We start from the raw sequence: 56,598 nt of genomic DNA, 5'->3' as shown, positions 1-56,598 counted from the left end.
TCCATGCTCGGCGGGCCGTGTGGTCGCCGTCCAATACCGGATCACTCCGCTGTGATACTCACCGGGTATCAGCAGGTAGCCTGCCCAAGTGGACGATCTCGAGACCCGCGAGATGCGGTACTTCGTCGCCGTCGCCGAGGAACTGCACTTCGGACGCGCCGCCGAGCGGCTCGGGATCGCCCAGCCGCCGCTCTCGCGTGCCATCCGCCGGCTGGAGCAGCGGCTCGGCGTCCAGCTGCTCGAGCGGAACCGTCGCGGCGTCGCGCTCACCGATGCGGGCCGCGTGTTCCTCCGGGAGGCCAGGACGGCCCTCGACGCGGTGGCGGCGGCCGCGCGCCGGACGCGGCGGGCCGGGGATCCGGCACGGCCGCTGGTGCTCGCGACGAAAGCCGGGGCGTCCCACGAACTGCTGCGGCAGCTCCTGGACACCCATGCGAGCGAGCCCGGTGCGGCACCGGTCGAGGTCCTCCTGTGCGAGGTCGGCGAGCAGGCCGGGCTGCTCCGCAACGGGCGCGCCGACGTGGCGCTCATGCATCGCCCCTTCGACGACCTCGCCGGGTTCGACACCGAGGACCTCTGCGTCGAGGGCCAGGTCGCGATCCTTCCCGCGCAGCATCCGCTCGCGTCCCGCGACCAGCTCACGCTGGCGGAGGTCCGCGACGTGCCGGGCCTCCCGATGGCGCGCTGGCCCCGGCTCGACGGTTCCTACCCGGACGGGCCGGGACCGGAGGTGCGCACGCAGTCGCAGCTCGCCCAGCTCGTGGCGCTCGGCAGGACGCTGCTCGTCATCCCCGCGTCCAGCCGTGCCTGGCAGTGGCCCGAACACGTCGCGGTGCCCGTGGTCGACGCGCCGGAGGTCACCACGGTGATCGCCTGGCCGCCGAACAGCCGCTCCCTGGCTGTTGCCTCGCTCGTCCGCTCGGCGGCCGGGCTCCGCGACGCGGCCGTGCTCTCGCCGCAGGCCGGGTAGTTCCGTTGGAACCCGGGGGCGGGCTACTTCAGCTCGGCCGAGGTCTTCCCCAACAACCGACGGGCGACGATCAGCTGCTGGATCTGTTGCGTGCCCTCGAAGATGTCGAGGATCTTCGCGTCGCGGCTCCACTTCTCCAGCAGCAGTTCCTCGGTGTAGCCGAGGGTGCCCGCCAGTTCGACGCAGCGGAGGGTGATGTCCACGACCGAGCGGCCCGCCTTGGCCTTCGCCATCGACGCCTGCAGCGAGTTCGGCTTGCGGTTGTCGGCCATCCACGCCGATTCGAGGGTCAGCAGGTACGCCGCCTCGTAGTCGGCCTCCAGCTCCAGGTACGCGGCGGCCGCCGCGTGCTGCGTGTTGGCGGGCTTGTCGTAGTCGACGGTCACCCCGGCCTCGGCGAGCAGCCGCGCCGTCTCCTCCAGGGCCGCCCGCGCGACGCCGATGGCCATCGCGGCCACCAGCGGGCGGGTGTTGTCGAAGGTCTGCATGACCCCCGCGAAGCCCTTCTGGGTGTCGATCTCCGGGCTGCCGAGCAGGTTCTCGGCGGGCACGCGGCAGTTCTCGAAACGCAGCACGGCCGTGTCCGAGGCGCGGATGCCGAGCTTGTGCTCCAGCCGCACCACCTCGAAGCCCGGTGTGCCCTTCTCCACCACGAACGACTTGATCGCCGCGCGGCCCTTGGACTTGTCCAGCGTCGCCCACACCACCACGGCGTCGGCGCGCTGCCCGGCCGTCACGAAGATCTTCTCGCCGTTGAGGATGTACTCGTCGCCGTCGCGCACGGCGGTGGCCGTGATGGCGGCCGAGTCGGAGCCGCAGCCCGGCTCGGTGATGGCCATGGCCGCCCAGAGACCCGCGAACTTCTTCAGCTGCTCGTCGTTGGCGACCGAGGCGATCGCCGCGTTGCCGAGCCCCTGACGCGGCATCGAGAGCAGCAGCGCCACGTCGCCCCAGCACATCTCGATCGTGCCGAGCACGGTGCTCAGGTTGCCGCCGTTGCGGTTTCCTTCGCTCTTCTCGTCGTCCTTGCGCCGCACGCCCGCCGCGCCCGCGCCGCCCTCGCCGGAGGAGTTCAGGCCGTCCAGCAGGGCCGCGAGCATGTCCAGCTCGGTGGGGTAGCTGTGCTCGGAGCGGTCGTACTTGCGCGAGATGGGCCGGAAGACCTCGGCCGCCGCCTGGCGTGCCTGGTTGATCAGTGTCCGGGACTTCTTCGGAACCTCGAGGTTGATCATGGCTGGCCTTTCCGCGCCGGTTACAGAAGAACGATGCCGTCGAGCACGCCGATGGCGCGCAGGTCCCGGTACCACCGCTCGACCGGATGCTCCTTGACGAAGCCGTGCCCGCCGAGCAGCTGCACGCCCGCGCTGCCGATCTGCATGCCCTTGTCCGTGGCGAGCTTGCGGGCCAGCGCGACCTCCCGCGCGTAAGGCTTGCCCTGCTCCGCGCGCGCCGCCGCGCGCAGCGTCACCAGGCGCATGCCCTCCAGCTCGATGGCGATGTCGGAGACCTGGAACGCCACCCCCTGCCGGTGGCTGATCGGCTCGCCGAACGCCTGCCGCTCGTTGACGTACGGGATCACGTAGTCGAGCACGGCCTTGGCCGTGCCGCAGGCGAGCGCGGCCCAGCCGAGCCGCGACAGCCGCACCACGTCGGTGAACACGTCGGCCCTGCCGCCGCCGAGCAGGGCGTTCGCGGGCAGGTTGACCCGGTCCAGCAGCACCCTCGACGTCGCGGCGCCGCGCAGGCCCATCGCGGGTTCGGGCTCCACGCTCAGCCCGGCGCTGGACGACTCGACGAGGAACAGCGCGGGGCCGCGCCCCTCCAGGTCGGCGGAGACGACGAACAGCTCGGCCTGGGCCGCGCGCGGCACGAGCGACTTCACGCCGTCGAGCCGGTAACCGTGGGCGGTCCGCTTGGCCCGCACCGAGGGGTGGAACGGGTCGTACAGTGCCTTCGGCTCCTGCAGAGCCAGCGCCGCGGCGGGCACGTTCTCGCCGACGAACGCGGGCAGGTAGGTGGCCTGCTGCTCCTCGTCGCCCCACTGCACGAGCGCCGTGCTCACGGCCGACGGCGCGAGCACCGCCACCGCGAGGCCCAGGTCGCCGTGCGCGAGCGCCTCGGCCACGAGCGCGTTGGTGACCACCGAGCGCTCGGTGCCGACGCCGCCCAGCTCCTCCGGGATGCCGACCAGCGTCACACCCAGCTCGGCGGCCCTGCTCAGCAGGCCGTCCGGCGGGGCGAGCTTGGTGTCGGCCTCGGCGGCCGCGGGCCGTAGCTGCTCGGCGGCGAACTCGGTGACCGTCTCGACGATCATCTGCTGCTCGTCGCTGGGCGTGAGGTCGAACAGGCCGGTGTCCGGTGCGGGCGCGAGCCGCGCGGGCTCGCTGCGCCGGGTCGTCGCCTTGAACGCGCGATTGGCCGCACCCGCGGCGCGGAAGCCGTTTCGGGTGGCCGTGGCTACCAGGTTCTGCACCGGTTTGCGCAGGCCGGTGCGCTCCAGCGTGCGGCTGCCGGCCAGCCGGGTGAGCGCGGCGAGGCCGAAGCCCATCGCGTCGCGCGTCTTCTGCGGTGTTTGTCGGGACACGGCTCTCCCCTTCGTCAACCTACTCGCGAGTAGGTTAACGCCTGTCCGGGGACGTCCGCCAGTAGGCCCGCTCAATCGGGGCTGACCGCCCGGCCGGGATCGAGGTCGAGCACGGCCGTCATGAGCGTGACCAGCTCCGCGGCGAGGTTCGGCCGCCCGCTGACCCGCCGGGTGCGCGCCAGGTCGTTGGCCACCGTCAGCGCCGCGTGCACGGTGATCCTCGCCTCCTTCGTGGTCAGCCCGGGGTGCACCGCCTCCAGCAGCCGCACCCACTGGGCCACGTAGTCGCGCTGGATACGCAGCAGGTCGGCGCGGTCGCGCTCCTCGATGTGCACGCGGTCCACCGAGAACGAGACCAGCAGGTCGGGAGGCCCGGTGAGCGTGCGCACGTACGACGCGGCGAGCCTGCGCAGCGCCTCCCGCTCGTCCGGCGGCGCGCTCGTGCGCAGGGCGTACTCGGCGGCCAGTGCGAGCCGGTCGGCCGCGCGGCGCGCGATGGCCCCGAGCAGGGCGGCCTTGCCGGGAAAGTGCCGGTAGACGCTGGGGCCCGCGATGCCGGCCGCGTTGCCGATGTCCTCCATGCTCACCGCGGAGAACCCGCGGGCGCGGAACAGCTCCGCGGCCGCCGTGAGCAGCTGCTCCCTGCGGGACGGGCTGCCGAGCGCCAGAGCCGGCGTCTCCGGCTCCGGCTCGTCCGCCTGCTCGGGGAGCTCCGCGTGCACCACGCGCAGGGCGATGTCGACGAGCAGCAGCCCGAATCGCTTCTTCGCCACGCTGGTGTGGTGCACCGACACGCTGCCGAACACCGACAGCCCCGCCCAGCACAGCAGCTCCGCGTCGTCGGCGCCCAGCTCGGGCCGCAGCCGCATCAGGGTCTTGGCCCAGGTCGTGAGCAGGGCCGTCGAGCGTTGCCTGATCGCTCGCTGCGCGTCCGGCCCGAGGTGCCTGCCCTCCCACCGCCACAGGGCCGCGACCTCACGCCGCTCCACGGAGCGGGTGGCCAGGCTGGTCAGCAGCGCGCGGATCCGTTCGGGGGTCGGGGCCTCGGCGACGGCCAGTGCCGCCTCGGTGGCCTGTTCCATCTCCTCGATGCCCGCGAGCAGCACGTGGCCCAGGATGGCCTGCTTGTCGGCGAAGTGCCGGTAGAGCGCCGGGCCGGTGATGCCCGCGGCGGCCGCGATGTCGTTGATGCCGACGCCGTGGTAGCCGCGGGCGCGGAACAGCTCCGCGGCGACGGCGGCCAGCTGGCTCTTGCGGTCGCGCGGCCGCTTGGTTCTCGCGGGCCGAGGGGTGAAGGGTGCCATACGTGAGCACACTTTAGCGCCTGTCTGTTCGCTGACAACCCGTTGACAGCCTGGGTGTACGCGGGATTATGTTAGTGGCGATTAGCACCGCGTAGGCTCGTGGACATACCCGAAGGCCAAGGAAGGACCGTTGGTGTGAGTACAGAGGCGTTCATCTACGAGGCGATCCGCACGCCTCGTGGCAGGAACAAGGGCGGATCCCTGCACGGGACCAAGCCGATCGACCTGGTGGTCGGCCTGATCGACGAACTCAGGGCGCGGCACGCCAACCTGGACCCCGCGCTCATCGAGGACATCATTCTCGGCGTCGTGACCCCGATCGGCGACCAGGGCGCCGACATCGCGCGCGCCGCCGCCATGGCCTCGGGCCTGCCCGACACCGTGGCCGGCGTGCAGCTCAACCGGTTCTGCGCCTCCGGTCTCGAGGCCGTCAACCAGGCGGCGCAGAAGGTTCGCGCGGGCTGGGACGAGCTGATCCTCGGCGGTGGCGTCGAGTCGATGTCGCGGGTGCCGATGGGCTCCGACGGTGGCGCGATGTTCACCGACCCCGCGACCAACTACGACACCTACTTCGTGCCGCAGGGCATCGGCGCGGACCTGATCGCCACCATCGAGGGCTTCTCCCGGGAGGACGTCGACGCCTTCGCGGTGCGCTCGCAGGAGAAGGCGGAGGCCGCATGGTCCGGCGGCTACTTCTCCAAGTCCGTCGTGCCGGTCAAGGACGTCAACGGCGTCACGATCCTCGACCACGACGAGCACCGCCGCCCCGGCACCACGGTGGAGGCGCTGTCGAAGCTCAAGCCGTCGTTCGAGGGCATCGGCGAGATGGGCGGCTTCGACGCCGTGGCGCTGCAGAAGTACCACTCCGTGGAGCGCATCGACCACGTCCACACCGGCGGCAACTCCTCGGGCATCGTCGACGGCGCCGCGCTCGTGCTGGTGGGCAACGAGCAGATCGGCAGGACCATCGGCATGACGCCGCGGGCGCGCATCGTGGCCACCGCGGTCACCGGCTCCGACCCGACGATCATGCTCACGGGCCCGACGCCCGCCACGCAGAAGGTGCTCCGCAAGGCGGGCCTGACCATCGACGACATCGACCTGTTCGAGCTCAACGAGGCCTTCGCGTCCGTGGTGCTCAAGTGGATGAAGGACCTCAAGATCCCCGAGGAGAAGGTCAACGTCAACGGCGGCGCCATCGCGATGGGCCACCCGCTCGGCGCGACCGGCGCGATGATCCTCGGCACGATGGTCGACGAGCTGGAGCGCCGTCAGGCCCGCAGGGCACTCGTGACGTTGTGCATCGGCGGCGGCATGGGCCTCGCCACGATCATCGAGAGGGTCTGAGCATGACTGAGGCGAAAACCATCCGCTGGGAGCAGGACTCCGACGGCATCGTCACGCTGACGATGGACGACCCGAAGCAGTCGGCGAACACGATGAACGCCGACTACCGCGAGTCGATGGGCGTCATCGTCGACCGGCTGGAGGCGGAGCGGGACTCGATCACCGGCGTGGTGCTCACCTCGGCGAAGAAGACGTTCTTCGCGGGTGGCGACCTCAACGACCTGATCCAGGCCACGCCGGAGCACGCCGAGGAGATCACCCGCAGCAGCAACGAGCTCAAGGCACAGCTGCGCAGGCTGGAGACGTTCGGCAAGCCGGTGGTCGCCGCCATCAACGGCGCGGCGCTCGGCGGCGGCCTTGAGATCGCACTGGCCTGCCACCACCGCATCGCCGCCGACGTCAAGGGCAGCCAGATCGGCCTGCCCGAGGTGACGCTCGGCCTGCTGCCCGGCGGCGGCGGTGTCGTGCGCACCGTGCGGCTGCTCGGCATCCAGAGCGCGATCCTGAACGTGCTGGTGCAGGGCCAGCGGCACAAGCCGGCCAAGGCGCTGGAGCTGGGCCTGGTGCACGAGCTGGTCGGCTCGGTCGACGAGCTGCTGCCGAAGGCCAAGGAGTGGATCAAGGCCAACCCGGACGGCGGCGTGCAGCCGTGGGACGCCAAGGGCTACAAGATCCCCGGCGGAAGCCCGTCGAACCCGAGCTTCGCGGCCAACCTGCCCGCGTTCCCCGCGAACCTGCGCAAGCAGCTCAAGGGAGCGCCGATGCCCGCGCCGCGCGCGATCCTCGCCGCGGCCGTCGAGGGTGCGCAGGTGGACTTCGAGACCGCCACCCGGATCGAGACCCGCTACTTCGTCAGCCTGGTGACCGGCCAGGTCGCCAAGAACATGACGAAGGCGTTCTTCTTCGACCTGCAGCACATCAACTCGGGCGGCTCGCGGCCGGACGGCTACGAGCAGTACCAGGCGAAGAAGGTCGGCGTGCTGGGCGCCGGGATGATGGGCGCCGCCATCGCGTACGTGAGCGCGAAGGCCGGGATCGACGTCGTGCTCAAGGACGTCTCCCAGGAGAACGCCGAGAAGGGCAAGGGCTACGCCGTCAAGCTGGAGGAGAAGGCGCTCAAGCGCGGCAAGACCACGCAGGAGAAGTCCGACGCGCTGCTGGCCCGCATCCATCCCACGGCGGACCCGGCCGACTTCAAGGGCGTCGACTTCGTCATCGAGGCCGTGTTCGAGAGCACGGAACTCAAGCACAAGGTCTTCTCCGAGATCGAGGGCATCGTCAACCCGGACGCCGTGCTGGGTTCGAACACCTCGACGCTGCCGATCACCAGCCTGGCCGAGGGCGTGCAGCGGCAGGAGGACTTCATCGGCATCCACTTCTTCTCGCCGGTGGACAAGATGCCGCTCGTGGAGATCATCCGCGGGGAGAAGACGTCGGACGCGACGCTGGCCAAGGTGTTCGACTACACGCAGCAGATCCGCAAGACCCCGATCGTCGTCAACGACAGCCGCGGGTTCTTCACCAGCCGCGTGATCGGCACGTTCCTCAACGAGGCCATCGCCGCCGTCGGCGAGGGTGTCGAGCCGGCCAGCATCGAGCAGGCGGGCTCGCAGGCCGGGTACCCGGCACCGCCGCTGCAGCTGATGGACGAGCTCACCCTCACGCTGCCGCGCAAGATCCGGCAGGAGACCCGCGCCGCGGTCGAGGCCGCGGGCGGCACGTGGAACGAGCACCCCTCCGAGGCCGTCATCGACCGGATGATCGACGAGTTCGATCGCAAGGGCCGCTCGTCGGGCGCCGGGTTCTACGACTACGACGACGAGGGCAAGCGCACCCGGATCTGGCCCGGTCTGCGGGAGGCGTTCAACTCGGGCAGCGCGACGGTGCCGTTCGAGGACCTCAAGGAGCGGATGCTCTTCGCCGAGGCGCTCGAGACGGTGAAGTGCTTCGACGAGGGCGTGCTCAAGTCGGTGCAGGACGCCAACATCGGCTCGATCTTCGGGATCGGCTTCCCGGCGTGGACCGGTGGTGTCATCCAGTACATCAACCAGTACGAGGGCGGCCTGAAGGGCTTCGTGGCCCGAGCCCGCGAGCTGGCCGAGCGCTACGGCGACCACTTCACGCCGCCGCAGTCGCTCGTGGAGAAGGCCGAGAAGGGCGAGATCTACGAGTAGGCCCGTGATCCTGGCTCAGGCCAGGACGCGATCGACGACCACGGCCGTGGCGTTGTCGCCGCTGCCCCGTTCGCGGGCGGCGGCGACCAGCGCCGCGGCCGTGTCACCCGCGGGCACCCCGTCCGCCAGCAGGGTCCTGATCGCGGGCAGGCCCAGGCTCTTGTGCACGCCGTCGCTGGCCAGCACGAGCCTGCCGGCGCCCGCGCTGATGCGGGCGCGGCCCACGTCGCCGGGCTTGGCCGTGCGCACCGAGTCGGTGACCATGTGCTCCATCCTCGGTGACGGCGTCATGCCGTGGGCGCGCCAGAACTCGGCCATCGTGTGGTCGACGGTGACCTGGTGCAGCACCCGGCCGTTCCACCGGTAGGCACGGCAGTCGCCGACCCACGCGATGTCGCCCGTCTCCTCCTCACCACCCGGCGCAGGCAGCACGGCCACGACCAGCACGGCATCGGCCTGCGGCTGGTCGAACTGGGCCAGCAGTTCCCGCTGTGCCGCCAGCAGGCCCTCCGCCGCACCGTGGTGCACCGCCTGTTCGGCCGCCACGCTCGCGGCCAGCCGCGCGGCACGGGCCGCGAGCAGGTGGTCGCCGACGCCGTCGGCCACGACGAACGCCATCCGCCCGGTGTCCGGGTCGGTGTGGGTGGCCACGGCGTCGGCGTTGATCGCGCGCGGGCCACGGTCGCTCGCGGCGTCCGAGCGCGTGTGCACGGTCAACGGCAGGTGCGGAGTGGTCAGCATGCCGGTTCTCCTCGCGTGCGGGCCGGTCCCCCGACGACCGGCCTTTGCCACCTCAACGTCGGCAGGGCCGTCCACACTCCAAGAATCTCCTGTGAATTTCTTCCGCCGTGCGCCCCGGTTGTCGATTCGGCGGCCCCTCGTTCGACGGATCAGCAGAGACTCCGAGAACGAAGGACACGACCATGACGCACACCCTGACCGACGAGCAGGCGGCTCCGGCCCGCGCCACCCGGCGCGAGTGGCTGGGCCTGGCGGTGCTCGCCCTGCCCACGCTGCTGCTGTCGCTCGACGTCAGCGTGCTGTACCTGGCGTTGCCGCACCTGGGCGCCGACCTCGGCGCCGACGGCACCCAGCAGTTGTGGATCCTCGACATCTACTCGTTCATGATCGCCGGGTTCCTGGTGACCATGGGCACGCTGGGCGACCGGATCGGCCGGCGGAAGCTGCTGCTGACGGGCGCGGCGGCGTTCGGTGCCGTCTCGGTGGTCGCGGCCTACTCCACCAGCCCGGAGATGCTCATCGTGGCGCGGGCGCTGCTCGGCGTCGCGGGCGCCACGCTGATGCCCTCGACGATGGCCCTGATCCGCAACATGTTCGCCGACCCGAGGCAGATGGCCACGGCCATCGGCGTGTGGTTCGCCTGCTTCATGGGCGGCATGACGCTCGGCCCCCTGGTCGGAGGCGTGCTGCTCGAGAACTTCTGGTGGGGCTCGGCCTTCCTGCTCGGTGTTCCGTGCATGGTGCTGCTGCTCGTCGTCGGGCCGAAGGTGCTGCCCGAGTACCGCGACACCGAGGGCGGCAGGCTCGACCTGGCGAGCGTCGCGCTGTCGCTCGCGGCGATCCTGCCGGTGATCTACGGGCTGAAGGAGATGGCCCGGCACGGTGTGCGGCCGCTGCCCGCGCTGGTGCTGCTGGCGGGGATCGCGTTCGGTGTGGTGTTCGTGCGCCGCCAGTGGGGCCTGCGCAACCCGCTGCTCGACCTGCGGCTCTTCGCCAACCGGACGTTCGGCGCCGCGGTGGCCGTCATGCTGCTCGGCGGCGTCGTGATGGCGGGCATCTCGCTGATGTGCACGATGTACCTGCAGCTGGTCCTGGGCCTTTCCCCGCTGGAGGCGGGGCTGTGGCTGATCCCGCAGAACGTCGCGATGATCGCCGGTTCGCTGCTCGCGCCGAGGATCGCGAACAAGGTGCGCGCCGTGTACGTCGTGGGGGCGGGGATGGTGGTGTGCGCCGCGGGGCTGCTCGTGCACACCCAGGCCGACGGCGACGCGCTCGGCGTGATCGTCGCCGGGCTGGTGCTGGCCTCGTTCGGGATCGCGCTGCCGATGACGCAGACCATGGGACTGATCCTCGGTTCCGCGCCGCCGGAGAAGGCGGGCTCGGCGGCGTCGATCCAGGAGACCGGGGGCGAGTTCGGGGTCGCGCTGGGTGTGGCGACGCTGGGCAGCCTCGGCACGGTCGTCTACCGCGGTGGGCTGGCCGGTGGGCTGCCCGCCGACGTGCCCGCCGAGGCGGCCGACACGGCCCGGCAGGGCCTCACCGCCGCCGTCGAGGTGGCGGGCAGGCTGCCCGGCGCGCTCGGCGCCGAGCTGATGGAGGCCGCGCGCACGGCGTTCACCTCCGGGCTGACCACGGTGGCCGGCGTCGGCGCCGCGATCTTCGCCGGGCTGGCGGTCCTCGCGGTGGTGCTGCTGCGCGGTGAGGGCCGCGCCCAGACCGAGCCGGGCAGCTGACGACGGCGGCAGCACCGGCGCGGCGAACGAGCCGAAGGGCACCTTGGGCACGCATCGTGTACCGAAGGTGCCCTTCGGCTCGCCGGCGTCGGCGGCGGCAGCGCTAGAGGATCGGGGGAACCACCGCGTCGATGAGGTGCGGGCCCGGTTCGGCGAGGGCGCGGGAGAACTGCTCGGCCAGCTCCTCCGCCGACCTCGCCCGCGTCGCGGGAACCCCGAGCCCCTCGGCGATCCGCACGAAATCCATGTCCGGAGTGGACAGATCGAGCAGGCTGTTGGCCTTGGGGCCGGAGCCCTCGGCCCCGACCCGCTGCAGCTCCATCCGCAGGATCGCGTAGGCGCGGTTGTTGAGGATCACCGTGGTGACGTCGAGGTTCTCCCGCGCCTGTGTCCACAGTGCCGAGATCGTGTACAGGGCGCTGCCGTCGGACTCCAGGTTGATCACCGGGCGGTCGGGCGCGGCGATCGCGGCGCCGGTGGCCGCCGGGATGCCCTGCCCGATCGCCCCGCCGGTGAGGGTGAGCACGTCGTGCCGGGGTGCACCGGCCGTCGCGCCGGGCAGCAGCAGGCCGGAGGTCACCGCCTCGTCGGAGATGATGGCGCCCTCGGGCAGCAGCGCGCCGATCACCTCGACCCAGTTCTGCGGGGTCAGCTCGCCGCTGGGCAGCTCCGGCCGGTGGGCCTGCGCCAGCACGGGCTCGGTGGACGGCGCGACGAGGTCGGCCAGGTGCTCCAGCGCGGCCACGACGTCGTCGGCGACGTCGGCCAGCGTGTGCACCTGCGCGCCCTCGGGCACGAGGTCGCTGGCCTTGCCGGGGTAGGCGAAGAACGACACCGGCGGCTTGGTGCCCGCCACGACGAGGTGCCGGGTGCCGTCCAGCTGGTAGGCCACCTGCTCGGCGAGGTAGCCGAGACGGTCGATGGCGGGCAGCCCGGCACCGCGCTCCAGCCGGGCGGGGAACGTCTCGACGAACGGCTTGGCCCCGGTGGCCGCGGCGATCCGGCTCGCCGCACGGAGCCCGGCCTCCTGGCAGGCGGCGCCGCCGAGCAGCAGCGCGACGGGCTCGCCGGTGCGCAGCACCTCGGCGACCTGCTTGACGCCTGCGTCGGCGACGGTCCTCGGCGCGCGGGACGGCACCGGCGCGCAGGCCCTGCCGCCGTCACTCCAGGACACGTCGGCGGGCAGGATCAGTGTCGCGATCCGCCCCGGCGCGTCCTGGGCCGCGGCCACGGCGGCGGCCGCGTCGGCGCCGACGTCGGCGGAGCTGTCGGACCGGCGCAGCCAGCCGCCCAGCGAGCCCGCCACGGCCTCGATGTCCGACTCCAGCGGCGCGTCGTAGCGCTTGTGGTAGGTCGCGTGGTCCCCGACGACGTTGACGATCGGCGTGTGCGCGCGGCGCGCGTTGTGCAGGTTCGCGAGTCCGTTGCCCAGACCCGGCCCGAGGTGCAGCAGCGTCGCCGCGGGCTTGCCCGCGATACGCGCGTAGCCGTCGGCGGCGCCGGTGACGACGCCCTCGGCGAGCCCGAGCACGCCGCGCATCTCGGGAACCGTGTCCAGCGCGGCCACGAAGTGCATCTCGGACGTGCCCGGGTTGCCGAAGCAGACGTCGACGCCGGAGTCGACGAGCGTGCGGATGAGGGACTGCGCGCCGTTCATGGGGCTCCTACTCGAAGGCGATACGGGACGGGGTCAGTCGAAGAGGACACCGGGGTTGAGGATGCCCGCCGGGTCGAAGGCCTGCTTCACCCGCTTCATGAGCTCGATCTTGGCAGGATCCTCCAGCTCCAGGAAGTGCTCCTTCTTCGCCCTGCCGATGCCGTGCTCGCCGGAGATGGCGCCGCCGAGCGCCATGCCCTCGGCGAAGATGTCGTGCAGCAGGCTCGCCCGCTTGGCGGGGTCCTTCTGGAAGATCCCGAGGTGCACGTTGCCGTCGCCGGCGTGGCCGCAGCCCGCGATGCCGGACTCCGTCTTCGCCGCGATCTCGCGTGCCCTGGCGAGGAACACCGGCATCGCCGAGCGCGGCACCACGACGTCGATCACGTCGTCGGCCCCGGCGGCCTTGGCCGTCCAGAACGCCTTCTCGCGCGCCTCGATGAGCTTGCGCGCCGAGCCGCCCTCCAGCACGTACACGTCGGTGGCACCGAGCTCGGTGAGCAGTTCGCCGACGCTCTGCACGTCGGCGTCGAGCCGGTCGGCGTCGCGGTTCTCCAGGCCCACCACGAGATACGCCTGGGAGGCTTCCCGCACCTCCTCCGGGATGCCGAGCGACAGCTCCGCGGTGTAGGTGATGGCGGCCATGGTGAAGGCGTCGATGTACTCGAGGATGTGCGGCGCGAGCCCGCTGGAGACGATGGCGGGCACCGCCGCCATCACCTGGTCGAGGTCGCTGAACGGGGCGAGCACGGTGGAGCCGTGCGCGAGCCGGGGGTGCAGCTTGACGATGACCTCGGTGGCCAGCGCGAGGCTGCCCTCGGAACCGATGACGAGCTGGGTGAGGTCGTAGCCGGTGGAGGTCTTCACGACCTTGCCGCCGGTGCGGATGATCTCGCCGGTGGGCAGCACGGCCTCGAGGCCGAGGACGTTGTGGCGGGTGACGCCGTACTTCACGGCCCGCATGCCGCCCGCGTTGGTGCCGACGTTGCCGCCGACGCTGGCACTCATCTCGCCGGGGTAGACGGTGTAGCCGAGCCCGGCCTCGGCGGTCTTGGCGTCCAGTTCGGACAGTGTGACGCCGGGCTGGACGACCGCGACGTGGTTGACGGTGTCGACCTCCAGCACGGAGTTCATGCGCTCGAAGGAGATCAGGATGCCGTCCGGACGGGGCCGGGCGGCGCCGGAGAGTCCGGTGCCCGAGCCGCGCGCGGTGACGGGGACGCGGTGTTCGGTGGCGAGGGCGAGGATGGCGGCGACCTCCTCGGCGGTGGCCGGTTTGGCCACGTACCGCGGGACACGGGCCTCGCCGACGAGGGCCTCGTCCCCCGCGTAGTCCTCTCCAACCGCCTCGCCCGTCAGAAGATGGGACTCACCGACGATCTCGGCCAGCCGCTGCGCAACGTCACCCATGCGCGCAGCCTAGTACCTGGCCCTGGTCGTCGGCCATGAACGCGATTCACATCCTGCGCCATGCGGTGGGGCCGGCCCGCGCCAACGTGCCGACCCCACCCTGGGGCTGGGTCAGGCTCAGACCAGCCAGCCGAGGACGTGCGCCAGGTGGGCGAGGACGCTCGTGATGATGTCGTCGCCGTGGTGCGCGTGCATGGCCAAGAACTGCATCGAGGGGCTCCTATTCAGGATGGGTTACACGGAAAATGTGTGTGCGCACACCAACTTTCGAAAGCACGGCAAGACTTTCAGCGGGTGCGCGGCCTGTCAAAGAGCCCGTCGAGGCCGGAAGCGAAACCCGAAACCTTCTCAGTCTAAACACGTAAGGCTTTCGGGTTTTGCGCCGGGGCCGGGCGCCGGGCCGATCGGTGACGATCAGTAGCACCCGGCGCTCCGGTCACCCGGCGTGATGGTGATCTTGATGCGGTATTCGGGGACTGTCGGCCCACGAACGAGTTAAACCCTTGCCACTACAGGTGAATCTGGGGCTTCCACCCGGGTGGGTGACGTCAGGCCCTGGCGAACGACAGCGTCTCGCCCTCGACGCCGCGTAGCCACAGATCCTGGGCCGCCTCGGCCATCTCCGCCAGCCCCTCCTCGATCGTGGCGAACACGTTGCCGGGCACCCAGCCCGCGTCGCCGTTGATGAGCAGGTTGTTGCGGCCGTAGAAGATCGCGAGATCCGTCGCGCCCTGGGCGCTGTGCGCCTCGCTGCCCTCCTCGTAGCCGTAGGCGGGGTTGCCGATCTCCCACGGCTCGAACCCGAAGTAGACGACGTCACCCGGAATCGGGGTGACGGTCGGATTCTCCCTGCCCGGCCTCGGCTCCGCGAACGGCGGCACCAGCGTGTACACCTCGTTGCGGGCGTACTTGGCGTGGTAGGCGGAGCCGCTCTGCGGCAGGGCGTCCCACACGGCCCGGCAGGTCCTCGGCGCCTCCGCGTCGAGCAGCCGGGCGCGGCAGGACACGCCGCGCTTGTCCAGGGTGATCGTGATGTAGCGGGCCACGAAGGGTGCTCCTCGGTTACTTGGTGACGGATGCGACGACGTCGGCCCAGATGTCGAGTGCCTCGTCGATCTGCTCGGCGGTGACCACCAGCGGCGGGATCATCCGGACCACGTTCATGTAGGCGCCGCAGGTGAGCAACAGCAGCCCGCGCTCGGCGGCGGCCTTCTGCGCGGCCTGGGCCGTGGCCGTGTCCGGCTTGCCGTCGGCCGTCACGAACTCGGAGCCGACGAGCAGGCCGAGGCCGCGCACGTCGCCGATGGCCGCGGTCTTGTCGCCGACGGCCCGCGCGTTCTCCAGCAGTTGCCTGCCCCGCGCGGCCGCGTTCTCGACGAGCCCTTCCTGCTGGATCACGTCCAGCGTGGCGACGGCCGCCGCGCACGCCACCGCGTTGCCGCCGTAGGTGCCGCCCTGCGAGCCCGGCCACGCCTTGGCCATCAGCTCCCGCGACGCGGCGATGCCCGACAGCGGGAAGCCGCTGGCCAGGCCCTTGGCGATCAGCATGATGTCGGGCCGGACGTCGAAGTGCTGGTGCCCCCAGAACTTGCCCGTGCGGCCGAAGCCGGTCTGGATCTCGTCGACGACGAGCAGGATGCCGTGCTCGTCGGCGCGCCTGCGCAGGCCCGCGAGGAACTCACTGTTGGCGGGCACGTAGCCGCCCTCGCCGAGCATCGGCTCCACGAAGAACGCGGCCGTCTCCTGCGGCGACGTCTGCGTGGCGAAGAGGTAGTCCAGCTCCCGCAGCGCGAAGTCGGTGGCCGTCTGCTCGTCCCAGCCGTAGTGGTAGGCGAACGGGAACGGCGCCACGTGCACGCCCGACATCAGCGGCGAGAAGCCCGCGGAGAACCGGGTGCCCGAGGTGGTCATCGACGCGGCGGCCACGGTGCGGCCGTGGAAGCCGCCCTGGAACACCACGATGTTCGGCCTGCCGGTGGCCTGGCGGCTCAGCCGCAGCGCGGCTTCCACCGCCTCGCTGCCGGAGTTGGAGAAGAACAGCGAGTCCAGGCCGGAGGGCAGCACCTCGGTGAGCCGCTCGGTCAGTTCGAGCAGCGGTTTGTGCATCACGGTGGTGTACTGGCCGTGGATCAGCTTGCCGACCTGTTCCTGCGCGGCGGCGACGACCCGCGGGTGGCAGTGCCCGGTGCTCGTCACGCCGATGCCCGCGGTGAAGTCCAGGTGGCGGCGGCCGTCGACGTCGTACAGGTAGACGCCCTCGCCGTGGTCGACGACGACTGGCGTGGCCTGCTTGAGGATGGGGGAGAGCTGGGCCATGACAGCGGTCTCCTTCAAGGCGTGGGGGGACCCCGGCGAGGGTCCTCGGCGGGGTTGTAGATTGTCAACAATATTCGTAGCATGGCACCCGGAGCGGCGCAATCAGGGATGCGGACGCGGCCGGCCAGTACAGGCGACACAGGGAGCGTGGGATGAGCGCGGTCACCGAAAGCGGTGTAATCGAGGCCGTCAACAAGGAGCTGCTCATCGGCGGCAAATGGACGCCCGCCACGGACGGGAGGACCTTCGGAGTCCACGATCCGGCGACCGGAGCGGTGCTCTGCGAGGTCGCCGACGCCTCGCCCGCCGACGGGCTGGCCGCCCTCGACGCCGCGGTCGCCGCGCAGGCCGACTGGGCGGCGCACCCGCCGCGTGAGCGCGGCGAGATCCTGCGCCGCGGCTACGAGGCGCTCATGGCCCGCCAGGAGGAGCTGGCGCTGCTGATGACCCTGGAGATGGGCAAGCCGCTGGCCGAGGCGCGGGGCGAGATCGCCTACGCCGCCGAGTTCTTCCGCTGGTTCGCCGAGGAGGCCGTGCGCATCGACGGCGGCTACGCCGTGGCGCCCAACGGCAGCGGTCGTTTCCTCGTCGCCAAGCAGCCGGTGGGGCCGTCGCTGCTGATCACGCCATGGAACTTCCCGATGGCCATGGGCACCCGCAAGATCGGGCCCGCCGTCGCCGCGGGCTGCACGATGGTGATCAAGCCCGCCGCGCAGACGCCGCTGTCGATGCTGGCGCTTGCCGAGATCCTGCGGGAGGCCGGGCTGCCCGACGGCGTGCTCAATGTCGTCACCACCAAGAGCGCGGGCACGGTGATGGAGCCGCTGATCCGCGACGGCCGGTCGCGCAAGCTGTCGTTCACCGGGTCCACCGAGGTGGGCCGCAGGCTGCTGGAGCAATGCGCGGGCACCGTGCTGCGCACGTCGATGGAGCTCGGTGGCAACGCGCCGTTCCTCGTCTTCGACGACGCCGACCTGGACGCCGCCATCGAGGGCGCGATGCAGGCGAAGATGCGCAACATCGGCGAGGCGTGCACGGCGGCCAACCGCTTCTACGTGCAGCGCGGCGTGGCCGACGAGTTCGCGCGCAGGCTCACCGAGCGCATGTCGGCACTGCCGATCGGCCGGGGCACCGAGGACGGCGTCGTGGTGGGCCCGCTCATCGACGAGGCCGCCGTGGAGAAGGTGAGCTCGCTGGTCGCCGACGCCGCGCAGCGCGGGGCGCGAGTGCTCACCGGTGGGGCCACTGTGGACGGACCGGGACACTTCTACCAGCCCACCGTGCTCACCGGCGTGCCCGCCGACGCGCGGATGACCAGCGAGGAGATCTTCGGGCCCGTCGCGCCGATCTCGGTGTTCGACACCGAGGAGGAGGCGGTCGCGGCCGCCAACGACACCGAGTACGGCCTGGTCAGCTACGTCTACACCAGCGAGCTCAAGCGGGCCCTGCGCGTGTGCGAGCGGCTGGAGACCGGCATGATCGGGCTCAACCAGGGCATCGTGTCCAACCCGGCCGCGCCGTTCGGCGGGGTCAAGCAGTCCGGCCTCGGCCGCGAGGGCGGCACGGTCGGCATCGAGGAGTTCCTGGAGACCAAGTACATCGCGGTGAGCCTGTGAACACCTACCGCATCGCCTCGATCCCCGGTGACGGCATCGGCGTCGACGTCACGGCCGAGGCCAGGAAGGTACTGGACCAGGCGGCGAGCCGGTTCGGCTTCGGTCTGGAGTGGACGGAGTTCGACTGGAGCTGCGAGCGCTACAGCAAGACCGGCACGATGATGCCCGAGGACGGCATCGAGCGGCTGGCCCCGTTCGACGCCGTGCTGCTCGGCGCCGTCGGCTTTCCCGGCGTGCCCGACCACGTCTCGCTGTGGGGCCTGCTGATCCCCATCCGGCGCGCCTTCTCGCAGTACGTGAACCTGCGCCCGGTGCGGCTGCTGCCCGGCACGTCCTCGGTGCTGGCCGGGCGCGGCGCCGAGGAGCTGGAGATGGTGATCGTCAGGGAGAACTCCGAGGGGGAGTACTCCACGCTCGGTGGAAGGCACAACGCCGGACAGCCCGGCGAGTTCGCGCTGCAGGAGTCGGTGTTCACCCGCGTCGGGGTGGAGCGGATCATCCGCTACGCCTTCGAGCTGGCGAGGGCCCGCACCGGCCGCGTGACGTCGGCGACCAAGTCCAACGGCATCATCCACACCATGCCGTTCTGGGACGAGGTCTTCGCCGCCGTGGCCGCCGAGTACCCGGACGTCAGCAGCGACCAGTGCCACATCGACGCGCTCGCGGCGAGGGTGGTGCAGCAGCCCGATCGCATCGACGTCGTCGTGGCGTCCAATTTGTTCGGTGACATCCTCAGCGACCTCGCGGCCGCGGTCACCGGCGGGCTCGGCATGGCGCCCTCGGGCAACATCAACCCGCCCGGCGAGCACCCCTCGATGTTCGAGGCGGTGCACGGCAGCGCGCCGGACATCGCGGGGCAGGGCATCGCCAACCCGGTGGCGCAGGTACTGGCCTCGGCGATGCTGTTGGAGCACCTCGGCGAGAAGGCGGCGGCGCAGGCGGTGAACACCGCCGTGGAGACCGTGCTCGCCGAGGGCGGCACCCTCACCCCGGACCTCGGCGGGCGCTCGACCACCGAGGAGCTGGGCTCGGCGATCGCGGCGGCGCTGTAGGGGGCGCTTCGGCCCGCCCGGCGGCGAGCCGAAGGTGCCCTCGGGTACACGATCCGTGCCCAGGGGCACTTTCGGCCCGCCCGGCGGCCCCGCGCCCATGCATAGCTTTCGGCTGAATTGGGCACTACTTCTGCCATGAGGCTGCTCGGGGTAGGCATTCCTGGACCGCTGTCGTTGGTCGGAGCAACGGTCGGAACCGTGCGGGGGCTCGCCGGCCTCGCCACGCGTCCCCGGCGGCACGTCTGGTCGTGCCCTGGACGTTTGCACATCGAGGCGCACGGCGTGCACGCCGAGGGCAGCGAGTCCGTTGCCCGTGGCGTCGAGCGCGCCCTCGAACGGCATCCCGGGGTGCTGTGGGCGCGGGTGAACGCGCCGTCGTCGCGCGTGATCGTCGCCGTCGACGACCCTCCACCCCGGACAAGCGAGCTGATCCGGATCGTGGCCGAAGCCGAGTCGGAGCCGCCCAGCGCGGACGAGGAGGCGGCCGAGGACGAACTTCACCACCCGGCGGACGGCGTACGCGGCACCCGCCTGGTGCCCACGCTGGCCGCCGACGCCTTCGGCCTCGCGATGTCGGCGATCACCCGGCTCGCCCCGTGGGCGCCGATCCCCGGTGAGCTGGCCGCGCTGCCGTCGGTGGTCAACCACCATCCCGCGCTGCGGGCGCGGCTGGCGCGGGGCACCCACAGCAAGGAACGGGCCGACTCGGTGACGTCGGTGCTCGGCGCCGTCGCGCAGGGCCTCTCCGGCGGTGGGGAAGGAGCGGTGCTCGACGCCGTGCAGCGCATGGGGCAGTGGCAGGAGGCCCGCGCGCACGAGCGCGCCTGGTGCGAGGCGGAGGGCTCGCTGATCACGGGACCCGGTTCGGCCGCGGCCCAGCCCTCGCCGCCGCGCAGGCCGATGCCGGAAGGCCAGGTCGAGCACTACGAGCGGCGAATGCTCGCGCTCGGGGCCGCGGCGGGTGCCGTGGCCGCGCCGTTCGCCGGTCCCCGCAAGGCGGCGGCTCTCGGGCTCGCCACCCTGCCGAAGTCGGCCGAGGTCGGCAGGTCCGTCTTCGCCAGCAGCCTCGGCCGCATCCTCGCCAACCGCGGCGCGATCGTGATGGACCGCTCCGCGCTGCGCGCACTCGATCGCATCGACACGCTCGTGCTCGATCAGTCCTCTTTGGAGACGGGAAGGCAGGTGCTCGCCGACCTGGTGCCGCTGCCGGGCAGCGACCAGCACGCTGTCGCGGAGCTGGCGTGGCGGTTGTTCGACCCCGCCGCGCCCACGGCCGTGCGGTCCGAGGACGACTGGCGGCTCGGCCCGCTGGACGAGCTCCCGGTGCAGGGCCGCACCGGAGCCCGCGAGCGGGCCCGGCTGGAGAAGAGGGGCGCCACGGCGGTGCTCGGCCTGGCACAGGGTTCCCGCCTCCAGGCGGTGGTGGCCCTCCGTGGCGAGCCCGTACCCGGCGTGCACACGCTGTCGGCGGCCGCCGAGCGGTCCGCGCTGCGGGTGGAGCACACCACCAACGCCCGGGACTGCGTGCGCGACCTGCACGAGCAGGGCCGGGTGGTGCTACTGGTGTCGGGCGATCCCGGCGCGCTGGGCGCCGCCGACTGCGGGGTCGGCACCTACCGCGCGGGCGACTGTCCCCCGTGGGGCGCGCATGTCCTCGTCGGCGAGGACGTGGGCACCCTGGCGCTGCTCGTGGAGTCCGTCACGGCGATGCGCGCCGTCAACGGCGAGAGTATCCGGATCGCGCAGGCCTCCAGCGGTGTCGGCGTGGTGACCGCGTTGCAGGGCGGCCGTCGCGCCAGTCCGGTGAGCCGGGGCATGCGCGCGGTCCACGCGGGCGCCGCGATCGCGCTCGTCAACGCCCGGCGGCGGGCGCGGGGCCTGCGGGTCCCGGAGGGCGCGGTGCCGGAGACGGTGCCGTGGCACCTGATGCCCGCCGCGGCCGTGCTGGACCGGCTCGGGCGCAAAGAAGGACTCACGGAGGCGGAGGCGCAGCGCAGGGCGCGCACCCGCGGCGGAGCGCGACCGGAGCGCACGAGCCTGGGCAGCGCCTTCCTCGCCGAGCTGTCGAACCCGCTGACCCCCGTGCTGGCCGGCGGTGCGGCCCTGTCGGCCGCGGTCGGTTCACCCGTCGACGCCGCGCTCGTCGGCGGGGTCACCGGGCTCTCGGCGTTGATCGGCAGCGTGCAGCAGGTGCGCACGGAACGCGAGCTGGCCGAGCTGCTGAGCCGCTCGTCGGTGAGCGCGACCGTGCTGCGGGACGGCGACGAGCGGATGGTCACCGCCGACGACCTCGTGCCCGGCGACGTCGTGGCGCTCGCGGCGGGTGACGTGGTGCCCGCCGACTGCAGGCTGCTGGAGGCCGAAGGGCTCGAGGTGGACGAGTCGTCGCTCACCGGGGAGTCGCTGCCCGTCGCCAAGGACCCGGCGCCGGTGGTGGCCGCCGACATCGCCGAGCGCTCCTCGATGGTCTACGAGGGCACGACGGTCGCGGCCGGGGAGGCATCGGCCGTCGTGGTCGCCGTCGGCGACGACACCGAGGCCGGCCGCAGCATGGCGATCGCGCGGGAGAACGGGCCCTCCACCGGCGTGGAGACCCGGCTCGCCGAGCTGACGGAGAAGAGCATGCCGCTGGCGGTCGGCTCGGCGGCCGCGGTGGCCGGGGCGGGCCTGGTGCGCGGCATCCCGCTGCGGGAGAGCCTCGGCGCCGCCGTCAACCTGGCGGTCGCCTCGGTGCCGGAGGGCCTGCCGTTCCTCGTCAACGCCGCCCAGCTGGCCGCGGCGCGGCGGCTGGCCGAGCACGGCGCCCTCGTGCGCAACCAGCGCAGCATCGAGGCGCTCGGCAGGGTCGACGTGCTGTGCTTCGACAAGACGGGCACCCTCACCGAGGGCAGGCTCAGCGTCAGCGAGATCGACGACGGCAGCACGCGCAGCCGGATCGACAAGCTGGGCGAGTCGCTGCGGCCGGTGCTCGCGGCGGCGCTGCGGGCCACACCGGAAGCCGAGGACGCGGGCGAGCTGCCGCACGCCACCGACCGCGCCATCGTGGAGGCCGGGCAGCGGCTGCGGATGAACGCCGCCGCGGGCATCCAGGGCTGGCGGCCGGTGTCGTCGGCGCCGTTCGAGCCCTCCCGCGGCTACCACGCGGTGATCGGCACGACGAGGAAGGGACCGCTGCTCAGCGTCAAGGGTGCGCCGGAGGAGGTGCTGCCGCGCTGCGACCTCGACCAGGGCACCCGCAAGAAGCTCAACGGCCGCATGCGTGCGCTGGCCGAGGCGGGGCACCGGGTGCTCGCCGTCGCCGAGCGCAGGGTGGAGACCCAGGAGGCCACCGAGGACAGCGTCCGGGACCTGACCTTCCTCGGGTTCGTCGCCATCTCCGACCCGGTGCGCGGCAGCGCGGCTCCGGCCGCCGCGCGGCTGCGCGAGGCCGGGGTGCACATCGTGATGATCACCGGCGACCACCCGGTGACCGGGGAGGCCATCGCGACGCAGGTGAACGGCGAAGGGGAGCTGCGCACCGTCACCGGCGCCGAGCTCGACGAGCTGGACGACGACCGGCTGCGCGAGACGCTGCCGGAGGTGGACGTCGTGGCCCGCTGCAGCCCGGCGCAGAAGGTGCGGATCATCAAGGCGTACCAGGCGCTCGGCAAGACGGTGGCGATGACCGGCGACGGCGCCAACGACGCGCCCGCCATCCGGCTCGCCGACGTCGGCATCGCGCTCGGCGGGCACGGCACCCCCGCGGCACGGGCGGCGGCCGACGTGGTGGTGACCGACGACCGGCTGGAGACGATCATCGCGGCGCTGATCGAGGGCAGGGCCATGTGGGCCTCCGTGCGCTCGGCGCTGGGCGTGCTGCTCGGCGGGAACCTCGGCGAGATCGGCTTCAACGTGCTCGGCGCCGCGCTCACCGGCCGTTCCCCGCTCGGCGCGCGACAGCTGCTGCTGGTGAACCTGCTGACCGACCTGGCGCCGTCGCTGGCCATCGCCCTGCGCAGGCCCGCGGAGACCACGGTGGACGACCTGCTGCGGGAAGGCCCGGAGAGCTCGTTGGGCACGCGGTTGTACAAGGAGATCGGCGTGCGCGCCGGTGCCACGACGGCCGGGGCGACGGCGGCGTGGTCGCTCGCGCGGGTCACCGGCAGGCGGCGCAGGGCCGACACCGTCGCACTGGCCGCGCTCGTCGGGTCTCAGCTCGGGCAGACCCTGCTCAGCGGCGGGCGCAGTCCCGCGGTGCTGGCGAGCGGGCTCGGCTCGGCGGCCGTGCTGGCGGCCGTGATCCAGACGCCGGGGGTGAGCCGGTTCTTCGGCTGCACCCCGCTGGGCCCGGTCGGCTGGACCATCGCGCTGGGCAGCGCGGGAGCGGCCAGCGTGCTCGGCACAGCGGCAGGCTGATCGAGCCCTGTCGCGGTTCCCTAGGATGCGGCGGGAGCGGGGCCGGAGTAGAGGCTCGTGCCCGGGGCGAGCCGCTGCACGGCGTCGTCCATGTGAGCCTCCAGCAGTCCCAGCAGCTTCGCCTCGTCGCCTGCGCGCAGCGCCTGGATGATCCGGTTGTGCTCGGTGACGCGCTCGTCGACGTCCTGGTAGTCCTTGCGGTAGGTGCCCTGCAGCGCCGAAAGGCACATCCGGGTCTCGATGAGCAGCGTGCGCGCCATCCTGGCCAGCCTGCGGCTGCCGGAGGCCTCGATCAGCGCCTCGTGGAAGCGCAGGTCCGCCTCGGTGAGCGCGGCCGGGTCGTCCTGCTTGTCGGCCTCGGCCATGTCCTTGACCGCGTCGGCGAGGATCCCCGCCACCCGTTCGCGGTCGCCGCCGCGCACCAGCCGCATGGCGGCGGCGCGCTCGACGGCGCACCGTGCCGAGTAGATGTCGTAGACGTCGGCGGGCTCCAGGTCGATGACGAACAGGCCCCGGTGCCGCTCGCTGCGCAGCAGCCCCTCCGACACGAGGCGCTGCATCGCCTCCCGCAGCGGGCCGCGCGACACCTCGAACCGCGCGGCGAGTTCGGTCTCGCCGAGCTGTGTACCGGGCGGCAGGGAGCCGGTCATGATCGCCTCCCTGAGCTGGCGGGCGATGATCGCGGCCGTCGATTCCCGGTTGACCGGCTCCAGGTCGGGCAGCATGGTCAGACGCCTCTCGCCGAGAACAGGGCGCCGAGCCCGGGAACCGGGCGGGACGCCCCGGCCAGGCGCAGGCCCTCCCACACCGTCACCTGGTTGGCGGTGAGCACCGGCTTGCCGAGGCGCCGCTCCAGGTCGTCGATCAGCCCGAGTGTGCGCATCGCCGTGTCCGGCACCAGCAGCGCCTCGGCGTCCGGGTGGTCGCGGCTGACGACGAGGTCCGCGACCGCCTCCGGTGCCAGGTGGCCCACCTCGGCGGCGGTGTCGATGTCGGCGGCCGACATGGACACCACGTCGACGCCGCCCTTCGCGAGGAACTCCACGAACAGGCTCGCCACGTCGTCCGGGTAGCTCGCCGCGACGGCCACCCGGCGCAGCCCCAGCGCGGCCGCCGCCCGCACGAACGCGAACGACGTGCTCGACGCGGGCAGGCCGCCCGCGGCCTCGGCCAGCCCGGCCACCTGCTCGGCGGCCCCGTCCCAGCCGTAGACGAAGCTGCCGCTCGTGCACGCCCACACCACGGCGTCCGGCTGGTGCTCGGCGAGCAGCCCCGCGCCCTCGGCGAGCCGCGCGGGGCTGCCCAGGTCGAGCAGTTCGGCGACCGCGTGCAGGTCGGTGCCGTAGATGTGTGCGACGGGCAGCCGCACGCCGTCGCCGAGCAGGCGCTCGGCGAGCGGGTAGTCGTCCTCGGCGGCGTGGTCGGGGTAGATGAATCCGGCGGTGGCCAATCTGTACCTCCTGGCAGGATTGTTGACAATCCTAGTAGAACAGGTCAAGAAACCTCGCGCAGCCATGTGCCCGGGCCGACGATCGGCAGGTCCATGCGCTTGAGGCAGGCCCACATCGTGAGCTGGTTGGCCGTGAGCACCGGCTTGCCGAGCGCGTTCTCCAGCGGCTCGATGACGTCGTAGGTGGGCAGGTTCGTGCAGCTGACGAAGATGGCCTCGGCGTCGTCGTGGTTGGCCGCGAGGATGCGCTCCGCGATGGTGCGGTAGCTGACCTTCCAGATGCCGCCGCCGAGGCCGAGATGATCACTCGACATGGTCTTGACCCCCAGTTCGTCGAGGAACTCGTGCAGCTTGGCCGTGAGGTCCGCGTCGTAGGGGGTGAGCACCGAGATCCGGCTGAGGTTGAGCTGCTGCAGCACCTCGGCCAGCGCTCCCGAGGTGGTGACGGCGGCGGGCGCGCCCGCGTCGCAGATGACCTTGCGCAGGGAGTGCTCGGCGTCGACGCCGCTGACGAAGCTGCCCGATGTGCACAGGTACGCCACCACCTCGGGCTCGACGTGGAGCACGTCCCTGGTGGCCGCCGCGAGGTGGTGGGCGTTGCTCACCAGGTGGGCCATCTCCATGCTGACCGGCACCGGCTCGTAGGGGGTTCTGGCGAGATGCAGCGACACTTCCATCGGAACCCAGCGCCAGAGCTCGCGTTCCAGAGCCAGGTCGAAGGGCGCGATCACGCCGATGCCCCGCTGGGCCAATGGCCCCTCGAACGCGGGGAAGTCCAGCGCTGCGAAATCCAAGGCTCAACCTCCGACTGGCTTGGGAAGGAGTTGCCTCCGGGGTGACTCCTCGGATTGTTGACAATCATACGACCGGCTCTTACCGTGTCAACGTGACGGGCACGGAATCACCGGTGCTGGCTGTGCTGTGCGGTGACCAGCACCCTCCGGACATGCACCCCATCGAACAAGCGGCGGTCGTTCGTTACACCCGGGCCGACGGGCTCGCCGAGGCCCTGCGGGGCGCGGACGCGTTGTTCGTCTACGACTTCCTTTCTACCGCCGTCCCCGGCGCCTGGCACGGCGCCGACCGGCTGCGGTGGCTGCACATCGCGAGCGCGGGCGTCGACCCGGTGATGTTTCCCGAACTGCGCGAGAGCGACGTGGTCCTGACCAACTCGCGCGGCGTGTTCGACGGCTCCATCGCCGAGTACGTCCTCGGCACGATCCTGGCCTTCGCGAAGGACTTCGCCCGCTCGCTGCGCCTGCAGCAGGAGCGCACGTGGCAGCACAGGGAGACCGAGCGCATCGCGGGCCGGACGGCGCTGGTGGTCGGCACGGGGCCGATCGGCAGGGCCATCGCCAGGCTGCTGCGCGCGGCGGGCCTGCGCGTGAGCGGCGCGGGCCGCACCGCACGCAGCGACGACCCCGACTTCGGCACCGTCCACGAGTCGGCCCGGCTGAACGAGCACCTGGGCGACGTGGACTTCGTGGTGGCCGTCGCGCCGCTCACCGAGCAGACCAAGGGCCTGTTCGACGCCTCGGCCTTCGCGGCCATGAAGCCCGGCGCGCGTTTCGTCAACGTCGGCCGCGGCGAGCTAGTGGTCACCGGCGACCTCGTCGAGGCACTGCGCTCCGGGCACCTTGGCGGGGCCGCGCTGGACGTGTTCGAGACCGAGCCCCTGCCCGCCGACAGTCCGCTCTGGACGATGGATAACGTGCTCGTGTCGCCGCACATGTCGGGAGACGTCGTCGGGTGGCGCAACGCGCTGGTCGAGGTGTTCACCGACAACTTCTGGCGGTGGCGCGAGGGACGGCCGTTGCGCAACGTCGTGGACAAGGACCTCGGCTACGTGCCGTCCACCGGGTGAACCCGACCATTGAGGAGAACGATGCCGAGCACGGGAACCCTGCTGACCGCGAGCGAGCTGGTCGCCGCCTACTCCTCCGGACAGCTGTCGCCGGTCGAGGCGACCCGGGTGGCGCTCGACGTCATCGACCGCCTCGACGGTGAGTACAACGCCTACACCCTCGTGGACGCCGACGCCGCACTGGAGCAGGCGCGCGCCTCCGAGGAGCGCTGGCGGGAGGGCAACCCCATCGGCTGGCTCGACGGCGTGCCCGCCTCGGTGAAGGACATGTTCCTCACCCACGGCTGGCCGACGCTGCGCGGCTCGCTGTGCATCGACCGCGACCAGCCGTGGGAGGTGGACAGCCCGGTGACCGCGCGGATGCGCGAGAACGGGCTCGTCCTGCTGGGCAAGACGACCACGCCGGAGATCGGCTGGAAGGGCGTCACCGACAGCCCGTTGGACGGCATCACGCGCAACCCGTGGAACCCGGCGCTGACGGCGGGCGGGTCGAGCGGCGGCAGCGCCGTGGCCGTCTCCACCGGCATGGGCGAGCTGTCCGTGGGCACCGACGGTGGCGGCTCCGTTCGCATTCCCGCGTCGTTCTGCGGCATCGTCGGCTTCAAACCGACCGGCGGCCGCGTGCCGCTGTACCCGGCGAGCCCGTTCGGTCCGTTGGGCCACGCCGGCCCGCTGGCCCGCTCGGTGGACGACATCGCGCTGCTGCTCGACGTGCTGGCCACCCCGGACCACCGGGACCCCAACGCGCTGCCGCCGCCGATCGGCACCTACCGCGAGGCCGTGCGCCGCGACGTCCGGGGGCTGCGGGCGGCGTTCTCGCCCGCGCTCGGCTACGTGGACGTGGAGCCGGAGATCGCGCGCCTGGTGGCGGACACGGTCGCCGCGCTCGACGAGGCCGGACTGGTGGTCGAGCAGGCCGACCCCGGCTTCAGCGACCCGATCGAGGCCTTCGACATCCTCTGGTCCACCGGCGCGGCGAAGTGGCTGGACACCTTCCCGGAAGGTTCCGAGAGCCGCGTCGATCCCGGCCTGCGCAAGGTGTGGCAGCAAGGGCACACCTACTCGGCGAGCGACTATCTCGAGGCGAGCGCGGTGCGCGCGGCGCTGGGCATCCACATGGGCGAGTTCCACACCCGCTACGACGTCCTGCTGACCCCGACGATGGCGATCTCGCCGTTCGAGGCCGGCCACGACGTGCCGCCGGGCAGCGGGCTGGACGGCTGGCCACAGTGGACGCGGTTCTCCTACCCCTTCAACCTGACCCAGCAGCCCGCCATCACCGTGCCCGCCGGGTTCACCTCCGCGGGGCTGCCCGTGGGCCTGCAGATCGTCGGCCCCCGGCACTCCGACGACCTGGTGCTCGCGGTCGCCAAGCTGGTGGAGGAGCTGCGCCCGTGGCCCACCGACCGCCCGGCAGGCTCACCCCGGTAGCGGAGAACGTTCAGGTACCGGATTTGGTACCGTGGGTGTTGTGCCTGCTCTGAATCTGCAGTTCTCCGACGAGGAGATGGCTGACCTGCGTGCCGCGGCCGAGCGTGAGGGCAAATCGCTGAAAGCGCTCGCGCATGACGCGATCGTCTCTGTGGTGTCGTCGCGCAAGCACCTGGTGGACCAGGCCGCGCAGCGTGTCGCACGGATCAGCGGGGAGTTGAACGAGCGGCTGGCGAGGTAGCCGTGGCCATCTACTACCTCGACGTCGAGGACGTTCTCACCGCCCCGTTACGCGATGGGTTCGTCCCCCGAGGTACGTGATCTCGGTCTGCTCGCTGCTGCCGTGGCTCGTCCGGGCACGAGCAGCACGATCGGTCAGCAATACTTGGGGTTTGCGGCGTCTACTTGGTCGCGTACTCGAGTTCGGCGAGCGCGGTGTCCAGGTGCACCAGCAGGCGTTGCAGGTGCGGCACGCTGCGGCGGCAGCCGGTGATGCCGAAGTCCAGGTTCTCGCCGTTGCTGGTCAGCGTGATGTTGAGCGCCTGGCCGTCCAGCAGCACCGAGGCCGGGTAGATGCCGTCGAGCGTGGCGCCGTTCCAGTACATCTGCTTGCGCGGGCCCGGCACGTTCGAGATGACGATGTTGAACGGCGGGCGCGTGTTGTTGACCACGCCCGGCACCGGTGACACACCGAGCGGCGCGACGTTCAGCGCCGACAGCAGCAGGATCTGCAGCGGCGTCAGCTCCTTGAACACGCGCTTGCCGTCGGCCATCGAGCGCGAGATCACCCGCAGCCGCTCGGCCGGGTCTGGCTGGTCGGTGCCGAGGTTGCACAGCAGGGCGCCGATCTGGTTGCCTGCCGCCTCCCCGGTGTCGGCGCGGCTGCGCAGCGACACCGGCACCATCGCCACCAGCGGCGCGTCCGGCAGCGCTCGCTGCTCGATGAGGTAGTCCCGCAGCGCGCCCGCGCACATGGCGAGCACGACGTCGTTGCGGGACACGCCGGCATTGGTCGCGACCTGCTTGGCCCGCTCCAGCGGCCACGACTGGGCGGCGAACCGGCGCGCACCGCCGATCGGCACGTTCAGCATCGTCTTCGGCGCCTGCAGCGGCAGGGTCAGTGTGTGCTCCCGGAACGCCTCGGTGGCCACCTTCGCGGCCATGCCGGGCAGCCCGGCGAGCTGGCGGCTCGCGCCCGCCGCCGAGCGCAGCCGCCCCAGCGCGCCGGGCCTGCCGCGCCTGCCGCGCTGCGGCCGGCGCGACCCCCAGGGCGGGGGGCAGTCCAGTGCCGCCGGATCGTCGGACAGGATGCTCTGCAGCTGGCGCAGCGCCGAGACGCCGTCCATCAGCGAATGGTGCACCTTGCTGTACATCGCGAACCGGCCGTCGTTGAGGCCCTCCACGAGGTGGATCTCCCACAGTGGCCGGTGCCGATCGAGCAGGGTGCTGTGCCAGCGCGACGTCAGCTCGAGCAGCTCGCGGACGCGACCGGGCTGCGGCAGTGCCGAGTGCCGGAAGTGGTAGTCGAGGTCGAGCTCCTCGTCCTCGGCCCACGCGAGGTAGCCCATCGTGTTCACCGGCCGGGCGGGCCGCTGCCGGAACAGCGAGCGCACGCTCGTGTTCTTCAGCAGGTCCTGCCTGAGGTCGGCCAGGTAGTCGGGCCCGGCTCCCTCCGGTGGGGTGAACAGCTGCAGGCCACCCACGTGCATCGGATGTTCCCGGGTCTCGATCAGCAGGAACATCGAGTCCGTTACGGGCATCATCGCCATCGCGCCTCACCTCGCCTCGCTGCGCCAGCGATCGAATACGCCGGGTGCCCGAGTCTACGTACTAACCTCGGCCGTATGGCCATCCCGACCGATCCGGAGACCGGTGAGTTCCATCGGGCTCCCAACGCGTTCGCCGCACGTATCACCGCAGACGGCCGCGACGGCTGGCCTGTCGAGCCGGGGCGCTACCGGCTCGTCGTGAGCCGGGCGTGCCCGTGGGCCAGTCGCGCGCTCGTCGTGCGCAGGCTGCTCGGCCTCGAAGGAGCGCTGTCGCTGGCGGTCGCCGACCCCATCCAGGACGAGCAGAGCTGGCGGTTCACCCTCGACCCCGGCGGCAGGGACCCGGTTCTCGGCATCCGTTACCTGCACGAGGCCTATGCCAAGGCCGACCCGGACTATTCGGGCGGCATCAGCGTGCCAGCCGTGGTCGACATACCCAGCGGCAAGCTCGTGACAAACGACTTCCCGCGGATCACTCTCGACCTCTCCACCGAATGGACCAGGCACCATCGGCAGGGCGCACCCGACCTCTACCCCGAGCGGCTGCGCGACGAGATCGACGAGATCAACGCCCACGTCTACACCGACGTCAACGCCGCCGTGTACGAGGCGGGCTTCGCCACCAAGCAGGCGGCCTACGAGGACGCCTACGACCGGTTGTTCGCCCGGCTGGACGAGCTGTCGAAGCGGCTGGAGCACCAGCGCTACCTCGTCGGCGACACCATCACCGAGGCCGACATCCGGCTGTTCACCACCCTCGTCCGCTTCGACGCCGTCTACCACGGGCACTTCAAGTGCAACCGCCACAAGCTCGCGGAGCTGCCGGTGCTGTGGGCCTACGCGCGGGATCTGTTCCAGACTCCGGGCTTCGGCGACACCGTCGACTTCGACCACATCAAGCGGCACTACTACCAGGTGCACGAGCAGATCAACCCGACACGGATCGTGCCGAAAGGTCCGGACCTCTCGGTCTGGGCGAGCCCGCACGGCAGGGAATCGCTCGGTGGCAGGCCGTTCGGCGACGGTACGCCTCCCGGGCCGCCTCCTGACGAGGAGACCCTGCCGCCCCAGTGGTGACCCGGCTCGTATCCTCGGCGCGTGTCCCAGACCGGAGCGCAGCGCCTCGTTGACGTCCTGACCGAACTCGGGGTCGAGGTTGCCTTCGGGCTACCGGGGGTGCACAACCTGCCGATCTGGGACGCGCTCGCGCTGACCGGAATCCGGTTGATCGGCGTGCGCCACGAGCAGGCCGCGGGCTACGCCGCCGACGGCTACGCGCGCACCACGGGCAGGCTCGGCGTCGCGCTCGTCACCACCGGCCCCGGCGCGGCGAACACGCTCGGCGCGGTCGGCGAGGCGATGGCCTCGGCGTCGCCGGTGCTGGTGATCGCCACCGACATCCCGTCGACGTTGCGCAGGCCCGGCACCGTGCGCGGCGTGCTGCACGAGACGAGCGACCAGCAGGCGCTGTTCGCTCCCGTGACCAAGGCCGGGTTCACCGTCGAGCACCCCGACGCCATCGCGCCCGTGCTGCGCAGGGCGGCCCGCGTCGCGCTGCGCCCGCAGAGCGGGCCGGTGTACGTGGGCATCCCGGCCGACTTCCTGCGCCAGGACGCCACGGACCGCGACGCGTTCGAGCCCACCGAGCAACTGCACGTGGTGGCCGTCGAGGACATCGACCGCGCCAGGGAGGTGCTGGCCTCGGCGCAGCGCCCGCTGATCTGGGCGGGCGGCGGCGCCCTGCGTGCCGGGGCGGGCGAGGCGGTCGGCGCGCTCGCCGAGCAGCTCGCGGCGCCGATCATCACGACGTTCGCCGCGCGCGGCATCGTGCCACCCGATCACCCGTGCCGCGCCTCCAACCCGGTGCACACGCCGGAGGTCGGGGCACTGTGGGACGAGGCCGACGTGGTGCTCGCCGTCGGGACCGACTTCGACGGTCTCATGACGCAGAACTGGCGGATGCCGCAGCCGCCGCGGTTGATCGCCGTGAACGTCGACGCCGCCGACGCGGCCAAGAACTACCCGCCGGACCTGCTGTTGCAGGGCGACGCGCGCGAGGTGGTGGAGCGGCTGCTCGCCGGGATGCCGATGCGGCCGGGGATCAACGCGCTGAGCAAGCGGCTCGACGAGATCGAACTGCGCGTCCGCAGGCGCGTCCGCAAGGAGGAGCCGCAGGCGGCCGAGTTCCTCGCCGCGCTCGCGGAGACCCTGCCGGACGGCGCCGTGCTGGTGTCGGACATGTGCGTTGCCGGGTACTGGGTCGGCGGTTTCTACCGCTTCGCCGCCCCGCGCAAGCTGGCCTACCCGATGGGCTGGGGCACGCTCGGCTTCGGCTTCCCCGCCTCGCTGGGGGTCGCGGCGGCCGGTGCGGGCAGGGCGGTGTGCATCACCGGGGACGGCGGGTTCCTCTACGGCGTCGGCGAGCTGGCCACCGCGATTCAGGAGAACCTGCCGGTCACGGTGGTGATCGTCGACGACGGCGGCTACGGCATGCTGCGCTACGACCAGACGCAGGCCGGGCTGCCGCACACCGGGGTGGACCTGGCCACACCGGACTTCGTCGGGCTGGCGAAGTCCTTCGGCGTGTACGCCGACCGCGTCGACGGCTTCGGCAGGGCCTTCCGCCGCCTGCTGCGGGAGTTCACCCGTGCCGACGAGCCGAACGTGCTGGTGGTGAGCGCGGAGCTGAGCCCGCCGCTGAACACCTCGCCCCGCTGGTACCGCACGAGCGGCTGAGGGCCGTCGCTCTCGCGCACAATGGATCACATGGACGACACCGACGCCATCGACGAGACGGCCGAGCGCATCCTGCGTGACTTCACCACCATCGCCGTGGTGGGGCTGAGCCGCGACCCGGCCAAGGCCGCACACTCGGTGCCCGCCGCGATGCAGAGCGCCGGGTTCCGCGTCATCCCGGTGAACCCGACCGCCGACGAGCTGCTCGGCGAGCGTGTCTACCGCTCGCTCGCCGACATCCCGGACTCGGTCGAGGTGGTGAACGTGTTCCGGCCGTCGCCGGAGGCCGCGGGCGTGGCGCGCGAGGCCGTGCGGATCGGCGCGAAGGCGTTGTGGCTGCAGCAGGACATCGTCTCCGCCGAGGCACGCGCCATCGCCGAGGAGGCGGGCCTGCTGTACGTGGAGGACAGGTGCATGGCGGTGGTCAGGGCGATCACCGCCATCCGCAAGAACTGACCGCGTGTCTTCTCGGGGCTGCTCGCCTTCGGCACCCGCGTGTGAGGATGCACCCGTGGGAGTGACGGCGGCGGGTGAGCGGCAGCGGGTACTGCGACGGCGTGGCCTCGGCTTCTGGCTCGTGGCGGCCGTGCTGTTCCTGCTGATGCTCGCCGCCAGCGCGCCGTCTCCGCTCTACGTGATCTACCAGCGGATGTGGGGGTTCAGCCCGGCGACGCTGACCGCCGTGTTCGCGGTCTACGTGCTCGCCCTGCTGCTCATGCTGATGCTGGTGGGCGCTCTGTCCGACTTCGTCGGCCGCAAGCCCGTGCTCGGTGCGGCGATCGGCGTGGAGGCGGTGAGCATGCTGGCGTTCGTGTTCGCCGACGGCGTCGGCTGGCTCTACGCCGCCCGGATCTTGCAGGGCCTGGCCACAGGGGCGGCGACCGGCGCGATCAGCGCCTCGCTGATCGACCTCGAACGCAGGCCGGGCACCGGCGCGCTGGTCAACAGCGCCGTGCCCACCGCGGGTCTCGCCCTCGGGGCACTGGGCGCCGGGCTGCTCGTGCGGTACGCGCCCGCTCCGACCCAGCTCGTCTACGTCCTGCTGCTGGCGGGCTTCGTGGTCACGGGTGCCATCCTGCCGTTCATCCCGGAGCCGGTGACAAGGCGCCCTGGAGCGCTCGCGTCGCTGCGGCCCCGGCTCGGCGTGCCGCGGCGCGGCCGAGCCGAGTTCCTCGTCGTGCTGCCGTGCCTGCTGGCCACCTGGGCCCTCGGAGGGCTCTACCTCTCGCTCGGCCGCTCGCTGGTGGTCGAGATTCTGGGCATCGCCAATCCCGTCGCGGGCGGGCTGGTCGTGTTCCTGCTCATGGGCTCCGGCTCGGCGACATCGGTGCTGCTGCGCTCCAGCCGGGCGGTCACCGCGATGGTCGTCGGCGCGTTCACGCTGGCCTGTGGCGTCGGTGGGCTGCTGATCGCGTTGCTGCTGCCCTCGGCGCCGCTGTTCTTCGCCGCGACGGTGGTGAGCGGGTTCGGTTTCGGGGCCTCGTTCCTCGGCGCGTTCCGCACGGCCACGGGGCTCGCCGAGCCGGGCGGGCGGGCCGCGCTCGTCGCGACGATCTACACCGCGTCGTACCTGGCGTTCAGCCTGCCCTCGCTCGGCGCGGGGCTGGCCGCCACGCATCTCGGGCTGCTGCCGACCGCCACCGGCTACGGGCTCGCGCTGATCGGCCTCGCCGTGCTCGCGCTGGTGGCCAGATGGCTGCGCCGCAGGTAGTGTCGCGGCATGCCGTTCCTTTGACGCCCGGCACCTGAACCTCGCGCGGCCCGTCCGCTCGTCCGCCGCATGCGCGGCTGGGCACTGCTCGCGGACGTCGTGCCGCTGTACCCGCTGTACGCGTTGCTGTTCGCCGACACGGGGCTTTCCGACGCCGAGATCTCCGCGCTGTTCGCGCTGTGGTCGGTGACCGGCATCGTCGCCGAGGTGCCCACCGGTGCGCTCGCCGACCGGTTCTCCCGGCGCACGGCGCTCGTGCTCGGGGGCGTCGGGCAGGCTGCCGGTTACGTGTGCTGGACGGCGTGGCCGGGTTTCGCCGCGTTCGCCGCGGGCTTCGTGCTGTGGGGGCTCGGCGGCACCCTCGTCTCCGGCGCCAAGGAGGCGCTGCTCTACGACGGACTCGCCGCCGCGGGCGCCGCAGGGCACTTCACCCGCGTGTACGGGCAGGTCAGCGCTCTCGAACTGATCGCGCAGGTCCCGGCGGCCGCCGCCGCGGCGGCCTTGTTCGCCGCGGGCGGCTTCCCGCTCGTCGGCTGGGCGAGCGTCGGCACCTGCCTGGCGGCTGCCTGCGTCGCGGCGAGCCTTCCTGAGCCGCCCCGGCCGTCCACAGCGGACGACGACCACGACGACGCCGACGACGGCGGGGCCGGATACTGGGCCACGCTGCGGGCCGGGGTCGCCGAGGCCCTGCGCAGGCCCGGCGTGCGGGGCACCGTGCTCGCCGTCGCGCTGCTCACCTCGCTCGACGACATCGAGGAGTACTTCCCGCTGCTGGCCAGGGACTGGCACGTGCCGGTCACGTGGACACCGGTGGCGATCGTGGGCATCCCGCTCGCGGGCGCGGCCGGCGCGGCACTGGCCGGCCGGTGGCCCCGGCCGCGCCCGGGCACACTGCTGCTCGCGCTGCTGGCGGCCGTGGTCGCGCTCGGCCTGCCCGGCCTGTTCGCGCACCCGGCCGGGCTGGCGGGCGTCGCCGTCTTCTACGCGCTGTACCGCGCGGTGCTCGTGATCGGCACCGCGCGGCTCCAGGAGCGCATCGACAGTACGGCCCGCGCCACGGTGAGCTCCGTGGCCGGGCTCGGCACCGACCTGGCCGGGCTGCTGATGTTCGGTGCGTGGGCGGTGGCCGGGCTGGCCGGGGTGCTGGTGCTGGCGCTGCTGGTGGCGGTGGCACTGCCGTTCGGGCTGCGCCAGGCACCGGAGGAGGGCCCGGCCCGCCGGGTCACCCGGGAAGTGGCGTGATCTCGGCGGGGGTCGTGAGCACCCGGTCGCGGCCGACCTCGCGCACCCGGCCGGTCAGCTCGAACGACCCCGTGCACGGCAGGTCGCCCGCCGAACGGCCGACGAACACCTCGACCGTGCCCGGCTCGACGATCCGGCGCAGGTCGAGTCCGGTGAACGCGGTGCGGTCGGCGTGCAGGGTGAAGCTCACCCTCGCGCGCCCGCCCGCACGCAGTTCCACGCGGGCGAACCCGGCCAGCTGGCGCACGGGCCGGGTCACCTGGGCGGTGACGTCGCGCAGGTAGAGCTGCACGACCTCCGCGCCGTCGCGGTCCCCGGTGTTGCGTACCTCCACCGAGACCACCAGCTCGCCGTCGGTGGGGATGCGTTGCGCGCTCAGGGTCAGCTCGCCGTAGTCGAAGCGGGTGTAGGACAGCCCGTGCCCGAACGGGAACAGCGGCGAGGGGTCGAGGTTGCTGATGCCCTCGCTGTTGCCGCCGAGCGGCGGGTGCAGGTAGGTGCCCGGTTGGCCTCCGGCGAGCCGGGGGATCTGCACCGGCAGCCTGCCGCCGGGGTTGATCCGGCCGGAGAGCACCCCGGCCACCGCGGAGCCGCCCTCCTCGCCCGGCATGAACGCCTGCACGATCGCCGCCGCCCGGCCGGCATGCGCACCGAGCGCGTACGGCCGCCCGGACATCACGACGACGACCACGGGCGTGCCGGTGTCCAGCAGGGCGGTGAGCAGTTCGTCCTGCACGCCAGGCAGCCGCAGATCGGGTGCGTCGCAGCCCTCTCCGGAGGTGCCCTCGCCGAACATGCCCGCGCGGTCGCCGACGACGGCCACGCACACCTCCGCCTCGCGGGCCGCCGCGATCGCGTCGGCGAAGCCCGACCGGTCCTCCTCGCGGATCGGGCAGCCCTCGTGCCGCGTGACGGCGACCCCGGGCAGCTCGTCCCGCAGTGCGGCGAACAGCGACGGCGCGTCGACACCCAGGTCCAGCTCGGGATAGCGCGGCAGCACGTGGTTGGGGTAGGAGTAGCAGCCCATGAGCGCCAGCGGGTCGTCGGCGCAGGGCCCGACCAGCGCGACCGAGCGGGTGTCCGTGGCCAGCGGCAGCGCGCCGTCGTTGGCCAGCAACACCACCGAGTGTTCCGCGAGTCTCCTGGCGAGGTCCCGGTTGCGTGGCGAGTCCAGCTCGACCGTGTCGTCCACATCGGACTCCGGTGTCCACGTGGGATCGAGCAGCCCCAGTTCGGCCTTCTGCCGCAACAGCCGCAGCACCGACCTGTCGACGATCTCCTCCGGCACCTCGCCGCCGCGCACCAGCTCGGCGAGTTCCTTGCCGTAGCACAACGTGGCGGGCAGTTCGACGTCGATCCCTGCGGTCAGCGCGAGTGCCCCCGCGCGGCCGGGGCTGTCGGCGACGCCGTGCATGGTGTTCAGGAACGCCACGGCCCAGTAGTCGGAGACCACGACGCCGCCGAAACCCCACTCGTCGCGCAGGATGCCGGTCAGCAGGTCCGCGTTCGCGCCCGCCGGCACGCCGTCGAGGTCGACGTAGGCGTTCATCACCGAGCGGGCGCCGCCGAGCGCGAGCGCCATCTCGAACGGCGGCAGGATCACGTCGCGCAGCTCGCGTGGCCCGATCGACACCGGTGCGTGGTTGCGGGCCGCGCGCGAGTCGGAGTATCCGGCGAAGTGCTTGAGCGTCGCGATGACTCCCGCGTCCTCGAGGCCCCGCACATACGCGGTGCCGAGCAGCCCGACGAGGTACGGGTCCTCGCCGAGGGTCTCCTCGACGCGGCCCCAGCGGTAGTCGCGCACCACGTCCAGCACCGGGGCGAGCCCCTGATGCACGCCGAGCCTGCGCATGTCCTCGCCGATCGCGCCCGCCATGTCCCGCACGAGCGCGGTGTCGAACGTCGCGGCCCACGCCAGCGGAGCCGGGTAGACGGTCGCGCCGTAGGTGGCGAACCCGGTGAGACACTCCTCGTGCACGATCGCGGGGACGCCGAGCCGAGTCTCCTCCACGATCTCCCGCTGCAGTGCGGTGACGCGTGCTGCGCCCTCGGCGGTGCTCACCGGCGCGGTGCCGAAGGGCCGCGTGAGGTGCCCGAGGCCGTGCTCGCGGAGCTGCTCGAACGACGTGCCGCTCTGGGAGAACACGTCCTGCATCGGCGCGACGTTGCCGTTCAGCTCGTCGTTGCCCGGCCAGGCGCTGCCGAGCTGGGCGATCTTCTCGTCCAGGGTCATGGCCTCCAGCAGAGCCCTGGCCCTTCGTTCGGCGGGCGCCGAGGCGTCCCGCCATGGCTGATCCGTCATCGTGCTCCTTGTTCGAGGACTGTTCGAGAGTCGTCCGCGCCCGGCCGGGACAGGGCCCGGCTACGCACCGGAGACCGGGGCCGTGGAGTCGCGCACCACGAGGTTGGTGGCCAGTTCGACGTGATGGGAGTCGAGAGTCTCGCCGGCGATGAGCCGCAGCAGCGTGCGCATCGCCACGCGGCCCATGTCCGGAAGGGGCTGCCGGACCACGGTCAGCGCGGGCGTGGCGAGCGAGGCCATGATCGTGTCGTCGAAACCGACGACGCTGAGCTCCTCCGGCACCCGCAGCCCGCGCCGCCGCGCGGCCTCGACGACGCCGAGCGCGCTCGCGTCGCTGGCCGCGAAGATCGCTGTGGGCCGCTCGGGCAGATCCAGCAGCCTGCCGCCCAGCTCCAGCCCGGACGGGTAGCTGAAGGGGCCGTGCAGCATGAGCGCCGGATCAGGCGTCACCCCGGCCTTCTCCAGCGCCGCCCGGTAGCCGTGCAGGCGGGCCTGGCCGCACGAGGCGCGCACCGGGCCGCCCACGAAGCCGATCCGCCGGTGGCCCAGCGAGAGCAGGTGCTCGGTGGCGGCGAGGCCGCCGCTCCAGTTGGTGGCGCCGACGCTGGTGACCTCGACCCGCGGCAGGTTCAGCGGGTCGATGACCACGAGCGGGAGCCGTGCCCGTGCGAAGCCCTCCACCTGCGCCAGGCTGAGCTCCGAGGTGACGACGATCAGTCCTTCGCGGCCGCTGACCTTGAGCCGGTTGGCCCAGCCGTCCTCCGGTGCGAGCGGCCCGTTGCCCTCGTCGGCGGGCACGCGGCCGACCACGACGTCCACACCGGACTCGGCGGCCGCGTCCGTCACCCCGCGCAGCACCTCAAGGGAGTACGGGCTCACCAGGTCGTCGAAGACGAGGTCCACCACGCGCGCGGGTGTGACGCTGCGGCGTCCCACCTGCGGCACGTACCCGAGCTCCCGGACGGCCTCCTCGACCCGGGTGCGGGTGGCCGCGGCCACGTCGCCGCGCCCGTTGAGCACCTTCGACGCCGTCGGCAGCGAGACGCCCGCGGCTTCCGCCACCATGGCCAGCGTCGCGCGCTGGGTTGCGCTGGAACCAGCCGGCACAGCAACCTCCATGTTCACTTGCCGAAAGATTTCAGCACACTATAACCATGCGGGATAGCTGTTGAAGACCTCTATTTGGCACCTTGACTCCTGGCAAGCGGCCGCTCTAGGGTCACCTCCCACACCGTAGTGTTTCCGAAAACTTTCGGACCTTCGATGAGGAAGGCACAACATGACACTGGGTAAGCGGCGGACGGCGCTTCTCTCCACCGGGCTGGCCGCGCTCCTGACTCTCGTGGCGTCCTGCGGATCCAGCGGACCCGGCAGTGCCGGCGGGGCGTCGGCCTGGGCGCTGACGGGCGGCGACGAACAGACGCTGCGCACGTCCTTCGAGAACTGGAACGCCGACCACTCCGGCTCGCGGATCAACGCGGAGTTCTTCGCCAACGACGCCTACAAGCAGAAGATCCGCACCGCCATCGGTGCGGGCGACGCGCCGACGCTGATCTTCGGCTGGGGTGGCGGAACGCTCCAGCAGTGGGTCGACGCGGACAAGGTCATGGATCTTTCCGGGCAGATCAACGACAACCCGGCGCTCGCCGACCGGTTCCTGCCCTCGGTGCTCGAGACCGGAAAGATCGACGGCAAGACCTACGCGCTGCCGAACAACGGCATGCAGCCCGTGATCCTCTACTACAACAAGGAGCTGTTCGACCGGGTCGGCGTGGAGCCGCCGGAGACCTGGGACGACCTGATGGCCCTGGTGCCCAAGTTCAAGCAGCAGAACATCGCGCCGCTGTCCATCGGCGGGCAGAGCAAGTGGCCGCAGCTGATGTGGGAGGAGTACCTCGTCGACCGCATCGGCGGGCCCGAGGTGTTCAACGCCATCGCCGAGGGCGAGCCGGGCGCGTGGTCGCATCCGGCGATCCTGGAGGCCAACCGCAAGATCCAGCAGCTCGTCGACGCGGGCGGGTTCGTCAAGGGCTTCAACTCGATCGCCTCGGACAGCGCCGCCGACTCCGCCCTGCTCTACACGGGCAAGGCCGCGATGATGCTCATGGGCTCGTGGGCCTACCCGACCATCAAGGACTCCGCGCCCGAGTTCATCGCCGAGGACAAGCTGGGCTACACCACCTTCCCCGTCGTCGAGGGCGGCAAGGGCGACCCGGACAACATCGTCGGTAACCCGTCGAACTTCTGGTCCGTCTCGGCCGGCGCGGGCGAGCAGGAGAAGCAGGCCGCACTGTCCTACCTCAAGGACGGCATGATGAACGACAGCTACGTCGACAACCTGCTCTCGGGCGGGTCCGTGCCGCCGGTGAAGGGCATCGAGGACAAGCTGGCCGGTGCGGAGAACCCCGACTATCTGTCCTTTGTGTACAACATGGCCGCCGAGGCGCCGAACTTCCAGCTCTCCTGGGACCAGGCGCTCACACCGCGGCAGGGCGAGGCGTTGCTGAACAACCTGGATCAGCTGTTCACCAAGCAGATCACGCCCGAGCAGTTCTCGGCCAACATGAACAAGACGATCGGGCAGCAGTGAGCACGAGAGTCACGGAGCGCAAGCCCGGCGTGGCGGCCAGCCGCCGCGCCGGGCGGCCCGCTGCAGCGAGGAGAACCGGCCCCGCGCCCCGCAGGGACCGCACGGGGCCGAGCGGCATCATGGCCGTGCCCGCCCTGCTCTTCTTCGGCGTGTTCGCGCTCGTTCCGCTGGTCGGCGTCGTGCTGCTCAGTTTCGTGTCGTGGGACGGCATCTCCGGCATGAGCTGGGCGGGGCTGGTCAACTGGTTCAACGTGCTCGGCGACTCGATGACCTACCAGGCGCTGTGGCTCAGCGTCCAGGTCATGGTGCTGAGCTGGCTGGTGCAGACCCCGATCTCGATGCTGCTCGGCGTGTTCATCGCCGCCCGCGGCCGGTACCGGGCGCTGCTCGGCGTGCTGTACTTCCTGCCGATGCTGCTCTCCTCGGCGGCCATCGCCATCGCGTTCAAGGCACTGCTCGACCCGAACTTCGGGATGAGCCTTGCCTTCGGCATCGAGGCGTTCGCCCAGGACTGGCTCGGCGACCGGGACCTCGCGCTGTACGTGGTGATCTTCGTGATCGCCTGGCAGTTCGTGCCCTTCCACACCCTGCTCTACCAGGCCGGGGTGCGGCAGATCCCGGCCTCGCTGTACGAGGCGGCCGAGATCGACGGCGCGGGTCGGGTGCGGCAGTTCTTCCACATCACGCTGCCGCAGCTGCGCTACACCATCATCACGTCGTCGACGCTGATGCTCGTCGGCTCGCTGACCTACTTCGACCTGGTCTACGTGCTCACCGAGGGCGGGCCGGGCAACGCGACGCGCATCCTGCCGCTCGACATGTACCTGACCGGTTTCCGCGCCAACAACATGGGAGCCGCGAGCGTGCTCGCGGTGCTGCTCGTCGGCACGGGCCTCGCGCTGGCGCTGGGACTGTCCCGGCTGTCCAGTTTCCGCCGCGGCAGCCAGCTGGAGGGAGCCTGATGGCGGTCAACGTCACCCGCACCCGGATCAACGTGCCCGGCGGCGTGCTCGCCTTCGGGTGGCTGCTGGTGGTGCTGCTGCCGGTGTACTACGTGGTGCTCACCAGCCTGCGCAGCATGGAGGGCTTCTACAGCTCCAACCCGCTGCTGCCGCCTGCCGAGCCCACCGTGGACAACTACGGGCGGGTGCTGGAGGACGACTTCCTCCGCTACCTGCTCAACAGCGTCGTCGTCACGCTCGGCACGGTCGCCATCACGGTGACGGTGTCGCTGATGGCCGCGTACTACGTGGTGCGCAACGGCGGCCGCCTTGCCGGGCTGACGTACAAGGCGTTCCTGCTGGGGCTGGCCATTCCGTTGCAGGCGACGATCATCCCCGTCTACTACCTGATCACCAGAGCCCACCTGTACGACACGCTGCTCGCCATCATCCTGCCGTCGGCGGCGTTCGCCATTCCCCTCACGGTGATCATCCTGGCGAACTTCCTGCGTGACGTGCCGGGTGAGCTGTTCGAGTCGATGCGGCTCGACGGCGCGGGGCACTGGCGCATGCTGTTCAGCCTCGTGCTGCCGCTGGTGCGGCCCGCCGTGGTCACCGTCGCCGTCTACGACGGCCTGCAGGTGTGGAACGGCTTCCTCTACCCGCTGATCCTCACGCAGAGCCCGGACCAGCGGGTGCTGCCGCTCGCGCTGTGGAGCTTCCAGGGGCAGTTCCAGGTCGACATCCCGGCCGTGCTGGCCGCGGTGGTGCTGTCCACGCTTCCGGTGCTCGCCCTCTACATCGTGGGCCGCAGGCAGCTGGTCAGCGGCCTGACCGCGGGCTTCGGCCGGTGAGCCGGGACAACGACGACAGCATGGCCAAGATCAACTCTGGCGTGCTGCCCGGCCCGGCCATCGCCCGTTCGGGTACAGTTCGCGCTGTGTCTGAGGAACTACCGCCCGTCGACCTGGAACGGCCCAGCGCAGGCCGGGTCTACGACTACGTTCTCGGCGGCACCCACAACTGGGCCATCGACCGGAAGTTCGCCGACGAGCAGCTGAAGCTCATGCCCGCGATGCGGGACGGCATCAGAGCGAACCGGGCGTTCCTCGGCAGAGCCGTGCGTTACGCCGTCGAGCAGGGCATCCGGCAGTTCGTCGACATCGGCAGCGGCCTGCCCACCCAGGGCAACGTGCACGAGGTCGCCGACGAGGCGGGTGCCACCGACGCGCGGGTCGTCTACATCGACAACGAGCCGGTCGCCCACGCGCACGGCCAGATCCTGCTGGAGGAGACCGCCGACCCGGAGCGCCACCACGCGCTGTGCCGGGACTTCTTCGACGGCCCCGAGCTGTGGCAGGACATCGTCAAGCGCGGCTGGATCGACCCGGCCGAGCCGGTGTGTCTGCTCACCGTGGCACTGCTGCACTTCATGCCGCCGGAGCTGAAGCCGGAGCAGACGCTGGCCTACTACCGCGACCGGCTGGCCCCCGGCAGCCTGCTCGTGCTCTCGCACGTGAGCGTCGACGAGATCGACGAGGAGGCCCAGTCGAACCTCCAGCAGATCGCCGACAACTACAAGCGCCAGGCCACCCACCTGGGCCACTGGCGCACCCGTGAGGAGATCGCCGCGCTGTTCGGCGACTTCGAGCTGGTGGAGCCGGGCCTGGTGTGGGTGTCGCAGTGGCGGCCGGACAAGCCTCCCGTGGGCGACCCGGCCCGGCTGCGCGCGCTCTGCGGCGTGGCGCGCAAGCCCTAGGCGGCGCCATGTCCGGACCGGCCCCCGCCCACCGCCCGCCGCTGGCCCAGGAGCTCGACCTCGCACCCCATCCGGAAGGTGGCTGGTTCCGCAGGACGTGGGAGACGGCATCGCGGTTCACCCCGGAGGGCTATCCGGGTGAGCGCGCGTCGGCGACCGGCATCTACTACCTGCTCGGTCCCGGCGAGGAGTCGCGGTGGCACCAGGTGCGCGGCGACGAGCTGTGGCTGTGGCACCGGGGCGTCGCCCTCACCCTGCGGCTCGGCGGCGACGGGGAACGCCCCGCCGAGCGTCCCGATGTCGTGACGCTCGGGCCGGACGTCGAGGGTGGTGAACGGCCGCAGGTGCTCGTTCCGGCCGGAACCTGGCAGTCCGCCTGCCCGGCCACCGCCGGAGAGGTGCTGGTGTCCTGCGTGGTCTCGCCGGGCTTCGACTTCGACGACTTCCGGCTGTACTGAGCCCTCCGGTCACCGGGCTGCTAGACGCCGAGGAAGCCGAGCACGAGCGGGCTCGCGACGGCCCGGTACTCCTCGAAGTAGGCGTGCCGTGCGCCGGGAATCAGCTCCATCGTCGCGTCCGGAATGCGCTGCGCCAGCAGCGGCGCGTTCGCGACCGGGTTGAACGTGTCGTCGGTACCGTGCACGACGAGTGTCGGCGCGCTGATCCCCGGTAGGGCGTCCCAGGCGTTGTGCCGGGCGCTGGCCGTCAGATGCCGTCGCCGCGCGTGTGCGGGCATGCCGGGGTCGCCGAGCGTGCGATAGGGACCGGGATGCGTGGCCAGCCACCCGGGGCTGTACATCAGCTCGAGCAGTGCCCGCCGTGCGGCGGCGGCATCGGGCTGCGCGAGCGAGCGCCGCACCTGGTCGCTGCGTTCGACGCCGTGCGGAGCGCCCGGCGAGGTGCAGCCCAGGACCAGGCTGCCGACCCGCTCGGGATGATCGGCGGCGAGCCACTGCGCGACCCTGCCGCCCATCGAGGTGCCGTACACGTCCACCCGGTCGGCGCCGAGGTCATCGAGCACCGCGAGTGCGTCGGTGGTGGTTGTTGGCCTGGCCGGCGAGCAGCAGCAGGACGCGCTCGCCGCGGCCGTGGATCTCGTAGTACAGCGCGGCGTCGTCGGCCGCGCGGGCGTACGGCACGAACCGATCTTAATCCGCGGCCAGCCGGGCGGCCCTGGCGTGCAGGTACCGCTGCTGCGGCCGGTTCATCGTCCTGGCGGCGGCCTCCTCATCGCGGCGAGTTATGTCGCGACGAACTTCTCCCTGTTTCGCGCTCGTTCCATGCCCTTTGAGGGTTTACCCAGATCTGAGGCGTGGGTTCGGAGAAAGCCTCACTGGGTAGTTCAATGAGAGGCTTGAAGGCGTGAACGCATCCGAGCTGACCCGCCACCTTGCAGCCACGTTCGAGGGTGTCCGCGTGCTGGAACACGCCGGGGACTCCTTCCTCGTCTACGACCCCGACGGTGACCTGCCGAACGAGCGGATGTTCCCGTTCGTCACGGTCGTCGCCGGGGACACCTACGACACCGCCTCGGCGCTGGACCGGCCAGGCGCCTACCGGTTGAACATCGGAGTCACCAAGGCCACCTACACGGCGCGGTTCGGCGCACCGCCGACCGAGCGCGGCGAGGGTGGTGTGCTGGACACCGGGTTCGACTACGCGGAGCGTGACCAGTTACTGCCGCATCCGGTCTACGCCTCCCAGTACTGGGTGTGCGTGGTGTCGCCCAGCGACGAGACGCTCGAGGCCGTGCGGCCTCTGCTGACCGAGGCCTACGAGTTCGCGGCCCGCAAGTACGCCAATCAGCGGGCCCGGCGGGGCACGGTGTCCTGATCCGCCGATGAGTTCCCTGTGCCGCGCAGGTCTGTCCTGACATGACCGAGCAACTGATGACCGTCGACGGCGCCGAGCTCTGCCTGGAGACGTTCGGCGACCGCGCCGCACCGGCGATCCTGCTGATCGGCGGCGCGGCGGCGTCAATGGACTGGTGGGATGCCGAGTTCTGCGAACTGCTGGCGGCCCGTGGTCGCTTCGTGATCCGGTACGACCATCGCGACACGGGGCGTTCGGTGGCCTCGCCGGTCGGCGCGCCCACCTATTCCGCCGCCGACCTGACGCGGGACCCGATCCGCATCCTCGACGGGCTAGGCCTCGACCGCGCGCATGTCGTCGGCGTGTCGATGGGCGGCGGGATCGCGCAGGAGCTGGCCCTGCGCGATCCCGGCAGGCTGCTGACGATGACCCTGATCGCGACCAGCCCGATCGGCACGCGCGGCGACCCCACGCCGCTGCCGCCGATGGATCCCCGGATCGCCGCGGTGTTCGGGAACCCGGCGCCCGAACCGGCGTGGGACGACCGCGCGGCTGTGCTCGAGTACCTCGTCGACGCCGAACGCGACTACGAGGGGCCGCGCGGCTTCGACGAGGCATGGGTGCGCCGCGTGGTCCGCCGGATCGTGGATCGCAGCCGCGACCTGCGTGCGAGCCTGACCAACCACGACCTCGTGATCGCTGCCGAGCAGGACGGCGACGAGCTGCGGCTCGCGGACGTCACCGTGCCGGCACTGGTACTGCACGGTACCGACGACCCGCTCTTCCCGCTGCCGCACGGCACGGCGCTCGCCGCCGAGATTCCCGGCGCGGCTTTCGTGGCGCTGGAGGGGATGGGGCACCAGGTGCCGCCGCCGAGGTTGTGGGAGGTCGTCGTCTCCGCCATCACCCGGCACACCGCGCCCCGGTGAGCGTGCCGCGGAAAACCCGCCCTGCTCCGGAACAGGGGTGCGATGATGGGCACATGGCCGAATGTACGCACGTCGCCGACCTCAGCGGCGACGTGACCCCCAGCTCCACCGAGGGCTGCACGGACTGCCTCGCCGTCGGCGGGCGCTGGGTCCATCTGCGCGAGTGCCTCGGCTGCGGGCACGTCGGATGCTGCGACTCATCGCCCGCGCGGCACGCGAGCGCCCACTACGCCCAGACCGGGCACCCCGTGGTCCAGTCGTTCGAACCGGGCGAGAGCTGGCGCTGGTGCTACGTCGACAAAGCGATCGTGTGACGGGAACGCCCGCCGTGAGCAAACCGGTGCTGCTGACCGTCGACGACGACCCGGGGGTGTCCCGCGCTGTGGCCAGGGACCTCCGCCGCCGCTACGGCGAGGGACACCGCGTCGTGCGCGCCTCGTCCGGCACGGAGGCGCTGGATGCGCTCAAGGAACTGAAGCTGCGCGGTGAGCAGGTGGCCGCGATGCTCGCCGACTACCGGATGCCGGAGATGAACGGCATCGAGTTCCTCGAACAGGCGATGGACCTCTTCCCGAGGGCGCGCCGCGCGCTGCTGACGGCCTACGCCGACACGGACGCGGCCATCCAGGCGATCAACCTCGTCGACGTCGACCACTACCTGCTCAAACCGTGGGATCCACCGGAGGAGAAGCTCTACCCGGTGGTGGACGCGCTGATCGAGACGTGGCGGTCCACCGCGGCGAGCGCGGTGGAGGAGATCAAGATCGTGGGCCACCGGTGGTCGGCACCCACCTTCGCGGCGAGGGAGTTCCTCGCCCGCAACGCCGTGCCCTACCGGTACTACACGATCGACGAGCCCGAGGGCCGCCGGTTGCTCGACGCGGCGGCGGCCGACCCGACGGAGATCCCGGTGGTCATCACCACCGGGGGCCGGGCCCTGCTCACGCCGTCCGACGCCGAGATCGCCGCCGCCGTCGGCCTCACCGTGGACCCGGCCACCGACTTCTACGACCTGATCGTCGTCGGTGGCGGGCCTGCGGGCCTCGGCGCGGCGGTGTACGGCGCGTCCGAGGGGCTGCGCACGGTGCTGGTCGAACGGCAGGCCGCGGGCGGGCAGGCCGGGCAGAGCAGTCGCATCGAGAACTATCTCGGCTTCCCCGACGGCGTGTCCGGCGCGCAGCTCACCGACCGTGCGCGCAGGCAGGCGGTGAAGTTCGGCGCCGAGATGCTCACCGCACGGGACGTGACGGCCCTGGAGGTCCAGGGTTCGGCGCGGGCGGTGCGGTTCGGCGACGGGTCGAGCATCGCGGCGCACGCGGTGATCCTCGCGACCGGCGTCTCGTACCGCAGCCTGACGGCGCCCGGCGTCGCCGAGCTGACCGGGCGGGGCGTGTTCTACGGGTCGGCCAACACCGAGGCGCCCGAATGCGTGGGCAGCGACGTCTACATCGTCGGTGGCGCGAACTCGGCGGGACAGGCGGCGGTGTTCTTCTCCCGGCACGCGCGGTCGGTGACGCTGGTGGTGCGCGGCGAGTCGCTGGAGTCGTCGATGTCGCACTACCTGATCCAGCAGATCGAGGCGATCGACAACATCCGGGTGCGCACCAGCACGACCGTCGGCGAGGCGCGGGGCGACGGGCACCTGGAGCAGCTGCGGCTCGACCACCGCGACGGCACGTCGGAGACGGTCGGCACCAGCCACCTGTTCGTCTTCATCGGCGCCGCGCCGCGCACCGGCTGGCTGGACGGCGTGGTGGCGCGCGACGAGCGCGGGTTCGTCTGGACCGGGCCGGACCTGCTGGTGGACGGCGCCCGCCCGAGCGGGTGGCCGCTGGACCGCGACCCCTTCTATCTCGAGTCGAGCGTGCCGGGGGTGTTCGTGGCAGGGGACGTGCGCGCCCAGTCGGTGAAGCGGGTCGCGTCGGCCGTCGGCGAGGGCGCCATGGCGGTGACCCTCGTGCACCGGTACCTGGAAGAGCGGTGACGAACCCATGACGAACCTCGAACCGGCCCGGCTGCGCGAGCTGTTCCTCTTCGCCGATCTCGACGACGACCAGCTGGCCTGGGTGGCCGGCAACGGGGACGTCGTGTCCTACCGCGCGGGCGAGGTGGTGTCGGCCGAGGGCGAGCCCGCCGAGTGCTTCTACGTCCTGCTGTCCGGCATGCTCAGCATGGTGCGCACCGTGCGCGGGGACGAGGTGGAGGTGACGCGCACCGACCAGCCCGGCGTGTACTCCGGTGCCACGCAGTTCTACCTGGGCGACCAGGTGGAGCAGAAGTACGGGGCGACGATCCGTGCGCTCACCGACGCCGAGTTCCTGGCGTTGCCCGCGGCCGAGTTCGCGGTGCGGTTCCGGCAGTGGTTCCCGATGGCGGTGCACCTGCTGCAGGGCATGTTCGTCGGCATCCGCAACGCCAACGAGCTGGTGGGGCAGCGGGAGCGGCTGCTCGCGCTCGGCAAGCTGACCGCCGGGCTCACGCACGAGCTGAACAACCCGGCGGCGGCCGCGGTTCGCGCGACGGAGACGCTGCGGGAGCGCTTCGCCGGTATGCGCCACAAGCTGGCGCTGCTCGCCGACGGGCATTTCGACGGCCTGCAACTGCACCGGCTGACGAAGATCCAGGAACGGTTCATCGAGCGGATCGCGACCGCGCCGCCGCTGACGCCGATGGAGGTCGCCGACCGCGAGGACGAACTCGGGGAGTGGCTTCAGGAGCGCGACGTCGGCGGCGGCTGGGACCTGGCGCCCGTGTTCGTCGCCGCCGGCATCACGACGTCCGATCTGGACGAACTCGCGAACGCGGTGGATCCCGGGTTCCTGGAGGCCGCGCTGCGCTGGCTGTCCTACACCGTGGAGACCGAGAACCTCCTGATCGAGGTGAAGGAGAGCACGAACCGGATCTCGGCGCTCGTCGGCGCGGCGAAGCAGTACTCGCAGCTCGACCGCACGCCGCACCAGAACACGGACCTGCACGAGGGACTGGACGCCACGCTGGTGATGCTGTCGGGCAAGATCCCCGGCGGCGTGCGAGTGGTGAAGGACTACGACCGCTCGCTGCCGCACGTGCCCGCCTACCCGGCGGAGCTGAACCAGGTCTGGACCAATCTGATCGACAACGCCGTCGACGCCGTCACCGGCCGCGGGGACGGCACCGGCACGGTGACCGTCCGCACCGCCCGTGACGGGGACAGCGCGCTGGTCGAGATCGTCGACACGGGTCCAGGCGTCCCGCCGGAGCTCCGGCGGCGGGTGTTCGAGCCGTTCTTCACCACCAAGGAGGTGGGCGAGGGCACGGGGCTCGGACTCGACGTGTCGTGGCGGGTGGTGGTCAACCGCCACGGCGGCGACCTGCGTGTGGTGTCCCAACCGGGCGACACCCGGTTCCAGGTTCGCCTGCCCCTGGCCTGAACCGTCAGAAGAGCACGAGCCCGATGACGCAGCCGTCGTCGCTCACGCCGACCGCGCCCTCGACCCGGCCGTCGTCGTCCGTGCCGGTCACCTCGGCGGTGTAGACGCTTCCGTCCTGCTCTGCGGGCCCAGCGGTGAGCTTGGCGGAATCGCCGATGGCTCGCTCGACGTCGGTGCCCACCGTGTACTCCTGGTCCGGGCACACCAGGCTCATGGCCGCGTTCTTGTCGCCGTTGTTGACGGCCTCGACGAACCGGGACACGACGCCGTCCGGGTCACCGCCGCCGGTGCCGGGCGCGGGGGCGGAGGACGACTCGCTCGCGCCCACGGACGGCGACGAGCCCGCCGATCCCATCGTGATCCCGTCCCAGCACCAGTTGCCGCCCTCGTTCTTGAGGGCAGCGACGGCCGTCATCGGCGATCCCGCGGCCGTGAGGCTGACCTCCGCGGTCGCCTCGGTGTCCGAAACGGACTTCACGGCACCGAGTTTCATGTTCTCCACGACACTCGCCTGTCCGATGACCTCGCTGACGTCCGGCTCCGCGCCGGGGCACATCGCGGCGTTCAGCGTGTTGGTGTCGCTGTTGTTGAACGCGGCGACGATGCCCTGGGCGAACGCCTCGGCGCTGTTGCCGCCGCCCTGGCCGCCCGCCTGGGCGCCAGCTCCGCCCGGCGGGTCACCGGAGTCGTCGCCGAGCAGGAAGCCGGGAGCGACGAAGGCGGTGATCACGAACGCGACCACGGCGAGAGCGCCCGCGCCAAGGCCTGCCCAGAGCCCGGCCCTGCTCTTCGGTGGCGGTGGGCCGCCCCAGCCGCCGCCACCCTGCGGGTAGCCGTACGGGGGAACCTGGCCCGGTGGCGGATAGCCGCCCTGGTGCGGGTGGCCGCCATGCTGCTGGTAGCCCTGCGGACAGCCGCCCTGGGGCGGTTGCCCGCCGTAACCGTTCCACCCCGGCTGCTGGCCGGGCTGCGGTGGATAGGTCATCGCGATCCCCTCGTCCTTCGCGGGCACGCCCCGCGAGGCGCCGAGACTCGCCGGCCCGGCCCGTCAGGTGCGTTTCCCCCATGCGGTCATGTCTGCCGGTGAATTCTGCCCGACGGAGCCGAGCCAGGTGGCGGGTACACCGCAATCCTCGGTCGCCGGGCACCTCGAAGGACGCTTTTGGGGGAACGCACGCTCGGGCAGAATCGGTCCATGCGCCTGGGCGTCGCGCACCATTTCGGCTGGGCCGTGGCCGTCACGGCATCGGCGGGCCACGAGGTCGAGGTCGTGGACCGCAGGCGGATCGAGCTCGTCGAGCCCGGAGTGCCTGCGGCGCCGATCCACCACGACGGGAAACCCCTCGACGACGTGGCCGTGGCGGAGCTGGTCGCCACCGTGCGCGCGTCCTCGGTCCGTGCGACCTCGGCGTCCCTGGACGCGCTCGCCGCCACGCTGCCCGAGCCGATCGTGTCGCTGTCGCTGCGAGCCTGGCCGCTCGACTTCCCCTCCGGCGTCGCCGTCCAGCGTCGCCCGCCGTACGAGAGCCGCGCCGACTCGGTCATGTACCGGCAGGTGCTGGCCGAACTCGCCCACGAGCGCGGCTGGGACGTCCACTTCTACGAGGCCAGGGACGTGGAGAACCAGGCCGCCCGCGTCCTCGGCGACCGCGCCGCCGAGGTGCTGCACGGACCCCGCGCGAGGCTGGGCCCGCCGTGGACGAAGGACCACCGGATGGCGCTCGCCGCGACGGTGCTGGCGGGCTCCGCCATGCGGCCCAGGGCAGCGGGGTAGGAAGGGGTGGAACGCCAGCCTTGTCACGGAGTGGTCGTGGGCGGCTTGCGTTCCCCGGTCGACGAGGTCGTCTGGAAGTCCTGGGTGCCGATGACGCGCAGCAGTTCGAGCTTCTCGGCGGCGTCGGTGCCTTCGAGGGGGAAGAAGGCGAGGAGGTTGAGGTCGGCGTCGGGGGTGAGCATGACTTCGCAGCGCAGCTCGATCGTCCCCACCTCGGGGTGAACGGTGCGCTTGAGGTCGGTGCGGCGGACGCCGACCTCGTGCCGCTGCCACAGTTCGCGGAACTCGTCACTGGCCTCGATCAGATCGTTCACCAGGGCAGTGACGTCGGCGTCGCCACCACGTCGGGAGTACGTGGCGCGCAGGTCGGCGACGTGTACGGCGGCCAGACGTGCCCAGTCTTCTTCGGGCACGTTGGAGCGCCCCGCCGGGTCGGTGAACATGCGCCAGATCATGTTGCTGTCGCGGCCGGGTGCGGTCTCCCCGTAGCCCAGCAGAGCAGTGAGCAGGGCGTTCTTCCACACGATCTCGCCGAGGTCGGTGTAGATGCAGACGGGCACATCGTCGAGCCGGCTGGCGAGGGCAAGGAGCCCTGGGCGTATGTGCCGACCGGCTCGGCGGGGAGGCGCCGAGTATCCGGCGAGGTGGAGCAGGTGGTCCCGTTCGTCCAGATCACATCGCAGCGCCCGTGCCAGAGCGGCGACGACGGTTTCCGACGGGGCCGACCCGCGCTCCTGCTCGAGCCGGGCGTAGTGGTCCGTGGAGATGCCGGCCAGCTGCGCGACCTCTTCCCGCCGCAGACCCGGCGTCCGGCGGCGAGCACCAGCGGGCAGGCCGACATCGGCCGGGCGCAGGCGCTCCCGCCTGCGACGGAGGAAGTCCGCGAGCCCGTGCCGATCGATCATGTCTCCACTATCGCCCCCGTCAGACGGGATAGCCAGGGAGGACCTCTCCGTGGATACACCGAGCCTGGTCGGCGCACGCGCAGCCGGAGAGGCTGATGGCATGACCGATGCACCTTCCGCGACACTCCACACCCGCCACCTCGGCCGCAGCGGCCCGGCCGTCTCCTCACCCGGTCTGGGTTGCATGGGCATGTCGGGCGCCTACGGGCACACTGATGACGACGAGAGCGTCCGCACCATCCACGCCTACCTCGATGCCGGCGGCACGCTGCTCGACACCGGGGACTTCTACGCTGCCGGCCACAACGAGCTCCTCGTCGGGCGTGCCCTGCGCGAGCGCAGTCGTGACGACGCCGTGCTCTCGGTGAAGTTCGGCGAGCTGCTCACCCCAGCCGGGATGCCGACCGGGATCAAGGACGCCCGCCCCGCGGCGGTGCGCAACTTCCTGACCTACTCGCTGCGGCGCCTGGGCACGGACCATGTCGACATCTACCGTCCCGCCCGGCTCGACCCCCAGGTGCCGATCGAGGACACGATCGGTGCGATCAGCGAGTTGGTCGAGCAGGGATACGTCCGGCACATCGGTCTGAGCGAGGTCGGCTCCGACACCATTCGCCGGGCCAGGGCCGTCGCGCCGATCAGTGACCTGCAAATCGAGTACTCGCTGCTCAGCAGGGAAATCGAGGACGGCACCCTCTCGGTCTGCCGCGAAGTCGGTATCGGCATCACCGCGTACGGAGTCCTGGCCAAGGGCCTCATCGGAGGTAGCGGCGCGGCCGGGGGCGCCCTGCCGATGATGCCGCGGTTCCGGCCCGGCAACCGCGAGCACAACGAAGCGCTGGTGTCCGCCCTGGGGGAGATCGCCGACGCGAAGCACGCCACGCTTGCGCAGGTGGCCATCGCCTGGGTCGCCGCCCAGGGCGACGACATCGTCCCGATCATCGGGTCGCGGCGACCCGGGCAGATCGAGACCATGATCGCCAGCACCGGCGTCACGCTCGACCGTGAGGACCTGGCCCGCATCGACGAGCTCATCCCGAAGGGGGCCGCCAAGGGCGCCCGCTACCCCGAACAGCACATGCCGGATCGCGGCGGCGAAGGCTAGACCGATCGGGCGCGGATGCGTCGAACCCGCTGCCGGTCATCGGCGAGGGCAGGTGGGCGGCGTCGCCGACAAGGCACACCCGCCCGGAGGCGAGTCGGTGCGGCAGATACTCGCCGATCGGCGTGCCGATCACCGCTCGCCGGCGGATGCAGTCGACGATGGCTTCCCGCCACGGGCTGGGCCAGATTTCGGCTGCCTCGTCGGCAAGTTCGTCGAAGGTCGCGGGCGAAGATCCGGGCAACCCCGGACTGGCCGCGCTGGTCGGCGAGCTGGCTGTCCGCAGCGAGACGTTCCGACGGCTCTGGGCCGAGCATCACGTCTTCGAGAAGACCACCGGGATCAACCTCGTGCGGCATCCCGACGTCGGTGACATCGACCTCTCCTACGTCGCCTGGACGACACCGGGTGCTGCCCCGGACCAGATGCTGGTCACCTACATGGCCGAGCCAGGATCGACATCCGCGGAAGCCCTGCGGATCCTCGGGTCGATGGCTGTCTCGGACCCGGCATGACCCGCGCAATGTGTGGTGGGGGCCGTCGGGTGCACATCGCCGTGCCGGACATGGCCGGACAGGATAAGAACGGCCCTTGACCGGCGTTTCCGCTGGTCAAGGGCCGTTCGTGCACCTCAAGTGAGGGCGCCCTCGGCAGGATTCGAACCTGCGACACCTGCCTCCGGAGGGCAGTGCTCTATCCACTGAGCTACGAGGGCCCATCGCCTTGTGACCTCAGCAGCTTAGCGCATGGCCTCGCCGGGGTATCGCGCCGGGTCCGGCTGCAGGGACGGCAGCTGCCGGACGCCGAACTCCCGGCGCAGCACCGCCCTGGCCGCGTGGTATCCGGCCATTCCGTGCACGCTCGGGCCGGGCGGTGTGGAGGCCGAGCACAGGTACACCCCGGGCAGCGGCGTGCCGTACGGGTCGGCGCGCAGCGCCGGGCGCGCCAGCATCTGCGGCAGCGTGATGGCCCCGGCCGCGATGTCGCCGCCGACGTAGTTCGGGTTGTAGTCCTCCAGTTCGGCGGCGGGCACGGAGCGGCAGGCCAGGACGGTGTCGCCGAAGCCCGGCGCGAACTGCTCGATCCGGGCCTGGATGCGCTTCCGGGCGTCGGCGCGGTCGCCGTTGGGCACGTGGCAGTACGCCCACACCGGCCGCCTGCCCCGGTGCGCGCGGCCGGGGTCGGCCGCCGCCGGGTCCACGAGCAGCACGAACGGCTCGTCCGGCCGTTCGCCGCGGGTGACGGCGGTCTCGTGGGCGAACACGTCGGCCTGCTCGTCGCCGAGGTGCACGGTCGCCGCCGCGGCCACGTCCGGATCGGCCCACGGGATCGGCTCCGACACGAGGAAGTCCACCTTGGCCGCACCCGGGCCGTACCGGAACGCCCGCAAGCGCTTGCGGTAGCGCTCGGGCAGCAGCGGGCCCGCGAGGTCGAGGAACACCCGGGGGCTGACGTTGAGCAGCACCACCTTCGCCTCGGCCAGTTCTCGGAGGTCACGCACGGGCGAGGCGGTGTGCACCACGCCGCCGTGGGCTTCGATGTCGGCGGCGAGCGCGTCGGCGATGCTCTGGCCACCGCCCCGGGGCAGCGGCCAGCCCGTCCGATGGGCCAGGTGCCCCAGCAGCATGGCGATGGCGCCGCCGGGCAGGCTCGGCAGCCGGCCGATGGCGTGCGCCGCGACCCCCGCGAGCAGCGCCGCGGCGGTCGGCTCGCGGAACAGCCTGCCTGCGCCCGCCGCGGTGCCGTAGGCCAGCACCCTGGGGCCCAGTGCGAGCGCGGCCGGCGGGTCCACGGGCAGGTGCCGCTGGTCGGACAGCACCAGGTCGGTGACGGCCTCGCTGTGCCGGATGAGCGGTGCCATCAGCCTGCGCCAGCGCGGGCCATCGCGGCCAAGCCGCTCGCACGTGCGGTCGAGGTCGGGGTAGGCGATCCCGGCAGGAGCCTCCGTCAGCGGGTGCGCGAACGCGGCCTGCGACCGCAGCATCTCCACGCCCCGGCCACCGAGGTCGAACTCCCGGAAGAACCGCGACGCAGCGGCCATCGGATGCACGGCCGAGCAGAGGTCGTGCACCACGTCGCTGTCGAAGAGCGCGGCCGACCGGAGCCCGCCACCCACGGTGTCGCCCGCCTCGAACAGCTGCACCGACAGGCCCGCACGGGCGAGGATCACCCCGGCGGCCAGCCCGTTGGGTCCGGTTCCGACGATCGCCGCGTCCACGGCCCCGACGGTACGCGCCGTTTGCCCGTTCGCGGGGCGGGTATGTCCGCAGTACAGTCTCGTGCGATCTGTCAGGTAAGCCTCACCTGTATTGCATACATGCGCATGTCGCTATATGTTGCGGGTGAAGGCGACAGGGAAGGCGAAACGCATGGGTCACGGGCACGGGCACGGCCACGTCGGCATGGCCGAGTCCGCGAGCGCGTCGGGCCGGCACGTCGGCAAGCTGGCCGCCGCGCTCGCCATCGGCGCGGCGTTCATGGTGCTGGAGTTCACCGTCGGGTTCGTCACCGGCTCCCTGGCCCTGATCTCCGACGCCGCGCACATGTTCACCGACGTGCTCGGCATCGGCATGGCCCTCGTCGCGGTCCTCGTCGCCCGGCGCAGCGGGCCCACCTTTACGCGCACGTTCGGGATGTACCGCGCGGAGGTGCTCGCCGCGCTCGGCAACGTGCTCCTGCTCTTCGGCGTCGCCGCCTACGTCGGCTACGAGGCGGTGGCCCGGATCACCGACCCGCCCGAGGTGCCCGGCGGGCCGGTGATGCTCGCGGCCGGGGCGGGCCTGCTTGCCAACATCGCGGCGTTCCTGCTGCTGCGCGGGGGCGCGAAGGAAAGCCTCAACGTCCGGGGCGCCTACCTCGAGGTGCTGGCCGACCTGATCGGCTCGTTCGGGGTGCTCGTCAGCGGCGCCGTCACCCTGCTCACCGGCTGGCGATACGCCGACCCCATCGTCGGTGTCGCCATCGCCCTGTTCGTGCTGCCCCGCACGGTCGCGCTGGCCCGCCGCACGCTGCGCATCCTGTTCCAGCACGCACCGCACGGCGTCGACGTCGCCAAGCTGAACGCCGAACTGGCCGGGTTGCCCGGCGTGGAGGACGTGCACGACCTGCACGTCTGGACGCTCACCTCCGGCATGGAGGTCGCCTCGGCGCACCTGACCGTCGGCAGGCATGCCGACACCGGGGACGTGCTGGTGGCCGCCCAGAACCTGCTGGCCACCGGCTACTCGATCAACCACGCCACGCTGCAGGTCGAGCCGAGGGAGACGGCCCGCCGCTGCGAGGAACTGTCCTGGTGACCCCGACGCGCCGGGCGGCTCAGGGGAACGGCAGCGGCTGCGCGTCGCGCCTGGCGAGCATCTGGCGCATCAGGTCCATCTCGGCGCCCTGCGAGCGGAGCATGCTGTCGGCCAGCGTGCGCACCGCCCCGTTGGACGAGTGGTCGTAGGCGTACTGCGCCATGTCCGTGCCGCCCTGGTGGTGGCGCAGCATCAACTGCAGGAAGTACACGTCGAGCCGCTTGCCCGACAGCGAGCGCAGCTTCGACATCTCCTCGCTCGTGGCCATCCCGGGCATCG

The 56,598-nt window shown here is 71.7% G+C and carries 50 protein-coding genes and 1 tRNA gene (1 of these 51 running past the window's edge); 29 read left to right on the top strand and 22 right to left on the bottom strand.

Features of this window, described 5'->3' with window-relative positions:
* Positions 1-88 precede the first annotated feature (88 nt).
* Positions 89-970 (top strand): LysR family transcriptional regulator, encoded by an 882-nt coding sequence (locus BAY60_RS27510; RefSeq protein WP_112284256.1) that lies wholly within the window; start codon positions 89-91, stop codon positions 968-970.
* Positions 971-993: 23 nt separating this feature from the next.
* Here BAY60_RS27510 and BAY60_RS27505 read toward each other — a convergent pair whose 3' ends face one another.
* The 3 genes from BAY60_RS27505 to BAY60_RS27495 all read right to left on the bottom strand — a co-directional run bounded on the left by BAY60_RS27505 (position 994) and on the right by BAY60_RS27495 (position 4,858).
* Positions 994-2,202, bottom strand: a complete 1,209-nt coding sequence (locus tag BAY60_RS27505; protein ID WP_112284255.1) for an acyl-CoA dehydrogenase family protein — start codon at positions 2,200-2,202, stop codon at positions 994-996.
* A gap of 20 nt (positions 2,203-2,222) precedes the next feature.
* Positions 2,223-3,518 carry an acyl-CoA dehydrogenase family protein gene (locus BAY60_RS27500; protein WP_112284254.1) on the bottom strand — a complete coding sequence of 432 codons (1,296 nt, stop codon included), beginning with the start codon at positions 3,516-3,518 and terminating at the stop codon, positions 2,223-2,225.
* A gap of 107 nt (positions 3,519-3,625) precedes the next feature.
* The gene (locus BAY60_RS27495; RefSeq protein ID WP_112284253.1) at positions 3,626-4,858 is read right to left on the bottom strand and encodes a TetR/AcrR family transcriptional regulator; all 1,233 of its coding nucleotides are present in this window, start codon (positions 4,856-4,858) and stop codon (positions 3,626-3,628) included.
* A gap of 135 nt (positions 4,859-4,993) precedes the next feature.
* On the opposite strand from BAY60_RS27495, the gene BAY60_RS27490 reads away from it, so the two are divergent.
* Together BAY60_RS27490 and BAY60_RS27485 are read left to right on the top strand one after the other, a co-directional pair.
* The gene (locus BAY60_RS27490; RefSeq protein WP_112284252.1) at positions 4,994-6,205 is read left to right on the top strand and encodes an acetyl-CoA C-acetyltransferase; all 1,212 of its coding nucleotides are present in this window, start codon (positions 4,994-4,996) and stop codon (positions 6,203-6,205) included.
* Positions 6,206-6,207: 2 nt separating this feature from the next.
* Positions 6,208-8,379, top strand: coding sequence for a 3-hydroxyacyl-CoA dehydrogenase NAD-binding domain-containing protein (locus tag BAY60_RS27485; protein ID WP_112284251.1), 2,172 nt, complete (start codon positions 6,208-6,210; stop codon positions 8,377-8,379).
* 15 nt (positions 8,380-8,394) lie between these two features.
* Here BAY60_RS27485 and BAY60_RS27480 read toward each other — a convergent pair whose 3' ends face one another.
* On the bottom strand, positions 8,395-9,120 hold the full coding sequence (locus tag BAY60_RS27480; RefSeq protein ID WP_112284250.1) for a PP2C family protein-serine/threonine phosphatase: 726 nt from the start codon (positions 9,118-9,120) through the stop codon (positions 8,395-8,397).
* A 182-nt stretch (positions 9,121-9,302) separates the two neighbouring features.
* Between BAY60_RS27480 and BAY60_RS27475 the strand changes: the two genes are divergently transcribed.
* On the top strand, positions 9,303-10,853 hold the full coding sequence (locus BAY60_RS27475) for an MFS transporter (protein ID WP_112284249.1): 1,551 nt from the start codon (positions 9,303-9,305) through the stop codon (positions 10,851-10,853).
* Positions 10,854-10,956: 103 nt separating this feature from the next.
* Here BAY60_RS27475 and BAY60_RS27470 read toward each other — a convergent pair whose 3' ends face one another.
* From BAY60_RS27470 to BAY60_RS27455, 4 genes are all read right to left on the bottom strand, one after another.
* Positions 10,957-12,510 carry an acetolactate synthase large subunit gene (locus BAY60_RS27470; protein WP_112284248.1) on the bottom strand — a complete coding sequence of 518 codons (1,554 nt, stop codon included), beginning with the start codon at positions 12,508-12,510 and terminating at the stop codon, positions 10,957-10,959.
* A 33-nt stretch (positions 12,511-12,543) separates the two neighbouring features.
* A complete protein-coding gene (locus tag BAY60_RS27465; protein ID WP_112284247.1) occupies positions 12,544-13,917 on the bottom strand; it encodes an FAD-binding oxidoreductase in 1,374 nt (457 codons plus the stop codon).
* 548 nt (positions 13,918-14,465) lie between these two features.
* On the bottom strand, positions 14,466-14,963 hold the full coding sequence (locus tag BAY60_RS27460; protein ID WP_112284246.1) for a DUF3830 family protein: 498 nt from the start codon (positions 14,961-14,963) through the stop codon (positions 14,466-14,468).
* Positions 14,964-14,979: 16 nt separating this feature from the next.
* On the bottom strand, positions 14,980-16,233 hold the full coding sequence (locus BAY60_RS27455) for an aspartate aminotransferase family protein (protein WP_112284245.1): 1,254 nt from the start codon (positions 16,231-16,233) through the stop codon (positions 14,980-14,982).
* Between the two features lie 152 nt (positions 16,234-16,385).
* On the opposite strand from BAY60_RS27455, the gene BAY60_RS27450 reads away from it, so the two are divergent.
* The 3 genes from BAY60_RS27450 (at position 16,386) to BAY60_RS27440 (ending at position 23,296) form a co-directional block, all read left to right on the top strand.
* A complete protein-coding gene (locus BAY60_RS27450) occupies positions 16,386-17,849 on the top strand; it encodes an NAD-dependent succinate-semialdehyde dehydrogenase (RefSeq protein WP_112284244.1) in 1,464 nt (487 codons plus the stop codon).
* Entirely contained in the window at positions 17,846-18,901 is a 1,056-nt protein-coding gene (locus BAY60_RS27445) for a tartrate dehydrogenase (protein ID WP_112284243.1), read from the top strand. The genes BAY60_RS27450 and BAY60_RS27445 overlap by 4 nt, the downstream gene beginning before the upstream one ends.
* A 135-nt stretch (positions 18,902-19,036) precedes the next feature.
* A complete protein-coding gene (locus BAY60_RS27440) occupies positions 19,037-23,296 on the top strand; it encodes a cation-translocating P-type ATPase (RefSeq protein ID WP_112284242.1) in 4,260 nt (1,419 codons plus the stop codon).
* A 20-nt stretch (positions 23,297-23,316) separates the two neighbouring features.
* Here the strand turns inward: BAY60_RS27440 and BAY60_RS27435 are convergent, their stop codons facing one another.
* The 3 genes from BAY60_RS27435 to BAY60_RS27425 are packed head-to-tail and all read right to left on the bottom strand — an operon-like array spanning position 23,317 to position 25,540.
* Positions 23,317-24,021 carry a GntR family transcriptional regulator gene (locus BAY60_RS27435; RefSeq protein ID WP_112284241.1) on the bottom strand — a complete coding sequence of 235 codons (705 nt, stop codon included), beginning with the start codon at positions 24,019-24,021 and terminating at the stop codon, positions 23,317-23,319.
* Positions 24,022-24,023: 2 nt separating this feature from the next.
* A complete protein-coding gene (locus BAY60_RS27430; RefSeq protein WP_112284240.1) occupies positions 24,024-24,746 on the bottom strand; it encodes a maleate cis-trans isomerase family protein in 723 nt (240 codons plus the stop codon).
* A gap of 44 nt (positions 24,747-24,790) precedes the next feature.
* Positions 24,791-25,540 carry a maleate cis-trans isomerase family protein gene (locus BAY60_RS27425; RefSeq protein WP_112284239.1) on the bottom strand — a complete coding sequence of 250 codons (750 nt, stop codon included), beginning with the start codon at positions 25,538-25,540 and terminating at the stop codon, positions 24,791-24,793.
* Positions 25,541-25,692: 152 nt separating this feature from the next.
* On the opposite strand from BAY60_RS27425, the gene BAY60_RS27420 reads away from it, so the two are divergent.
* The 3 genes from BAY60_RS27420 to BAY60_RS27410 are packed head-to-tail and all read left to right on the top strand — an operon-like array spanning position 25,693 to position 28,282.
* A complete protein-coding gene (locus BAY60_RS27420) occupies positions 25,693-26,610 on the top strand; it encodes a D-2-hydroxyacid dehydrogenase (protein ID WP_112284651.1) in 918 nt (305 codons plus the stop codon).
* A gap of 21 nt (positions 26,611-26,631) precedes the next feature.
* On the top strand, positions 26,632-28,041 hold the full coding sequence (locus BAY60_RS27415; RefSeq protein WP_112284237.1) for an amidase: 1,410 nt from the start codon (positions 26,632-26,634) through the stop codon (positions 28,039-28,041).
* A 40-nt stretch (positions 28,042-28,081) separates the two neighbouring features.
* Positions 28,082-28,282 (top strand): hypothetical protein, encoded by a 201-nt coding sequence (locus BAY60_RS27410; RefSeq protein WP_112284235.1) that lies wholly within the window; start codon positions 28,082-28,084, stop codon positions 28,280-28,282.
* 160 nt (positions 28,283-28,442) lie between these two features.
* On the opposite strand, the gene BAY60_RS27405 is transcribed toward BAY60_RS27410, so the two are convergent.
* Complete coding sequence (locus tag BAY60_RS27405) at positions 28,443-29,810, bottom strand: WS/DGAT/MGAT family O-acyltransferase (protein WP_112284233.1); 1,368 nt, start codon at positions 29,808-29,810, stop codon at positions 28,443-28,445.
* A gap of 75 nt (positions 29,811-29,885) precedes the next feature.
* Between BAY60_RS27405 and BAY60_RS27400 the strand changes: the two genes are divergently transcribed.
* From BAY60_RS27400 to BAY60_RS27380, 5 genes are all read left to right on the top strand, one after another.
* Positions 29,886-30,887: a glutathione S-transferase family protein gene (locus tag BAY60_RS27400; protein WP_112284231.1), complete on the top strand. Its 1,002-nt coding sequence runs from the start codon at positions 29,886-29,888 to the stop codon at positions 30,885-30,887.
* Between the two features lie 21 nt (positions 30,888-30,908).
* Complete coding sequence (locus BAY60_RS27395) at positions 30,909-32,546, top strand: thiamine pyrophosphate-binding protein (protein WP_112284229.1); 1,638 nt, start codon at positions 30,909-30,911, stop codon at positions 32,544-32,546.
* 30 nt (positions 32,547-32,576) lie between these two features.
* Complete coding sequence (locus BAY60_RS27390) at positions 32,577-33,002, top strand: CoA-binding protein (protein WP_112284227.1); 426 nt, start codon at positions 32,577-32,579, stop codon at positions 33,000-33,002.
* Positions 33,003-33,057: 55 nt separating this feature from the next.
* The gene (locus tag BAY60_RS27385; RefSeq protein ID WP_245992836.1) at positions 33,058-34,257 is read left to right on the top strand and encodes an MFS transporter; all 1,200 of its coding nucleotides are present in this window, start codon (positions 33,058-33,060) and stop codon (positions 34,255-34,257) included.
* 69 nt (positions 34,258-34,326) lie between these two features.
* The gene (locus BAY60_RS27380; protein ID WP_112284226.1) at positions 34,327-35,499 is read left to right on the top strand and encodes an MFS transporter; all 1,173 of its coding nucleotides are present in this window, start codon (positions 34,327-34,329) and stop codon (positions 35,497-35,499) included.
* Here the strand turns inward: BAY60_RS27380 and BAY60_RS27375 are convergent.
* Positions 35,480-37,801 carry a beta-xylosidase/alpha-l-arabinosidase gene (locus tag BAY60_RS27375; protein ID WP_112284224.1) on the bottom strand — a complete coding sequence of 774 codons (2,322 nt, stop codon included), beginning with the start codon at positions 37,799-37,801 and terminating at the stop codon, positions 35,480-35,482. The genes BAY60_RS27380 and BAY60_RS27375 overlap by 20 nt on opposite strands.
* Before the next feature lie 60 nt (positions 37,802-37,861).
* Positions 37,862-38,908: a LacI family DNA-binding transcriptional regulator gene (locus BAY60_RS27370; RefSeq protein WP_112284222.1), complete on the bottom strand. Its 1,047-nt coding sequence runs from the start codon at positions 38,906-38,908 to the stop codon at positions 37,862-37,864.
* 172 nt (positions 38,909-39,080) lie between these two features.
* Between BAY60_RS27370 and BAY60_RS27365 the strand changes: the two genes are divergently transcribed.
* The 5 genes from BAY60_RS27365 to BAY60_RS27345 all read left to right on the top strand — a co-directional run bounded on the left by BAY60_RS27365 (position 39,081) and on the right by BAY60_RS27345 (position 43,549).
* Positions 39,081-40,391 carry an extracellular solute-binding protein gene (locus tag BAY60_RS27365; RefSeq protein WP_112284220.1) on the top strand — a complete coding sequence of 437 codons (1,311 nt, stop codon included), beginning with the start codon at positions 39,081-39,083 and terminating at the stop codon, positions 40,389-40,391.
* Between the two features lie 116 nt (positions 40,392-40,507).
* A complete protein-coding gene (locus BAY60_RS27360) occupies positions 40,508-41,353 on the top strand; it encodes a carbohydrate ABC transporter permease (protein WP_425466494.1) in 846 nt (281 codons plus the stop codon).
* The gene (locus tag BAY60_RS27355; RefSeq protein ID WP_112284218.1) at positions 41,353-42,186 is read left to right on the top strand and encodes a carbohydrate ABC transporter permease; all 834 of its coding nucleotides are present in this window, start codon (positions 41,353-41,355) and stop codon (positions 42,184-42,186) included. Before BAY60_RS27360 ends, BAY60_RS27355 begins: the two co-directional genes overlap by 1 nt.
* 86 nt (positions 42,187-42,272) lie before the next feature.
* Complete coding sequence (locus tag BAY60_RS27350; RefSeq protein ID WP_245992834.1) at positions 42,273-43,091, top strand: SAM-dependent methyltransferase; 819 nt, start codon at positions 42,273-42,275, stop codon at positions 43,089-43,091.
* Between the two features lie 8 nt (positions 43,092-43,099).
* Positions 43,100-43,549 carry a cupin domain-containing protein gene (locus tag BAY60_RS27345; protein WP_112284214.1) on the top strand — a complete coding sequence of 150 codons (450 nt, stop codon included), beginning with the start codon at positions 43,100-43,102 and terminating at the stop codon, positions 43,547-43,549.
* A gap of 20 nt (positions 43,550-43,569) precedes the next feature.
* Here the strand turns inward: BAY60_RS27345 and BAY60_RS27340 are convergent, their stop codons facing one another.
* A complete protein-coding gene (locus BAY60_RS27340; RefSeq protein ID WP_170160572.1) occupies positions 43,570-44,112 on the bottom strand; it encodes an alpha/beta fold hydrolase in 543 nt (180 codons plus the stop codon).
* Complete coding sequence (locus BAY60_RS38530) at positions 44,102-44,230, bottom strand: hypothetical protein (RefSeq protein WP_342769791.1); 129 nt, start codon at positions 44,228-44,230, stop codon at positions 44,102-44,104. Before BAY60_RS38530 ends, BAY60_RS27340 begins: the two co-directional genes overlap by 11 nt.
* A 223-nt stretch (positions 44,231-44,453) precedes the next feature.
* On the opposite strand from BAY60_RS38530, the gene BAY60_RS27335 reads away from it, so the two are divergent.
* The 5 genes from BAY60_RS27335 to BAY60_RS27315 are packed head-to-tail and all read left to right on the top strand — an operon-like array spanning position 44,454 to position 49,242.
* Positions 44,454-44,924: a DUF6194 family protein gene (locus BAY60_RS27335; RefSeq protein WP_112284213.1), complete on the top strand. Its 471-nt coding sequence runs from the start codon at positions 44,454-44,456 to the stop codon at positions 44,922-44,924.
* Positions 44,925-44,965: 41 nt separating this feature from the next.
* On the top strand, positions 44,966-45,832 hold the full coding sequence (locus BAY60_RS27330) for an alpha/beta fold hydrolase (RefSeq protein ID WP_112284211.1): 867 nt from the start codon (positions 44,966-44,968) through the stop codon (positions 45,830-45,832).
* A 53-nt stretch (positions 45,833-45,885) separates the two neighbouring features.
* The gene (locus tag BAY60_RS27325; RefSeq protein WP_112284210.1) at positions 45,886-46,146 is read left to right on the top strand and encodes a UBP-type zinc finger domain-containing protein; all 261 of its coding nucleotides are present in this window, start codon (positions 45,886-45,888) and stop codon (positions 46,144-46,146) included.
* Positions 46,147-46,160: 14 nt separating this feature from the next.
* Positions 46,161-47,816, top strand: coding sequence for an FAD-dependent oxidoreductase (locus tag BAY60_RS27320; RefSeq protein WP_112284648.1), 1,656 nt, complete (start codon positions 46,161-46,163; stop codon positions 47,814-47,816).
* A 7-nt stretch (positions 47,817-47,823) separates the two neighbouring features.
* Positions 47,824-49,242 carry an ATP-binding protein gene (locus BAY60_RS27315; RefSeq protein ID WP_112284208.1) on the top strand — a complete coding sequence of 473 codons (1,419 nt, stop codon included), beginning with the start codon at positions 47,824-47,826 and terminating at the stop codon, positions 49,240-49,242.
* A 4-nt stretch (positions 49,243-49,246) separates the two neighbouring features.
* Here BAY60_RS27315 and BAY60_RS27310 read toward each other — a convergent pair whose 3' ends face one another.
* Positions 49,247-50,227 carry a hypothetical protein gene (locus BAY60_RS27310; RefSeq protein ID WP_112284206.1) on the bottom strand — a complete coding sequence of 327 codons (981 nt, stop codon included), beginning with the start codon at positions 50,225-50,227 and terminating at the stop codon, positions 49,247-49,249.
* A 210-nt stretch (positions 50,228-50,437) separates the two neighbouring features.
* On the opposite strand from BAY60_RS27310, the gene BAY60_RS27305 reads away from it, so the two are divergent.
* Complete coding sequence (locus tag BAY60_RS27305; RefSeq protein WP_112284204.1) at positions 50,438-51,016, top strand: hypothetical protein; 579 nt, start codon at positions 50,438-50,440, stop codon at positions 51,014-51,016.
* A 23-nt stretch (positions 51,017-51,039) separates the two neighbouring features.
* Here the strand turns inward: BAY60_RS27305 and BAY60_RS27300 are convergent, their stop codons facing one another.
* Entirely contained in the window at positions 51,040-51,921 is an 882-nt protein-coding gene (locus tag BAY60_RS27300) for a helix-turn-helix transcriptional regulator (RefSeq protein ID WP_112284203.1), read from the bottom strand.
* A gap of 184 nt (positions 51,922-52,105) precedes the next feature.
* Between BAY60_RS27300 and BAY60_RS27295 the strand changes: the two genes are divergently transcribed.
* The gene (locus BAY60_RS27295) at positions 52,106-53,026 is read left to right on the top strand and encodes an aldo/keto reductase (RefSeq protein WP_112284201.1); all 921 of its coding nucleotides are present in this window, start codon (positions 52,106-52,108) and stop codon (positions 53,024-53,026) included.
* On the opposite strand, the gene BAY60_RS38105 is transcribed toward BAY60_RS27295, so the two are convergent.
* Positions 52,953-53,105, bottom strand: a complete 153-nt coding sequence (locus BAY60_RS38105) for a hypothetical protein (protein ID WP_245992865.1) — start codon at positions 53,103-53,105, stop codon at positions 52,953-52,955. The genes BAY60_RS27295 and BAY60_RS38105 overlap by 74 nt on opposite strands.
* 79 nt (positions 53,106-53,184) lie before the next feature.
* On the opposite strand from BAY60_RS38105, the gene BAY60_RS27285 reads away from it, so the two are divergent.
* The gene (locus BAY60_RS27285; RefSeq protein WP_245992833.1) at positions 53,185-53,538 is read left to right on the top strand and encodes an MmyB family transcriptional regulator; all 354 of its coding nucleotides are present in this window, start codon (positions 53,185-53,187) and stop codon (positions 53,536-53,538) included.
* 127 nt (positions 53,539-53,665) lie between these two features.
* On the opposite strand, the gene BAY60_RS27280 is transcribed toward BAY60_RS27285, so the two are convergent.
* Both BAY60_RS27280 and BAY60_RS27275 read right to left on the bottom strand, forming a co-directional pair.
* Positions 53,666-53,738 (bottom strand) — tRNA-Arg (locus tag BAY60_RS27280).
* A 24-nt stretch (positions 53,739-53,762) separates the two neighbouring features.
* Positions 53,763-55,241 carry a phytoene desaturase family protein gene (locus BAY60_RS27275; protein ID WP_245992832.1) on the bottom strand — a complete coding sequence of 493 codons (1,479 nt, stop codon included), beginning with the start codon at positions 55,239-55,241 and terminating at the stop codon, positions 53,763-53,765.
* A 151-nt stretch (positions 55,242-55,392) separates the two neighbouring features.
* Between BAY60_RS27275 and BAY60_RS27270 the strand changes: the two genes are divergently transcribed.
* Complete coding sequence (locus BAY60_RS27270; protein WP_112284197.1) at positions 55,393-56,319, top strand: cation diffusion facilitator family transporter; 927 nt, start codon at positions 55,393-55,395, stop codon at positions 56,317-56,319.
* Between the two features lie 19 nt (positions 56,320-56,338).
* Here the strand turns inward: BAY60_RS27270 and BAY60_RS27265 are convergent, their stop codons facing one another.
* Positions 56,339-56,598, bottom strand: the end of a protein-coding gene (locus BAY60_RS27265) for a DUF305 domain-containing protein (RefSeq protein ID WP_112284195.1). 472 nt of this gene lie beyond the right edge of the window; the window shows 260 of its 732 coding nt (coding positions 473-732); the start codon falls outside the window, past its right edge; it ends in the stop codon at positions 56,339-56,341.

The sequence above is a fragment of the Prauserella muralis genome, from assembly GCF_003202285.1.
GTDB classification, from domain to species: Bacteria; Actinomycetota; Actinomycetes; order Mycobacteriales; family Pseudonocardiaceae; genus Prauserella_B; species Prauserella_B muralis.
Note: the sequence above shows the minus strand (reverse complement) of the source record. Positions and strands in the feature narration are given on the sequence as shown.

What these genes read in the sequence shown, in the direction of transcription:
- BAY60_RS27505 (WP_112284255.1), bottom strand. Translation starts at nt 2,202, where the DNA reads ATGATCAACCTCGAGGTTCCGAAGAAGTCCCGGACACTGATCAACCAG.
- BAY60_RS27500 (WP_112284254.1), bottom strand. Translation starts at nt 3,518, where the DNA reads ATGGGCTTCGGCCTCGCCGCGCTCACCCGGCTGGCCGGCAGCCGCACG.
- BAY60_RS27495 (WP_112284253.1), bottom strand. Translation starts at nt 4,858, where the DNA reads ATGGCACCCTTCACCCCTCGGCCCGCGAGAACCAAGCGGCCGCGCGAC.
- BAY60_RS27485 (WP_112284251.1), top strand. Translation starts at nt 6,208, where the DNA reads ATGACTGAGGCGAAAACCATCCGCTGGGAGCAGGACTCCGACGGCATC.
- BAY60_RS27480 (WP_112284250.1), bottom strand. Translation starts at nt 9,120, where the DNA reads ATGCTGACCACTCCGCACCTGCCGTTGACCGTGCACACGCGCTCGGAC.
- BAY60_RS27475 (WP_112284249.1), top strand. Translation starts at nt 9,303, where the DNA reads ATGACGCACACCCTGACCGACGAGCAGGCGGCTCCGGCCCGCGCCACC.
- BAY60_RS27470 (WP_112284248.1), bottom strand. Translation starts at nt 12,510, where the DNA reads ATGAACGGCGCGCAGTCCCTCATCCGCACGCTCGTCGACTCCGGCGTC.
- BAY60_RS27465 (WP_112284247.1), bottom strand. Translation starts at nt 13,917, where the DNA reads ATGGGTGACGTTGCGCAGCGGCTGGCCGAGATCGTCGGTGAGTCCCAT.
- BAY60_RS27455 (WP_112284245.1), bottom strand. Translation starts at nt 16,233, where the DNA reads ATGGCCCAGCTCTCCCCCATCCTCAAGCAGGCCACGCCAGTCGTCGTC.
- BAY60_RS27450 (WP_112284244.1), top strand. Translation starts at nt 16,386, where the DNA reads ATGAGCGCGGTCACCGAAAGCGGTGTAATCGAGGCCGTCAACAAGGAG.
- BAY60_RS27440 (WP_112284242.1), top strand. Translation starts at nt 19,037, where the DNA reads ATGAGGCTGCTCGGGGTAGGCATTCCTGGACCGCTGTCGTTGGTCGGA.
- BAY60_RS27435 (WP_112284241.1), bottom strand. Translation starts at nt 24,021, where the DNA reads ATGCTGCCCGACCTGGAGCCGGTCAACCGGGAATCGACGGCCGCGATC.
- BAY60_RS27420 (WP_112284651.1), top strand. Translation starts at nt 25,693, where the DNA reads ATGCACCCCATCGAACAAGCGGCGGTCGTTCGTTACACCCGGGCCGAC.
- BAY60_RS27415 (WP_112284237.1), top strand. Translation starts at nt 26,632, where the DNA reads ATGCCGAGCACGGGAACCCTGCTGACCGCGAGCGAGCTGGTCGCCGCC.
- BAY60_RS27405 (WP_112284233.1), bottom strand. Translation starts at nt 29,810, where the DNA reads ATGGCGATGATGCCCGTAACGGACTCGATGTTCCTGCTGATCGAGACC.
- BAY60_RS27400 (WP_112284231.1), top strand. Translation starts at nt 29,886, where the DNA reads ATGGCCATCCCGACCGATCCGGAGACCGGTGAGTTCCATCGGGCTCCC.
- BAY60_RS27390 (WP_112284227.1), top strand. Translation starts at nt 32,577, where the DNA reads ATGGACGACACCGACGCCATCGACGAGACGGCCGAGCGCATCCTGCGT.
- BAY60_RS27380 (WP_112284226.1), top strand. Translation starts at nt 34,327, where the DNA reads ATGCGCGGCTGGGCACTGCTCGCGGACGTCGTGCCGCTGTACCCGCTG.
- BAY60_RS27375 (WP_112284224.1), bottom strand. Translation starts at nt 37,801, where the DNA reads ATGACGGATCAGCCATGGCGGGACGCCTCGGCGCCCGCCGAACGAAGG.
- BAY60_RS27365 (WP_112284220.1), top strand. Translation starts at nt 39,081, where the DNA reads ATGACACTGGGTAAGCGGCGGACGGCGCTTCTCTCCACCGGGCTGGCC.
- BAY60_RS27355 (WP_112284218.1), top strand. Translation starts at nt 41,353, where the DNA reads ATGGCGGTCAACGTCACCCGCACCCGGATCAACGTGCCCGGCGGCGTG.
- BAY60_RS27345 (WP_112284214.1), top strand. Translation starts at nt 43,100, where the DNA reads ATGTCCGGACCGGCCCCCGCCCACCGCCCGCCGCTGGCCCAGGAGCTC.
- BAY60_RS27330 (WP_112284211.1), top strand. Translation starts at nt 44,966, where the DNA reads ATGACCGAGCAACTGATGACCGTCGACGGCGCCGAGCTCTGCCTGGAG.
- BAY60_RS27325 (WP_112284210.1), top strand. Translation starts at nt 45,886, where the DNA reads ATGGCCGAATGTACGCACGTCGCCGACCTCAGCGGCGACGTGACCCCC.
- BAY60_RS27315 (WP_112284208.1), top strand. Translation starts at nt 47,824, where the DNA reads ATGACGAACCTCGAACCGGCCCGGCTGCGCGAGCTGTTCCTCTTCGCC.
- BAY60_RS27310 (WP_112284206.1), bottom strand. Translation starts at nt 50,227, where the DNA reads ATGACCTATCCACCGCAGCCCGGCCAGCAGCCGGGGTGGAACGGTTAC.
- BAY60_RS27305 (WP_112284204.1), top strand. Translation starts at nt 50,438, where the DNA reads ATGCGCCTGGGCGTCGCGCACCATTTCGGCTGGGCCGTGGCCGTCACG.
- BAY60_RS27300 (WP_112284203.1), bottom strand. Translation starts at nt 51,921, where the DNA reads ATGATCGATCGGCACGGGCTCGCGGACTTCCTCCGTCGCAGGCGGGAG.
- BAY60_RS27295 (WP_112284201.1), top strand. Translation starts at nt 52,106, where the DNA reads ATGGGCATGTCGGGCGCCTACGGGCACACTGATGACGACGAGAGCGTC.
- BAY60_RS27285 (WP_245992833.1), top strand. Translation starts at nt 53,185, where the DNA reads ATGGCTTCCCGCCACGGGCTGGGCCAGATTTCGGCTGCCTCGTCGGCA.
- BAY60_RS27270 (WP_112284197.1), top strand. Translation starts at nt 55,393, where the DNA reads ATGGGTCACGGGCACGGGCACGGCCACGTCGGCATGGCCGAGTCCGCG.